Raw genomic sequence first — 57,124 nt, forward strand, 5'->3', positions numbered from 1 at the left:
AGGCGGCCATGCCGCGCTGCCGCACAACGGCATCGACCCGGTGCCGGTGGCCTGCGAGATGGTGCAGGCTTTCCAGACCATCATCAGCCGCAACAAGAAGCCGGTGGACGCCGGCGTGATTTCGGTCACCATGATCCATGCCGGCGAGGCCACCAATGTGATTCCGGACAGTTGCGAACTGCAGGGCACGGTGCGCACCTTCACGCTGGAAGTGCTGGACATGATCGAAAAACGCATGAAGCAGGTGGCCGAGCACCTCTGCGCGGCGCATGACGCCGAATGCGAGTTCGAGTTCGTGCGCAACTACCCGCCGACCATCAACCATGCGAAGGAAACAGAGTTTGCACGCAAGGTGATGGCCGACATCGTTGGCGCCGGCAACGTGATCGACCAGGAGCCCACCATGGGCGGAGAAGACTTCTCCTACATGCTGCAGGCCAAGCCCGGCTGTTATGCCTTCATTGCCAACGGCGACGGCGCACACCGCGAGATGGGCCACGGCGGCGGACCGTGCATGCTGCACAACCCGAGTTATGACTTCAATGACGATCTGATTCCGCTGGGTGCCACTTTTTGGGTGCGGTTGGCTGAAAGCTGGCTCGCCCAGGACGCAGCATGACCGGCGTCACAGAGGCTTTTTCCGGCAGCTATGCCGAGGCGCGTGGCAAATTCCTGCAGGCCGCCGCTGCAGCCGGCCTGAAACCTGATTCGCATGTGCATCCCGAGTTGGGCCGCGACGGCGAAGAGCTGGCGATGGATGTGGTGTTCGATGGCTCGCGGGACGCCAGCTCATTGCTGATTCTCACCAGTGCCTGCCACGGCGTGGAAGGTTACTGCGGCTCGGGTGTGCAGGTTTTTGCGCTGCGGGACGCCGAATGGCGCGCCAGGGCCAAAGCCGAAGGCGTGGCGGTGCTGTATGTGCATGCGCTCAACCCCTACGGCTTTTCGCATATCCGGCGCACCACGCATGAGAACGTGGACCTGAACCGTAATTTCCACGACTTCACCCAGCCGCTGCCTGTCAACGAAGCCTACCGCGAGCTGCAGCCCTTGTTGCTGCCCGAGGCCTGGCCGCCGACCGAGGCCAATACCGCGGCCACCGGCCGCTACATCCAGGAGCGGGGCATGGATGCCTACCAGGCGGCCATCACTCGCGGCCAGCATGAATTTCCCGAGGGCCTGTTTTTTGGCGGCACCGCGCCGACCTGGAGCAACCGCACCCTGCGCCGGGTGCTGCAGACCCACGCGCGCCAGGCCCAGCGAGTGGCGTGGATAGACATCCACACCGGCCTGGGGCCGAGCGGTGTGGGGGAACGCATTTGTGCCTGCCGGGACGACGCGGCGGCTCTGGCGCGTGCGCGAGCCTGGTGGGGCGGGGACGGGACGACACCGGTCACCTCGATTTACGACGGTTCGTCCTCTTCGGCCTTCCTGACCGGCTTGATGTGGACCTCGATTTACGACGAATGCCCCGACGCGGAATACACCGGCATTGCCATGGAGTACGGCACCTTGCCGCCCTTCGAGATGATGCAGGCTTTGCGCGCCGAGCACTGGCTCAACATCCAACGCGATGCGCCGCCGGTGCTGGCGGCGCAGATCAAACAGCAGATGTTGGACGCGTTCTACGTGAACACCGACGCGTGGAAGGAGCAGATCATCAGCCAGGCAAGGCAATCACTGTTCCAGGCGGTGGATGGGCTGAATTCATAGTCATTCAAGGCCCTGGCCCTTTATGGACGGGCGCAGGCTGCTATTAATAAGATAGCAATCTGCGCGTTTCCGGAAAACTCAGTCTTCCAGTTCGGCCTTGGCCATCTCCACATCCAGCCGCTCCATGGCGTCCATGGGCGTGCTGGCGGCCGCTTGCTCATAGAGCTTGGTGGCCTCTTTCATTTTCTTGTCGCCTTCGAGCATGACCATGCCGTTGGCGTATTCGATCATGGCGATGGCCGAGCCCGGGTTGAGCTTGAGCGATTCCCTGAACAGCGAGAGGCCCACGTCCTTCTTGGCGCCATACGTCATGCCGCCGATCAGGGAGCCGACCTTGTCGATCACCTCGGCATGGAAAGCCGCCAGCGCAATGTGCGCATCGGCGTGTTTGGGGCAAAGCCGGATGGCCTGTTCCAGCGCATTTTTGACTTTGGTGCCCAAACCCTGAGCCAGGGCCTTGGCCACGCTGATGCCCTGGCCATAACGGCCCAGGGCATAGGCCTGCCAGTACCAGGCATTGGCGTTTTTGGGGTCCGCCGCCTGCTGGGCCTCAGCGCGCTGGGCCACTTCCATGAACAGATCCAGCTTGGTTTTTTCCTTGGTCTCGAGGTAGTTGGCGTAAATGCTGGTGGCCTTGTGGGCCACCGTGATGCCGGCGCCGCCTGCCTTGAGCCCGGCCTCGGCGGCCTTCTGGAATTCGCCATTGTGAAAAAGTACCCAGGCCTGCAATACGGCGGCTTCCTTGGGCAGGGGCTCGCAATCGCCCTGGTGCAGGCGTGCCCAGTTTTTCTTCAGGCTGGCCGCATCGAATGTGTAGTCGCCGGCGTGGGGGAAAGCTGTCCATTTGGCCATCGGTGGTCTCCTTGCGATTGTTGTTGGCGGTTTGAAAGTGGGTTCAGGCGACGGGATGGGTATAGGCACCCACCAGTGCCTGCAGGTGCATGCGCTGACCCTGCTCGAGGTAGGGGATCAATAAATTGAGGACATGGTGCGCGCCGCGCAGCAGGGCAGTCTGCGCGTTTTCGGGCTCCAGCGCGTTGCGCGGGTCGCGCACGTATTCGAAACTCAGCCAGTAGGTGAGCACCACCACCATGCTGGTGGCCGTGGCTTCGACCTCGCGCGAGTCGATGCTGACGGTGTTGGCCCGGCTCATGCCGTCGAGCATGGTTTTGACCGAACGGGTCTTGTTTTTCAGCACCCACTGGAAGTGGGTTTCGAGGCGCCGGTTCTTGCTGAGCAGGTCGTTGAGGTCGCGGTACAGGAAGCGGTACTGCCAGATCAGCTCGAACAGCGTGTGCATGAAAAACCAGGCGTCTTCGACATCGCGCACGCCGTCGCTGGCATTGAGCAGCTCGCTCAGCGAGCGCTCGTAGCGGTCGAACAGGGAGTTGATCAGCTCGTCTTTGGCGGGATAGTGGTAGTAGAGATTGCCGGGGCTGATGCCCAGCTCGGCCGAGATCAGCGTGGTCGAGACATTTGGTTCGCCGAAACGGTTGAACAGATCAAGCGTCACCTCCAGGATGCGTTCAGCGGTTCGGCGCGGCGCTTTTTTCGCCATGGTGTCTACCTCGTATTTTGGTCCTGACTCTAACCCACTCATCCGGTTGTTGGAAGTAGGGAAGTCGAGCTCTGGCTGGAACGGGCGGCAGGGGCCTGCAGGGCGTGGCTCAGGTCTTCCATCATTTCCTCGAGTGAATTGATCGCACGCCCCAGCCGGGTGGCGGCGGGCCGCTCGCTGACCAGGTGGCGCCGCGTGTCCTCGAGTATGTCCAGGTTGAGCGTGATGCCGTGTCGCGCAAACTTGGCAGACAGCATGGTTTTCCGCGAGCGCAGCATCTCGCGGGTCTTCTGGTAGGCGTGCTCGGCCAGCTGGCGTCGCTGGGCGTAACTGAAGGTATTGGCCAGGAACAGGTCGGCGTCGCGGTGGTCCGGCTCGATCAGGACAATGTCGGTGTCGGGATAGGCGTGTTCGTAATGCTTCATGCCCAGTTCTAGCCGTGAATGGATCATGGAGCGGAAGGTCTGGCTCAGCACGGCCGGCAGGCCGCCGTCAACGATGCGCGGGATGGCTTGCCTTTCCCTGGGCAGGCCGCGGCGCATGACCCGCTGTGCCATCGACAGCTCCGGGGCCTGGGTGGCATCAAACGGGACCAACGGGTTCAGGCACAGCATCAGGTCGATGCCGCCGTCCATGGCCACGCCGGCGTGCAACGTTTTCTTCAGCGCGCCATCCACGTAGTAGCTGTTGTCGATCTCTACAGGGGGAAACAGCCCCGGCAAGGCAGAGCTGGCTTGCACGGCTTTGGAAATAGGCACATGGTCCCAGCCGGGCTGACCAAATGGCGCTGCCTCGCCGCTGTCGAGGTTGGTAGCCACCAAGGTGAGGCGTGTCTTGAGTTTGCGGAAGTCGTTGGTCCGCCCGGCTTTGGAAAACAACAGGCTCAAGCGCCGATCGACTTCCTCATTGGAGAAAATGCCCGTCGGCAGGGCGGGGCCGAGCTTTTCAAGCGCATTCAGCAAGGGTTTGCGCCCTACCGTCGCGCGCCACAGCGCGCTGGCTGCCAGTCCAGGCAGCATGATGCTGCGCCGTAAAAACTCGCCATAGGCCGGCACCATCAACCAGGCTGGGTCAAACACTTCGGACGCCTGGTGGTCGTTTTCAATAAAAGCAGCGCACAGCTCGCGCGGTGTCATGCCGTTGGCCAGGCCGGCGGCGATAAAACCACCGGCTGACACACCCACATAATGGTGAAGCTGGGTCAGTGACAGGCCCTGCAGCGATTCGTCGAGCGCGCAGAGTGCGCCGATTTCATAAATGGCCCCCAGGGGACCACCGCCCGCGAGCGCCAGGGCAATACGCGGCCCTGTGGCACCTTGCTTTGGCATGGTGGCCCTCGCGGCTCGTTGTGGATGTCTTGAATGCTTGGCTGAAGTCATGAATCGGAAGTGTAGGCGGCGGCCTCCGGGAAATTTGCTGCTTTGCAGCAATCCCTGGGCAGAAAGCAGGCATAAAAAAAGGACGCGTCAACGTCCCTTTCATGGCCACAGTAGTCCGCTTCAGGCAGATTTTCGAGCCGGTGCGCGCTTGGCGGCAGGCTTGCGTGCTGCAGTCTTGTTGGCGGCACGCGGGGCAGCTTTCGAGACTGTTGCTGGCTTGGCGCCCATCTTCTGCACATTTTTGTTGAGTTCATCAATGCGGGCGATCAGGACGTCGACGTCCTTGGCGGAAGGCACGCCCAGTTTGTTGAGCGCTTTGGCAACGCGCTCTTCAAAAATGTTTTCCAGCTTGTCCCACTGGTTGCCGGCTTTGGACGTGATGTCTGTGGCCATGTTGGCCATTCTGTTGGTGGCGGTGGAGATTTTTTCTTCGGCCACCGCTTGCGTCTTGCGCTGGATGGACAGGCCTTCCTTGACCAGGGTTTCGAACACCTTGCCGCCTTCTTCCTGTGCCTTGGAGAAGGCCCCGAGGCCGGCCAGCCAGATCTGCTGGGCTGATTCCTTCACGGCGCCGGAGAGATGGGGGGCTGATTTTTTGTCGGCGCTCATTTTTTGCAGTTTCTTGACCATGGGGACTCCTGACGAAGGTGTTGGTTGACGCCACATGGTTATGCGGCACATGGCCAAAATATAAGCCCAGTTGGGTGCCCAGGTTTAGGTGTGGGCTCCTAGAAGCCCGGAGTGCGCGGGTTTCTGCTGACCAGCAGGCAGCAGAGCTTGGGCAAGAATCCATAGGAGTCTGCCCGGCAGAAGTACGTCGGCTACAAAGCGACCGCAGCGGTCTATTTTTCACCGGCTTATTGCCCCATAGCCACGGCTATGGCGCGGCAAATCCGGCAAAAACTGTCCTCGCTGGGGCCCGCTTTTCGCTTCGACGCCTTCCGCCGCGCAGACTCCTTGGTCCAAAATTGTCTAGCGGAGAACACAATGCAGTATTTCGTCACCGGAGCCACCGGCTTCATCGGTAAACGGCTGGTCAAAAAGCTTCTGGAGCGCAAGGGTACGACGGTGTACTTCCTGATCCGCAAGGAAAGCGCCGGCAAGGTCGAGGCCTTACGTGCCTACTGGGGTGCCAGCGCCGCCAAGGCGGTTCCGGTCCATGGCGACCTGACGATGAAGAAGCTCGGCGTCTCAGCCGACGATGTCAAAAAGCTCAAGGGCCAGATTGACCATTTCTACCACCTTGCAGCGGTCTATGACCTCAGCGCCGACGAAGAAAGCCAGATCGCCGTCAATGTTGACGGGACGCGAAACACCGTCGAATTCGCCAAGGCCATAGATGCCGGCCATTTCCACCACGTGAGCTCCATCGCCGCAGCGGGTTTGTATGAAGGTGTGTTCCGCGAAGATATGTTTGAGGAAGCGGAGAACTACGAACATCCCTACTTCATGACCAAGCACGAAAGCGAAAAAATCGTGCGCAAGGAATGCAAGGTGCCATGGACCGTGTTCCGCCCCGCCATGGTGGTGGGCGACAGCACGACTGGCGAGATGGACAAGATCGACGGACCTTACTATTTCTTCAAGCTGATCCAGCGCATGCGCCAGTTGCTGCCGCCCTGGATGCCGGCTGTAGGCCTGGAAGGCGGCCGCATCAACATCGTGCCGGTTGATTTTGTCGTTGATGCGCTGGACGTCATCAGCCACAAGGCCAGCATTGCCAAAAAATGTTTCCATCTGGTAGACCCGGTGGGTTACCGCGTGGGCGATGTCCTCGACATTTTCAGTCGGGCTGCACACGCACCGAAGATGAATCTGTTTGTCAATGCAGCATTGCTGGGCTTCATCCCGCGCGGCGTCAAGAAGAGCCTGATGGCCCTAGCGCCGGTACGCCGCGTGCGCAACGCCATCATGGCCGACCTGGGTTTGCCCGAGGACATGTTGACCTTCGTCAATTACCCCACACGCTTCGATTGCCGCGAAACGCTGGGCGCCCTTAAAGGCTCAGGGGTCGAGTGCCCCAACCTGAAAGACTACGCCTGGCGTGTCTGGGATTACTGGGAGCGCCACTTGGATCCCGACCTGCATATTGACCGCTCACTCAAGGGCACGGTTAACGGCAAGGTGGTGCTGATCACCGGGGGTTCTTCGGGCATTGGCCTGGCGGCAGCGCACAAGTTTGCCGAGGCTGGCGCCATCACCGTCATCTGCGGCCGCGACCAGGACAAGCTGGACGAGGCCTGCAAGGAGGCCAAGGCGAAGGGTTACAACTTCATCGCTTACCCGGCTGATATCGCCGACATGGTCGATTGCGACCGCTTCGTGCAGGCGCTGATTGCGAACCATGGCGGTGTCGATTTCCTTATCAACAACGCGGGCCGGTCCATCCGCCGCGCCATTGAAGCGAGCTACGACCGCTTCCATGATTTCGAGCGCACCATGCAGCTCAACTACTTTGGCTGTCTGCGCGTCACCATGGGGTTTTTGCCGGGCATGGTGGCCAAACGCAAAGGCCATGTGGTCAACATCAGCTCCATCGGTGTACTGACCAATGCTCCGCGCTTCTCGGCCTATGTCGCTTCCAAATCGGCACTGGATGCCTGGACACGTTGCGCGTCCAGCGAGTTTGCCGACCAGGGCATCACTTTCACCACCATCAACATGCCCTTGGTGCGTACGCCGATGATTGCGCCTACCAACCTTTACAACAATGTGCCGACGCTGAGTCCTGAAGAGGCCGCTGACCTGGTGGCCCAGGCATGCATCTTCAAATCGGTGCGCATCGCCACACGCCTGGGCATTGCCGGGCAGGTCCTGCATGCATTGTTGCCGCGCGTCGCCCAGATTGCGATGAACACCAGTTTCCGCATGTTCCCTGATTCGTCGGCGGCCAAGGGCGCGAAGCCGGGCGACAAACCGGTCAAACAGACCTTGTCGCCGGAAGCCGTGGCTTTGCAGCAGATGATGAGGGGCATCCATTTCTAAGGCGTTTACCTTCCGCAAAAAAAATCGCCCTTCGGGGCGATTTTTACTGCCCGCCTCCCGCTTGCCTGTGGGAGCTTCTGTCCAGTTGCCAGAGGCATAATGCCAGCAGGCGTCAAACGGCGCTGACACGCAGAAGAGAAGGATGGAGTCATGATCTTGATTACCGGAGGCGCGGGTTTCATCGGCGCCAATTTTGTTCTTGACTGGCTGGCCAGGCACAACGAGCCGGTCATCAACCTGGACAAACTCACCTATGCCGGGAACATGGAAACATTGGCCTCCTTGAAGGAGGATCCGCGGCATCTGTTTGTCAAAGGCGATATTGGCGACAGCGCGCTTGTTGCCGACCTGCTGACCCGGCATCAGCCACGCGCGGTGATCAATTTTGCTGCCGAATCACATGTCGACCGGTCTATTTCAAGCCCGGAAGACTTCATTCAGACCAACATCGTGGGTACTTTCCGGTTGCTGGAGGCCGCGAGAGGATATTGGGGCGGGTTGAGCGGAAGCGCCAGGGCAGACTTTCGCTTTGTACATGTATCGACCGACGAGGTCTACGGTTCGCTCGCGTCAGCGGATCCCGCCTTTACAGAATCGCACCGCTACGAGCCCAACAGCCCTTACTCCGCAAGCAAGGCCGCCAGCGACCATCTTGTGCGCGCCTATCACCACACCTACGGTCTCCCGGTGCTTACCACCAACTGCAGCAACAACTACGGCCCGCATCACTTCCCCGAAAAACTGATACCGCTGATGATCATCAATGCGCTGGCCGGCAAACCCCTGCCGGTTTACGGCGACGGCATGCAGGTGCGCGACTGGCTTTACGTCAAGGATCATTGCAGCGCCATCCGCCGCGTTCTCGAAGCCGGTGAGGCGGGCGAGGTTTACAACGTTGGTGGCTGGAACGAAAAGCCCAACATCGAGATTGTCCAGACGGTTTGTGCCCTGCTGGACGAACTTCAGCCCCGCGCTGATGGCAAGAACTATCGCGAGCAAATCAGCTACGTGAAAGACCGTCCGGGCCACGACAGGCGTTATGCAATTGACGCCAGCAAGATCCAGCGCGAACTGGGATGGAAGCCTGTCGAGACTTTTGAGACCGGCATACGCAAGACCGTGCAGTGGTACCTGGCCAATCCGGAGTGGGTGGCGCATGTGCAAAGTGGGGCCTACCGGGAATGGGTGCAGACGCAGTATGCCGATACGGCCGCGGCATGAAGATTCTTCTCTTTGGAAAAAATGGCCAGGTTGGCTGGGAATTGCAACGCAGTCTGGCCCCTCTCGGCGAGCTCATCGTGCTGGATCGTCACAGCACGGACCTGTGCGGCAACCTCGCGGATCTGGGTGGAATCGGCGCCACGGTGCGCAGCGTCCGGCCTGATGTCATCGTCAATGCCGCCGCCTATACCGCCGTTGACAAAGCCGAGAGCGATGCGGCGACCGCCCATACGGTGAACGCACAGGCACCGGGCGTTCTCGCCCAAGCCGCCAGTGCCGTCGGTGCGTGGCTGGTTCACTATTCGACTGACTATGTTTTTGATGGCCATGGGAGCAGGCCGTGGGAAGAAAGCGACCCGACTGGCCCGCTTTGTGTCTATGGACAAACCAAACTCGAGGGGGAGCAGCGTATCGCCGCCCTGTGTGCAAAACATCTCATTTTGCGCACCAGTTGGGTCTACGGCGCGCGGGGTGGCAACTTTGCCAAAACCATGCTGCGGCTGGCCACAGAGCGGGATCGGTTGACGGTCATCAACGACCAGTTCGGTGCGCCGACCGGTGCCGATTTTCTTGCCGACGTCACGGCCCATATGGTGCGCAACATATTGCCCGGCGCGGCTGACCGCTTGGTCGGCATTTACCATGTAGCTGCTGCTGGCGAAACCTCCTGGCATGGTTATGCACGCTTTGTGGTCGACTGGGCGTCCACGGCCGGCCTGGGTCTCAAAACATCGCCCGACAGAGTGGATCCGGTGCCGACAACCGCGTTTCCCACGCCAGCGGCACGTCCCCATAATTCCCGCCTGAACACCGCTAAACTGCAGGACAGCTTTGGATTGCACCCTCCTGCATGGCAGCAGGGCGTTGCCCGGATGCTGACCGAAATTACCTGACACCTCACTCATGACACAACGCAAAGGTATTGTCCTCGCCGGCGGTTCGGGCACCCGTTTGCACCCGGCTACGCTGGCCATCAGCAAACAACTGCTGCCGGTGTATGACAAACCCATGGTGTATTACCCGCTCAGCACGCTGATGGTTGCCGGCATCCGTGAGGTGCTGATCATCAGCACGCCGCAGGACACACCGCGGTTCGAACAACTTCTTGGCGACGGTTCGCAGTGGGGCATGAAGCTTCAATACGCGGTGCAACCCAGTCCGGACGGATTGGCGCAAGCCTTCATCATTGGTGAAAAATTTCTGGACTGCGCACCCAGCGCGCTGGTACTGGGCGACAACATTTTTTATGGCCATGACCTGCAGAAACTGCTGATGGAAGCCGACGCCCAGGTGACTGGGGCGACAGTGTTTGCTTACCATGTTCAGGATCCGGAGCGTTATGGGGTGGTGGCGTTCGATGCAAACGGCAAGGCCAGCAGCATCGAGGAAAAACCAGCCACGCCCAAAAGCCACTATGCCGTGACCGGCCTCTATTTTTACGATGCCCAGGTAGTGGAAATCGCCAGGTCAATCAAGCCGAGCAACAGGGGTGAACTAGAAATCACGGCGGTCAACCAGGTGTACCTGGAGCGCGCCCAGCTGAAGGTGCAAATTTTGCAACGCGGCTATGCCTGGCTGGATACCGGCACCCACGATAGCCTTCTTGACGCCGGCCAGTTCATAGCTACGCTGGAGCGTCGCCAGGGGCTGAAGATCGCCTGCCCGGAAGAAATCGCGTGGCGCAACGGGTTTATCGACAGCGCGCAACTGGCAAAGCTGGCGAAGCCCCTTGCCAAAAGCGGCTACGGGCAATATTTGCTGCGTTTGCTCGAGGAGCGGAAAGCATGAAGGTGACGATCACTTCCGTCCCCGATGTCTTGATCATCGAACCCCAAGTATTCGGTGACGAGCGCGGGTTCTTTTTTGAAAGCTTTAATCAGCGCGCCTTCAATGCTGCGATCGGTACCGATCTGAGCTTTGTGCAGGACAATCACAGCCGGTCCACTAAGGGTGTGCTACGTGGACTGCATTACCAGGTGAATCAACCGCAAGGCAAATTGGTGCGGGTGGTGCGCGGCTCGATTTTTGATGTGGCGGTCGATATCCGTGGAACGTCGTCCACATTTGGCCGATGGGTTGGAGCAGAGTTAACGGAAAGCAATCGACGACAAATGTGGGTTCCCCCAGGTTTTGCACACGGGTTTCTCGTCGTCAGCGATTGTGCCGAAGTTCTGTACAAAGCAACAGACTACTATGCGCCGGATATGGAACGCTGCATTGTTTGGGACGACCCCGCTTTAAGCATTAAATGGCCAGTAGATATTGAGCCCATACTTTCACCGAAAGACAAGAATGGTGTGCGGCTTGAAGCCGCTGAGTTGTTTAAGTAAGTGGTTTGTCTGAGGTGCAGGCAACCTCGCTTACAATGCATGCGTTCAATCATTGAACGAATGAACTTCGCTCATGCCTCCTCAAGATTTACCTTATTACCTTTTGTGCCAACTGACGCGCGAGCCTACCGCTAGTCAGCGTAATTTGGCTGAGCGGTTTGACGTGAGTCTGGGCAAGATCAATTATTGCTTGCGTGCCTTGGTCGATAAGGGATTGGTCAAGGCCAATAATTTCAAACGCAGCGATAACAAGCTGGCTTATGCCTATGTGCTGACGCCTGAGGGGCTCGAGGAAAAGAGCCGGCTGACCAAGGCGTTTTTAAAGCGCAAGCTGGTCGAGTTCGAAGCCCTGCAGCGGGAAATTGAAACACTGCGCCAGGAGGCTCACGAGCCGTGAATATCGAATCGCCACCCGCTGTCACGATTCGCTCTGTCGTTCTATGCGGCGGTAGCGGCACGCGGCTGTGGCCGCTCTCGCGCAAGGCCTTCCCCAAGCAGTTTATCCCCTTGTTTGGCGAGCGGTCGCTGTTGCAGCTGACCTTGGAGCGTCTGATTCCGTTGACCGGCGACCAGCCCGAATCGATTACCTGTGTCGCATCCGACGATCACCGCTTTTTAGTGGCAGATGTCGCGCAGTGCATTGGCCTGCAGGTCCGACAGATTCTCGAGCCTGAGCCGAAAAACACCGCTGCGGCGATGGCGCTCGCTGCGCTCGCTGCGCCCCTCGATGCGCTGCTACTGTTCTGTCCGGCTGATCACCACATTCCTGACGCCTTGGCGTTCGCGTCCATGGTGCGCGCGGCGGTTCCCGCGGCGCTCGCGGGGCGGCTAGTAACCTTTGGCGTGCAGCCAAGCATGCCCAGTACTGCTTACGGCTACATCCAGAAGGGCGGTGCAGCGGGCGAGGGTGGTTTTAAGGTGGCGCGTTTTGTCGAAAAACCCATGCTCGAGAAAGCTATTGAATTTCTTGGCAGTGGCGAATATCTCTGGAACGCGGGCATTTTCCTGATGCAAACGCGGGCCATCATTGAGGCGTTGCAAAAGCATGCGCCAGATATCCTTGAGACCTGCCGCCATGCGATGGCCGTACCTCAGCAGGACGGCTTGTTCACGCGTCCCGACGCCGCCGTTTTCAAGAACTGCCGCAGTCAGTCGATTGACTACGCCGTCATGGAGCAAGCCGACAACGTAGTGGTCTATCCCTTTGGCGGGCTCTGGAGCGATGTCGGTAGCTGGAACGCCGTCGCCGACCTGGCACTCCTCGATGCTGACGGGAACCGCGCCGGCGGCGAAACCCGGAATGCCCATCATCTACATTCGCGGACGACCTATATCCATGCTAGCGGTGGCCGCCCGGTCATGGCGCTCGGAACCGAAGACCTGCTGATCATCGACACGCCGGACGCGCTACTTGTGGCCCACACCTCCGATGCCGAAGCGGTCAAGGAAGTCGTCGCGCGGCTCGAAGCGCTCGACTCGACCCAAGCGGTTCAGCATCGCCGCGTGGCGCGGCCTTGGGGCTGGTATGACTGTGTCGATATAGGTGAACGGCACCAGGTCAAGCGCATTACGGTGCGGCCCGGTGCTTCGCTGTCGCTGCAGATGCATCGCCACCGCGCCGAGCACTGGATCGTCGTCAGAGGTACTGCCGAGGTCGTCAACGGCGAGCAGGTTCTTCGGTTGACGGAAAACCAGAGTACCTATATCCCGGTCGGACAAAAACACCGTCTGACCAATCCCTCCACGACTCCGCTCGAATTGATTGAGGTGCAAAGTGGCGCCTACCTTGGCGAGGACGATATCGTCCGCTTTGAAGATGCCTACGGAAGACTCGAGAAATAAAATGAATCAAAAAGTTGCATTGATAACCGGCGTGACCGGCCAGGATGGGTCTTATCTTGCGGAATTTCTGCTCGAAAAAGGCTACGTCGTGCACGGCATCAAACGCCGCGCGAGTTCTTTCAACACCGAGCGCGTTGACCACCTGTACCAGGACCCGCACATCGATCACCGCAACTTCGTGCTGCATTACGGCGACCTGACCGACAGCAGCAACCTGACACGTATCCTGCAGCAGGTTCAACCCGACGAGGTCTACAACCTTGGCGCGCAAAGCCATGTTGCTGTGAGTTTTGAATCACCCGAATACACCGCCGATGTCGACGCGATTGGCCCGCTGCGCCTGCTCGAGGCGATTCGAATACTCGGCCTCGAAAAGAAAACACGTTTCTACCAGGCGTCGACTTCCGAGCTCTACGGCCTGGTGCAGGAGACGCCGCAGAAGGAAACCACGCCGTTCTACCCGCGCAGCCCTTACGGCGTGGCCAAGCTCTACGCATACTGGATCACCGTCAACTATCGCGAAGCCTATGGCCTTTATGCCTGCAACGGCATCCTGTTTAACCACGAGAGCCCGCGCCGCGGTGAGACCTTCGTGACGCGCAAGATCACGCGCGGTTTGGCCAACATCGCGCTTGGCCTCGAAAACTGCCTGTTCATAGGCAACATGGACGCATTGCGCGACTGGGGCCATGCCAAGGACTATGTGCGCATGCAGTGGATGATGCTGCAGCAAGACCAGCCCAGGGATTATGTGATCGCTACCGGCGTGCAATACACAGTGCGCCAGTTCATCGAGAAGGCCGCGCTGCAACTCGGCATCACGCTCAGATTTGAAGGCCAGGGTGTCGATGAACGCGCCATCGTGCGTTCTGTTGAGGGCGACAAGGCCCCGGCTGTCAAGGTCGATGACGTGCTGGTCAAGGTCGACCCTCGCTACTTCCGGCCCGCTGAAGTCGAAACCCTGCTCGGCGATCCGGCCAAGGCCAAGAAGGAGCTTGGCTGGATTCCCGAAATCACGCTGGACGAGATGGTCCAGGAGATGGTCGCGCACGACCTCGAAAGCGCACGCCGGCATGCATTGCTCAAGCATCACGGTTATGCGGTGTCTGTCAGTAAGGAAGATTGATCGATGGGGACGCAGCCCAAAATCTACGTGGCAGGACACCGCGGCATGGTCGGCAGTGCGATCGTGCGTACGCTGACCGCACGGGGGCATGACGCGCAGTGCATTCTCACCCGCACCCATGCCGAGCTCGATCTGGTGAACCAGCTGGCAGTCGCTGATTTCTTCGCGAGCGAAAAGCCGGACGAAGTCTACCTCGCGGCGGCTAGGGTAGGCGGCATCCATGCCAACAACACGTATCCGGCCGAGTTCATTTACGACAACCTCATGATGCAGGCCAACGTGATACAGGCCGCGCATGCCCATGGCGTGCAGAAGCTACTGTTTCTTGGCTCGAGTTGCATCTACCCAAAATTTGCGCCACAGCCCATGGCCGAGGATGCACTGCTCACCGGCAAGCTAGAGCCTACCAATGAACCCTATGCCATCGCGAAAATCGCCGGCATCAAGCTTTGCGAAAGTTACAACCGCCAGTACGGCCGCGACTACCGCAGTGTCATGCCGACCAATCTCTACGGGCCTGGCGACAACTATCACCTACAAAACAGCCACGTGATTCCGGCCTTGATAAGACGCTTTCATGAAGCCAGGGTCACGGCTGCGGCGCAGGTTGAGATCTGGGGCACCGGAACACCCAGGCGCGAATTCCTGTATGTCGACGACATGGCGGCCGCCAGCGTTTACGTGATGAACCTTTCACAAGAAGACTACGCGGCGCAGGTGCAGCCGCAGCTCAGTCATATCAATGTGGGTTCCTGCAGCGATGTGACGATCGCCGAACTGGCCGACGCCGTGGCCAGGGCCACCGGTTACGCCGGCCGCATTGTTTTCGACCCCGACAAACCCGACGGTGCGCCGCGCAAGCTGATGGATTCCGGCCGCCTCAACGCCATGGGATGGAGGGCCACGGTGGCGCTGGAAGAGGGCCTGGCCCGTGGTTACCGAGATTTTCTTGGCCACACGGCCCGCGAAAAATGAGCACCAGCAGCGTCAGTGCCAGATTGCGCGTATTGCAGCAATTGAACGTCGCGCGCGATGAGGGGGACTTGTCTTGATCGAGTTGCTCAAGCGCCTTTGGCGGCATATCGACAACCGGCGCAGGGGCCAGCTCGGCGCCCTGTTCTTGTTGATGATACTGACGTCGTTTGCCGAAGTCGTCAGCATCGGCGCCGTGCTGCCTTTTCTGGTAGCGCTTACGACACCGGAGCGCATTTTTGAACACTATCTCGCGCAACCCTACATCCAGGCCTTCAAGATTACGGATGCCAGGCAATTGCTGCTTCCAATAACCGTCGCGTTCGGGCTGGCGGCCCTGGTCTCAGGCGCCATGCGTTTGCTGTTGCTCTGGACGCAAACCCGGCTCAGCCACTCTGTCGGCTCCGACTTCAGCATCGGCATTTACCGGCGAACCCTATACCAGCCCTACGCAGTTCATGCCGCAAGAAACAGCAGCGAAGTCATTGCCGGCATTGCCGGAAAAGCACACGGTGTCGTGCACAGCGTGATCCTGCCTATCCTCACCATCCTGGGCTCGACCATGGTGCTGGTCGCCATTCTTCTGGCCTTGTTCGCGATTGAGCCGGTTGTGGCTGTGACGGCATTCGCCGGCTTCGCGGCCATCTATGCAATGGTCATCGGTACCACCCGAAAGCGTTTGGCGAAAGACAGCCGGAGAGTCAACCAGGAGTCCAACCAAGTCATCAAGGCGCTGCAAGAGGGTTTGGGGGGCATACGCGACGTATTGGTCGACGGCACCCAGGCCACTTACTGCAACATTTACCGCGATGCGGATATCCCGCTGCGGCGTGCCCAGGCGAACATTCAACTCATCAGTGCCAGCCCGCGGTTTTTGGTCGAATCGCTGGGCATGGTGTTTATCTCCGCGCTGGCGTATTCGCTGGCGATCCGCCAGGAAGGCGTGGCCGGTGCCATTCCCATTCTCGGCGCGCTGGCCATGGGCGCGCAGCGCCTGTTGCCGGTGCTCCAGCAGTGCTACTCCAGTTGGACCGCGATTCGCGGCGGCCAGGATTCACTAAGGGATGCGCTCAACCTGCTGGACCAGCCGCTTCCCGCCCATGCCGATCAGGTGCCGCCTGCCCCGTTGCCGTTCACCCAGGCCATCACGCTGAACAATCTGGCTTTCCGCTATTCGCCACAAGCACCATGGATATTGAAGGGGTTGGATCTCACCATTCCCAAAGGTGGTCGCATCGGATTTATTGGCGCAACTGGTAGTGGAAAAAGCACTCTCCTCGACATCGTCATGGCATTGCTGCGGCCCGATCAGGGAACCATGGCCATCGACGGAACCATCGTCAACGCTCAAAATCAGCGCGCATGGCAGGCGCATATCGCGCATGTGCCGCAAGCCATATTTCTCGCCGACACAAGCATCGCCGGGAACATCGCATTCGGCGTGACCCCCGGGGAAATCGATCTTGAAAGGGTCAAGGTCGCCGCGCGAAGGGCGCAGATCGCGGAAACGATCGAAGCCTGGGACAAGCAGTACGACACCTTTGTTGGTGAGCGCGGCATTCGTCTGTCGGGAGGGCAGCGGCAGCGCATCGGCATCGCGCGCGCTCTCTACAAGCAGGCCAATGTCATCATTTTCGACGAGGCCACGAGCGCGCTTGACGGCGAAACTGAAAAGGCCGTCATGCAGGCGATTGAAACCCTCGGTAACGAATTGACGATCCTCATCATCGCCCACCGCCTGACCACCCTCAAAAATTGCTCGCTGGTCGTTGAACTGTCAAACGGCGAGATAAAGCGCACCGGTACGTATAAAGAACTGGTTGAAGATAATATTTCGATTTCGGATAACGAGCCCAAAGCACTATGTTAAACGACGCATCCATACTAATCACAGGCGGCACCGGTTCGTTCGGCAATACCTTTGTGCCGATGACCTTGGCCAAATACAACCCCAAAAAAATCGTCATCTTTTCCCGGGATGAAATGAAACAGTGGGAGATGCAGAAAAAATTCGGCAATGACGAACGGGTCCGTTTCTTCATCGGCGACGTGCGTGACCGTGACCGCCTCTATCGCGCGCTCGACGGTATCGATTACGTCGTACATGCGGCGGCAACAAAAATCGTCCCGACAGCGGAGTACAACCCCTTCGAGTGCGTCAAGACCAACATCAACGGCGCCATGAACGTCATTGACGCGTGTATAGACAAACGCGTCAAGCGCGTCGTTGCACTGTCGACCGACAAAGCCAGCAGCCCGATCAATTTGTATGGAGCCACCAAGCTGGCGTCCGACAAATTGTTCGTGGCCGGCAACTCGTATGCGGCGGCGCATGACACGCGCTTTGCCGTCGTTCGTTACGGCAATGTTATGGGGTCGCGCGGGTCGGTCATTCCGTTCTTTATGTCCATCAAGGATAAAGGTGTTTTACCGATCACCGATGAGCGAATGACGCGTTTCATGATCACGCTCGAGCAGGGCGTGGATCTGGTCTGGCATGCCTTCGATGACATGGTTGGCGGCGAGATTTACGTCAAGAAGATCCCTTCGATGAAGGTGACCGATCTGGCTAAAGCCGTCGCGCCACGGGCGCAGCTGGAGTTCATCGGCATCCGTCCCGGAGAGAAACTGCACGAGCAGATGATTAGTGAAGAAGACGCCTTCTACACCTACGAATACACCGATCATTTCAAGATACTGCCGGCCATCAATGGCTGGTCTAACAGCCCGGCCCGTATCAAGGACGGCGTGAAAGTGGTCGAGGGTTTCAGCTACACGAGCAACAACAATCCCGAGTGGATGAGCGACGCGGAACTACAGGCCTGGATGGTCGCCAACGCCGACGGCATCGGGAAAATCTGAGCCATGATTCCGTATGGCCGCCAGGACATCACCCAGGCCGACATCGACGCGGTGATTAGCGTGTTGCAGTCCGATTTTTTGACGCAGGGCCCGATGGTGCCGCGGTTCGAGCAGACTGTCGTTGCGCATACCGGGGCCCAATACGCCGTGGCTGTGAACAGCGCCACTTCGGCATTGCACATCGCGTGCATGGCGCTGGGCCTGGGGCCCGGAGACTGGTTGTGGACCAGCCCCATCACTTTTGTCGCCTCCGCCAATTGCGCGCTGTATTGCGGCGCGCTGGTTGACTTCGTGGATATCGACCCGCTGACTTACAACATTAGCGTCGAAGCCCTCGCTGCAAAGCTTTCCGAGGCGGAGAAGGCGGGGCGGTTGCCTAAGATCGTGGTGCCGGTGCACCTGTGCGGCCAACCGTGCGACATGGCTGCCATCCGCCAATTGAGCGAGCAATACGGATTCAAGGTGATCGAGGATGCCTCACATGCCATCGGTGGCCGATACAAAAACAAACCCATAGGCAATTGCCTGTTCAGCGACATCACGGTCTTCAGCTTTCACCCCGTCAAAGTGGTCACCACGGGTGAGGGCGGTATGGCGATGACCAATGACCCCGCGTTAGCCCAGGCGATGAACCTGTTTCGCAGCCACGGCATCACGCGCGACCAGTCGCAAATGACGCATGAGGCCGACGGCGCATGGTACTACCAGCAAGTGGCGCTTGGCTTCAATTACCGGATGACCGACATACAGGCCGCTCTGGGCGTCAGCCAGATGACCCGGCTGGAGGCTTATGTCACCCGGCGGCACGCCTTGGCCGCAAGATATGACGAACGGCTCAAAGGCTTGCCCGTTATCACCCCATGGCAGCATCCAGATGGTTATTCGGGTCTGCATTTATATGTCATACGTGCCGGCTCGGTCAGCTCAGGTATATCGCATCGCCAGGTGTTCGACGCTTTGCGCGGGTATGGCATCGGCGTCAATCTGCATTACATCCCTGTTCATACCCAGCCCTATTATCAAAAAATGGGCTTCAGGCCAGGGCAGTTTCCCGCAGCGGAGTCGTATTATGCGGAAGCCATCAGCCTGCCCATGTATCCGCAGTTGACTGAAGTCCAGCAGGACAAGGTCATCGCTGCATTGACTCAGGCCTTGCAGGAGTGATGGCAGCAAACACCTCATCGGCGAGCACAGGTGCCCAAGCCGCGCGCCTGGCACTTGGCAGCGTGCAGTTCGGTCTTGCCTATGGCGTTGCCAACCGTGATGGGCAGGTTGCTCCGGCAGAGGCTGGCGAAATCGTCGAAACGGCAAGGTCCGCGGGGATCAACACCATCGACACGGCCATTGGCTACGGTGACAGCGAAGCTTGCCTTGGCAATATCGGCGTGACCGACTTTCGGATCGTCACAAAACTCCCCGGTTTGCCGGTTGGGCTTGTCGATGTGCCAGCCTGGGTGGAGAAAGAATTCGCTCAAGCCTTGCTTCGTTTGCGGCTCACCCGGGTCTACGGCTTGCTTCTGCACCGACCGTCCGATTTGTCGGGCCCCCATGGAGTTGCGCTGTGGGCGGCCATGGCCGAACTGAAAAATCGGCAGCTGGTCGAAAAAATCGGAGTGTCGATTTACGAACCGACCGAATTGGACTTTTTAACCGCCAGCTTCAATATCGATCTGGTGCAGGCGCCGTTCAATTTATTGGACCAGCGCTTGAGCAGCAGTGGATGGTTGGCTCGCCTGAAGCAAAAGAACGTTGAAGTTCATACCCGGTCGGCATTCCTGCAAGGCTTGCTGTTGATGTCCCGCGAAGAGATTCCTTCAAAATTCAAACGCTGGGATGGTTTGTGGGAGCGCTGGCATCAGTGGTTGCAGGCCGGCGACACCACGGCACTACAGGCCTGCCTGGCCTTTCCGCTGTCGTTCGAACAGATCGACAGGGTGGTGGTCGGGGCGGACAGCGCACAACAGTTCCGGCAGATCCTGCAGGTGCTGGCCAGGCCTTTGAGCCATGACTTGCCTGAACTGAGTTGCGATTCGGCAGATTTGATTAACCCGGCTATTTGGCCGAGCCTTTAGTAGAAAGCCTCACATGAATGCAAACCCCAACGGCACCGGCCAGCAACTCTGGAAGCGTGCGAAACAGATCATTCCCGGCGGCAACATGCTGCTGTCCAAACGTGCCGAGATGTTCCTGCCCGATCTGTGGCCTGCCTACTTCAGCAAAACCAAGGGCTGCAAGGTCTGGGACCTGGACGGCAACGAATACACAGACATGTGCATCATGGGCATCGGCACCAACACCCTCGGCTACAACCATGAGGAAGTGGATGCCGCAGTGATAAAGACCGTCGCCGCTGGCAACATGTCCACGTTCAATTGCCCCGAAGAAGTCTACCTGGCCGAGAAGCTAATCGAGATTCATCCGTGGGCTGATATGGCCCGCTTTGCCCGTTCAGGTGGTGAAGCCAATGCCATCGCCATTCGTATCGCCCGTGCCGCCTCGGGCAAGGACAAGGTCGCTATCTGCGGTTACCACGGCTGGCATGACTGGTATCTGGCCGCTAACCTCGGCGACGATAACCATCTGGCCGGCCATTTGCTGCCTGGCCTCGATCCCAAAGGTGTGCCGCAGAACCTGCGCGGCACGGTCTACCCGTTCAACTACAACAACTACGCCGAGCTCGAAGAGATCGTCGACAACAACGACATCGGCGTCATCAAGATGGAGGTCATGCGCAACAAGGGCCCCGAGGACAACTTCCTGCAGCGCGTGCGTGACCTGGCAACCAAGCGCGGAATCGTGTTGATCTTTGACGAATGCACCTCGGGCTTCCGCCAGACTTTTGGAGGCATTCACAAAATGTATGGCGTCGAACCTGACATGGCCATGTTCGGCAAAGCGCTGGGCAACGGTTACGCAATGACCGCCACCATCGGCCGCCGTGAAATCATGGAAAGTGCGCAGTCCACCTTTATCAGCAGCACCTTCTGGACCGAGCGCATCGGCCCTACCGCGGCGCTGAAAACTCTGGAAGTCATGGAGCGTGAGAAGTCTTGGGAACGCATCACCGAGACCGGAACCGGCATCATGGCGCGCTGGCAGACGCTCGCGAAGAAGCATGGCTTGACGGTCAATGTGGCCGGTTTGCCGTCGATCGCCAGTTTCGGCTTTGACGGCCCCAACGCGCTGGCCTACAAGACCCTGATTACGCAGGAAATGTTGGGCAAGGGCTACCTCGCCAGCAATCTGATCTTCTCCAGTCTTGCGCATACGCCCGACGTGGTCGACGGCTATTTCAACGCGCTGGATCCGGTTTTCGGCCTGATCAAGGAGTGCGAGCAGGGCCTTGACGTGATGTCGCTGCTCAAAGGCCCGATCTGCCATGCCGGCTTCAAGCGGCTGAATTGAGAAACTGCGACCGTCGGGCATGCAAACGGATCTGGCCTCTCTGCGCATCCTCTTCGTCACCGTCGCCAGTCAGGCAGTCGGTTTCGGACACCTGAGCCGTTGCCTCGCGCTTGCGGCCCATGCGCAAAAGCGCCATGCCGATATCGGTTTTCTGGTGTTTGGCGGCATTGCCGCAGAAGATCGCATCAAGGCGGCCGGTTTTGGCTGCATCCGGCTCGATGAGTCGGCCCTGAACGCCGGCCATTGGCCGCCAACCGCGCATCTGCGAGCGGATGCGGTGATGGCCGACCTGCTTTTCCCGTCCTTCGACAGCGCTTGTCGGGATGTCGATGGGCTGTTCCGGGGCCTGCGTGGCCTGGGCCGCCTGCTGGTGGCCATCGATGTGTTGGGCGAAGCCTCATTGGTGCGGCGTTTCCCCGAGGTGCCCGCCGATGTGGTGGTCAGTCCCTATGTGGCGCCGCCGGTGCAAACGTCCGGGCTAAGCTGGCGCTTCCTCGAAGGCGCGCGTTACGCGCTGCTTTCCCCCGACTACGCCGGCCTGGCGCCGCGAACCCAGCGCAGCAGCGCCAACCGGGTGCTGGTCAGTTGCGGCGGCAGCGACCCAAAGGCGTACACTGCCGAGGTTTTGAGGGGGCTGGAGCGCCTGAAGCGACGGCTCGAGATTCGGGTCGTGATCGGGCCGATGTTCGGCGCCGGGCTGCGGCAGCAAATACAGGTGCTGGTAGACGAGTCCCGGCATGCGGTCACCCTGGTGAAGGCGGCGTCCTCACTACGGGATCAAATGCTGTGGTGCGACCTGGCGATAGGCGCGAACGGGCTCACCAAGTACGAGCTGGCGGCGACCGCGACGCCGTCGCTGTTGTTTTCCATCGACGCGCATCACGAAGAGGTCAATCGCCCGTTCGCGGCGAAGAAGACGGCGGTTCACCTCGGCATCGGCATCGGCATAGGGGCCGAGACCGTGAGCCGGGAAGCCGAAAGATTGTTGAGCGATGTCGCCTTGCGCAGCGAAATGGCGGCGCGCGGCCGTGCATTGGTGGATGGGGTGGGCGCACAACGCCTGTTTGACGAAATAAAGAAGGAGTTACCTTGTTAAAGAACGAGTTGAAGATTGCCGGAACACCGGTTGGCGGCGCAGCAGCCCCGTATGTGATCGCAGAGATCGGGTCGAATTTCGACAAGAACCTAGACAAGGCGCGCAAGCTCATCGACGTGGCCGCCGAGGCCGGCGCCAATGCCGTCAAGTTCCAGCTGTTCCGCGCCGACTTCCTGTACCCGAACGGCGGCGAACTCCACGACATATTCAAGTCCATCGAACTGGACCCCGAGTGGGTGCCGATTCTCGAAAAACATGCGCGTGAGCAGGGCTTGCAATTCCTGGCCTCCGCCTTCGACCTGAAATCTGTCGACGTGCTGGAAGCCGTCAACACGCCGGCACACAAGGTGGCGTCCTCGGAGACCACCAACCTCGGTTTTCTGCACAAACTGGCTTCGACCGGCAAGCCCGTGATCATCTCGACCGGCATGTGCGACATGGTCGATGTCGAGGAAGCCGTCAACGCTTGCCTGGGAGCCGGTAACGATCAGATCGTCCTGCTGCAGTGCGGTGCGATGTATCCCTTGCCCAACGAGCTGGTCAACCTGCGCGTGATCCAGTCGCTGGCACAGCGCTTCAATTGCCCGGTCGGTTTCTCCGACCATACACTCGGCCTGACTGCCGCGATTGCCGCGGTAGGCCTTGGTGCGACGGTCTTCGAGAAGCACTACACCCTGGACAAAAAGGGCGCTGGCCCGGATCACTTCTATGCGCTGGAGCCGCACGAACTGAAAGCCTACGTCACGGGTGTGCGGGAAGCGCACGAAGCGCTCGGCTCCGGCGAGAAGCAGATGCTTCCCAAGGAACGCGAACTCGGCCGCCGCGAGGGTCTGTACCTTGCGCGCAACATGGCTGAAGGCGAGACGATCACCGCCGCCGACATCGTCAGCAAGCGTCCGGCTGTCGGCTTGCGCGCCCGGTACGCGACGTCGATCATCGGGGCCAGGTTGACCCGGACGGTGGACAAGGACCAGCCGCTGGATTGGGAGATTTTGACTTTTGGAGACACCAAATGAGCGTTGCGAATCACGCCACGGACGAGTGGAACAAGGAAATTCTGCGCGAGAAGCAGGAGCGCAAGTACCCGAAGTGGCCCAACGAGGTAATGCTGAAGATCCTCTTCGGTGGAAGTGATTATTTGAAGGCCCCCTTCAAGCCGCAGCCTTCATGGCGCGTGCTTGATGTTGGCTGCGGCTTCGCCAACAATCTCGTGCCCTTCGCCGATATAGGCTGCGAATGCCATGGCGTGGACCTGCATCCGGAAATGGCTGCCACGGTGCAGGAAATCATGGACGAGCGCGGCTACAAAACCAAAATTCAGGCGGGCAGCAATCGCGTGCTGCCTTATCCCGACGGTCACTTTGATCTGCTGTTATCGGTGAACACCCTGCACTACGAGGGCAACGAGGAAAACTTCCTGGCAGCGCTGAAGGAGTTTCGCCGTGTCCTGAAGCCGGGCGGCGGCGTCTACATCTCCACCGTGGGTCCTGAGCACGAGATCTACCGGCGCGCCGAGATGCTGGGAGACCATCGCTATCGCATCCGTGATTTCGATTTCCGCAATGGCGAAGAATTTTTCTTTTGCGATTCCGAGCGCTATCTGCAGCATTACTGCGAGCAGGTGTTCGAGACGGTGGAAACCGGACGCTCGACCGAAAAACTGATCAAGCTGCCGCTTGATTTCCTGATCGCGCTTTGCCGTTGAACTGCAAATGAGCAAACCCCTTGTCATCTTCGGCACCGCGGAAATGGCCGAGCTCGCCCGGTTTTATTTCGAAAATGACAGCGAGTACCGTATCGTCGCTTTCACGGCAGACGACGGTTTTGTTGAGGGCGACAGTTTCCAGGGCTTGCCCCTGGTGCCGTTCAGCGAGGTCGTCAAACGGTTCCCGCCGGCCGAATATGGCATGCACGTCGCGTTGTCGTATGCGCGCCTGAATCGGCTGCGTCAGGAAAAGTACGAACAGGCCAGAGCGGCAGGTTATGCGCTGGCTTCCTATGTATCCAGCAAGTCGGTTAGCTGGCCGGGTCTGGCTGTGGGCGACAACTGTTTCATCCTCGAGAACCAGACCATCCAGCCGGGCGTGCGTATCGGCAACAACGTGATGATCTGGTCGGGCAACCATCTCGGCCACGGCAGCGCGATCGGCGACCACACTTATATCGCCTCGCATGTAGTGATCTCCGGGCATTGCAAGATCGGGCAACGCAACTTCTTCGGCGTAAACTCCACGCTTCGCGACTTCTGCACTATCGGCAACGACTGCTTCATCGCCATGGGAGCGGCTGTCGCCCGCGACATGCCGGACGGCTCGGTTGCACTGGCGCCGCAGGCCGAGATTTATGCGGCAGATGATCGCCGCGCAAAAGCGCTCAAACGCATGTATTTTAAAATCTAACGAAAGATCGGGGCCTGGAAATGTCCAGTAATAAAGATTTCGGTTACACCATGGAAACCAAGGCAAGCGTGCAGAACCTCGAGCATCGCGAATTGCTTTACCAGATGTTCAAGGACCGGCCGATGCCGGACGATCAATTGCTGATCTGCCTGGGCCTGTTCATGCGCAGCTCCGCACTGACGAAAATCCTGTTCGTCAACGAAGCCTATCAACTGATCCTCAACCAGCCCGGCGTGATCGTAGAGTTCGGCACTTGGTGGGGCCAGAACATCGTGCTGTTCGAGAACCTGCGCGCGATATACGAGCCCTTCAACCAGAGCCGCCGTGTCATCGGTTTCGATACCTTCAAGGGGTATCCCGAAATTTCGGACAAGGACCGGGGCAGCGAGACTATAAAGATCGGCGGATACAAGGTTGCGGAGAACTACCGCGAGTACCTCGAAGGACTGATCGACTACCACGAGAAGAACAACGTTCTTGCCGCGATCAAGAAGCATGAGCTGGTGGAGGGCGACGTCAGCGAGAGCGCGCCGGCCTGGTTCGCCAAGAACGACGATGTGATCGTCGCGCTGGCCTATTTCGACATGGCGCTCTACGAACCGACCAAGGCCGCTCTCGAGGCGATCAAGTCCAGCCTCGTGCCGGGCAGCGTCGTCATGCTCGATGAGTTGAATAACAAGGACTATCCCGGCGAGACGCGGGCGTTTAAGGAAGCCTTCAAGAACATGAAATACCGCGTCAAAAAGTCGCAATTCATGACCGACCGCACTTTTATCATCATCGAATAAACGTGATGCAGAACAGGAGCGTGCAGCGGTGGCGCAAGCTCGGGTTGATCATTCAACCGGACCCGCGCCTGTCCTGGGCGCAGACCCACTGCATGGTGCCTACGCCCCATGTTTTGGGGAACGGCCTGGTGAAGGTGTTTTTCTCCGGCCGCGATATCCTGAACCGCTCGCATATCGGCCATGCGATCGTGGACCTGAATCGCGACGGCCGTGTCGTCGACTACCCGTCCGAGGCGGTGCTAAAGCCGGGCGCACTGGGTTGTTTTGACGACAACGGCGTGACGCCGTCCTGTGTGATCGACCTGCCGGACGGCGAACTGGGCCTGTATTACATCGGCTGGAATCCGGGCTCCACCGTGCGCATGCATATCTTCGGCGGACTTGCGATCAGCAGTGACCAAGGTAAGACCTTCGAACGCTGGTCGCGCGCGCCTATTCTCGAGCGCACGCGTACCGACCCCTACCTGAACACCGCCCCTTGGGTGGTTCGCGACGGCGACGGCTACCGCATCTTCTACGTGTCGGGTCACGAGTGGCTGCACAAGGATCTGCCGCGCTACAACATCAAGACTGGCTATTCCCGGGACGGCAAGCACTGGGTGCGCGAAGGCCATGTCTGCCTCGATTTCAGGGATGAGAATGAACATGCGCTGGCACGACCTTATGTGGTTCTGGAAGACGGCTTGTGGCGCATGTGGTTTTCCTACAAGAGCGCCGACTATCGGATCGGCTACGCCGAATCGAAGGACGGACTCAACTGGGAACGCCTCGATCACCTCGCCGGTATCGACGTTAGCCCCTCGGGGTTTGACAGTGAAATGACTGAATATGCTGCTGTCGTCAAACACGACGGCATGCGCTTCATGTTCTATAACGGGAACAACTATGGCTTCGAGGGCATCGGGCTGGCGGTGACCGAATGATGCGCGTTGCGATCATGCAGCCCACCTATTTGCCTTGGTGCGGATATTTCGGCCTGATGCAGGCCGTGGATGTTTTTGTACTGCTCGATTCGGTGCAGTTCGCGCGCCGCTCATGGCAACAGCGCAACCAGATCAAGGCCGCCAATGGTGTGCAATGGCTGTCGGTGCCGGTCCTTTCGAAAGGTAAACGGGATCAGCTCATCTCTGAAGTCGAGGTCGATAGGACTGGAAATTTCGCGTTGGCGCATCGCAAGACCATCGAAATGAGCTACGCCAAAACGCCTTTCTTCAAGGCCTATGCGGACGACTTGCTGCCGCTGCTGGACAACCCCAGCCCGCGCTTGTCCGACCTGACCATAAGCCTTATTCTTTGGCTCAAGAGTCAGCTCGGCATCACCACTCAGGTGCTGCGATCCAGCGAGCTGGGCGGTAGCGGTGCCAAGGGCGAGTTGCTGGCTTCTCTGTGCCGGGAGCTCGGTGCCAGCAGCTACATTTCCCCGCCAGGATCGAAAGATTACCTAGACGAAACCGACGCCTTTGAAAAAATCGGTGTGCCGGTGAAATACTACGAATTCAAGCACCCGGTTTACCCGCAACCTTTTGGCGATTTCATGCCCTATATGTCCACCATCGATATGTTGTTTAACTGCGGTGAACGCAGCCTTTCGCTGATTGAGAGCGGGATCGAGGTGAAGCCATGAGGCGTCTTGCCATCATTCCTGCTCGCGGTGGGTCCAAGCGCATCCTCAACAAGAATATTCGCGATTTCTGCGGCCGGCCCATGATCACGCACGTGCTCGGCGCGGCACGCGACAGCGGCCTGTTCTCCACAATCCACGTGTCTACCGAAAGCGAAAGTATCTGCAATGTGGCGGCTGGTTTCGGTTTTCCGCCTGAATTTCCGCGCCCGGACGAGCTGGCCGACGACCACACGCCCGTCATGCCGGTGTTGCGCCATGCGGCCCAGGAGTATCTTCGGCGCGGCCAGGCCTTCGACGAAATCTGGCTGCTGATGGCCTGCGCTCCACTTGTCGACGCCGATGATCTGCGCAAGGCTGCCGGCTTGTTCGAGGCGTCGGGCGGACAGCAGCCGCTGCTGGCCGTCTCTGAATACCCGGCCCCGATCGAATGGGCCTTCAGCCGTGGCGAGAGCGGCGCGCTGACGCCGGTGCAAGCCGGCATGTTCGCGGTGCGTTCCCAGGACCTCGAGAAACACTATTTCGACGCCGGCAGCTTCGCCGCTTTCCCGGCAGCGCGTGTACTCGAATCGCAGGGCGCCGGCTCCGACAGCGGATTCATCGGCTATGCGCTGCCCAAGGGGACAGCCATCGATATCGACGACGAGCAGGACTGGCAATTGGCCGAGGCGATCTACCGCGTGCGTGCTGCACGCTCCGCAAAATAGAGACAAAGCATGAAAATCGTTGCAACCATCGAAGCGCGCATGACCTCCTCGCGACTGCCTGGCAAGGTGATGCTGCCGGCGCTGGGCCGCCCCATGCTTGCTCACCTGACCAGCCGCCTGAAGGCGGCTCCCTCGATCGACGAGATCGTGCTGGCCACCACTGTGAACGCCGCCGATGACATACTCGTCGATTTTGCCAAAAAAGACGGCATCAGGGTGTTTCGCGGCAGCGAGGAAGACGTCATGGCGCGCGTCATTGGCGCCGCCGAGTCGGCCCAGGCCGACGTGGTGGTCGAGATCACCGGTGACTGCCCCATCATCGACCCCGACCTGGTCGAGCAGACCATACGCGTGTTCAAGCACCACCAGGTGGCGTACTGCGCCAACTCATTTTTCAGCAGCTATCCGGACGGCATGGACACCCAGGTGATCACGCTGGATGCTCTGAAAAAATCGTTTTCCATGACCGACGATCCTCTTGATCGCGAACACGTCTCGCGCCATATAGTGAACAACCCGCAGCTGTTCCCGCACGCCTATCTGGTGGCGCCGCCGTCGCTGCATTGGCCGGGCCTGGGGCTCACGCTGGACGAGCCCGCAGACTACGAACTGATACGTACCCTGATCGAGAATCTCGGTAAGGAGAACCCGCTATTCGGCTGCGGCGACGTGATCCGTTTCCTGCGTGTGAACCCCGAGTTGCTTGGGGTCAACGACATGGTCAAGCGCAAAGACCTGCGACCGACGTGAAGCACAAAGTCCTCCTCATCGGTTTGGGCCAGGTGGGCATGGGTTACGACTTCGATGCGGCCGATCCCGGGGTCGTTTCTTCGCATGCCAGGGCTTTTGCCAGCCACCCCGACTTTGAACTGGCCGGCGGCGTCGATCCCGACGCCACTGCCTGCGCCCGATTCAGGGAGCGTTACGGCGGCTGGGCCGGCGGCGACCTCGCCGAGGGTCTGACCACGGTCCGTCCCGAAGTTGTGGTGATCGCCGCACCGACGGCATACCACGCCGAAGCCGTGCGTATGGCGCTGCAGTACGCCAGACCCAGGCTTATCCTCTGCGAAAAGCCGCTAGCCTATGCGCTGGATGAGGCCACCGCCATGGTAGCGGCCTGCCGCGAAGCCGACTGCCTGCTGTATGTGAACTACCTACGCCGGGTCGAGCCGGGCGTGCTCGAAATCAGGCGCCGCCTGCAGGATGGGCGTATCGCCATGCCGCTAAAAGGCGTGCTCTGGTACACCAAAGGCTTGCTGCACAACGGCTCGCATTTCTCGAATTTGCTGGAATTCTGGCTTGGGCCCATCGAAAAATTCATGGTCATCAATCCCGGACGCGCTTGGGGCGATCGGGACATCGAACCGGACGTCCAGGTGACATTCGCCGGCGGTGAAGTAACCTTCCTGGCGGCAAGTGAGGAGCATTTCTCCCACCACGAAATTCAACTGGTCGCTCCCAATGGCTGTTTGCGTTATGAGCAGGGGGGGGCAAAAATCCTCTGGCAAGCTGCAGGCCCGGACCCGGCTTTTCCGGAGTACACGGTATTGTCCCTGCCCGGAGAAAGAGTCGTCACTGAAAGCCGCGCACTGCAATGGCAGGTGACGGATAATGTGAGCCTTCGCTTACGCGGCAAACCCACGAATTTGTGCAGTGGCGAAGACGCTCTGCAAACCCTGGAATCGCTTTTGAAAATGAAGGCAGCATTATGAACAATCAGAGCGCGAACGACACGCTCGCCCTGCTTGGTGGACCCAAGCTGATCACTCAGACCTTCAGCCGCTACAACCCACTCGGTCCCGAAGAGGTCGAGGCGGCGAAGAAGGTGGTGGAAAGCGGCGTGCTGTCCCAGTTCATTGGCTGTTGGGATCCGGATTTCTTCGGGGGCCCCAAGGTGCAGGAGTTCGAACGCCAGTGCGAGAGCTATTTCAACGTCAAGAACGCCGTTACATTTAATTCGTGGACATCTGGTTTGGTTGCCGCCGTTGGCGCAGTTGGCATAGAGCCCGGAGATGAAGTCATTGTTAGCCCGTGGACAATGTCCGCCAGTGCGACAGCGATTCTGCACTGGAATGCGATACCAGTATTTGCCGACATCGAAGCCACTACTTTTTGCCTTGATCCGGAATCGGTGGAGCGCAACATAAGCCCGTACACCCGCGCCATCATGTCGGTCGACATTGCCGGGCATTCCGCTGACATGGATGCATTGCGGAAGATTGCTGATAAGTACAAACTAAAAATCATTTCCGATACCGCGCAGGCGCCTTCAGCGAAATACAAGGGTAGCTATGCGGGAACGCTGGCCGACATAGGTGGCTATAGCCTGAATTACCACAAGCATATTCATACCGGTGAGGGCGGCATTGCTGTAACCAACGACGATGACCTCGCAGATCGCCTTCGTCTGATTCGCAATCACGCTGAAGTGGTGGTTGAAGACAAGGGTGTTACCAACCTGAGCAACATGATCGGGCACAACTTGCGGTTGGGTGAAATTGAATGTGCGATTGGCATTGAACAACTCAAGAAGCTCAATGCAAAGGTCGAATCTCGCCAAAAAATTGCCCATCGACTTGATCGCGGTTTGGCCGGGCTCAAGGGCCTCACGCTTCCGGTAGTGAAAGCGGATTGCACGCATGTTTACTACGTCTATTCGATGAAGCTTGATGTTGCTCTGCTTGGCGTTGACCGCGCCAAAATTCATCAGGCGTTGACCGCAGAGGGCGTGCCAGCGTTGGCAGCCAGCTATCAAAACATTCATCTGCTACCTATGTATCAGAGGAAACAGGCTTACGGTACAAAAGGTTTTCCGTGGACATCTGATATTTGCAGACGCGATGTTGACTACAGCAAAGGCATTTGCCCGGTAGCGGAGGATTTGCACGACCGCAGCTTTCTTGGCTTTGGAATCTGCTCCTTCAACTTCAATGAGGCCGAGGTGGACATGATCATCGCCGCATTTCAAAAGGTGTGGCGCAACATGGAGGCCTTGCGATGATCTACACATTGAGTGATGGCTACATGGTGCGGCCGTTGCAGGAGTGCGATCTCGACGGACCGTATCCGGGGTGGTTCGAAGATCAGGAAGTGTGCAGGTACAACTCACACGGCAAGTTCGCCAAAAATGCCGATTGGTTTCGATCTTTCTATCAGAACCTGAACCGCGAGGACCAACTGGTTTGGGCCATTTGCCACGACAAGGACGGGCACATCGGTAACATCAGTTTGCAGGGCATCTCGTTTGTCAATCGCAACGCCGAATTCGCCATCCTGATAGGCAACCGAAACCATTGGGGTAAAGCTGTCGGCCTGAGAGCCGGTGACGCTTTGCTGCGGCACGGCTTTTTCAAACTGAACCTCGAACGTATTTATTGCGGAACCGCGGCGACCAATGCCGGCATGCAAAAACTGGCTACCCAGTTGGGCATGGTGCGGGAGGGCGCCCGCCGCCGCCACCTGTTTTTGGATGGTGAGTGGGTCGACATGCTGGAATACGGCGTTCTGCGAGAAGAGTTTCAACGCCGGATGCCGTAGCGCGATGTTAGGAGTCGTTGCTCATGATGCAGGTGCTGCGGAAATAATTTCCAGCCACCTCAGGCAGCAAGGGGCGGCGTTCGGTTGCACGCTCGAGGGCGCGGCGCGTCACGTGTTTGAGCGCAAGTTCGGGTTTTTCAAAGCGATGCCTCTGGAAGAACTGATAGAGGGCTCCGACTGGATACTTTGCGGAACCAGTTTTTTATCCGACCTTGAATGGCGCGCAATTGTGCTGGCCCGCGGCGCTGGAAAACGGGTGGTCGCGGTTCTCGACCATTGGATAAATTACCGCCAGCGCTTCTTCCGGCATGGTCAATGGGCCTTTCCGGACGAGGTCTGGGTAGGCGACGAGCTCGGTCTGGCCCGCGCCGGTCAAGAGGTGCCCGAGGCGAAGGCTGTCCTGGTGCCCAATGCGTACTTTCAGGACATCCAGAAAGAGCTGGCAGCGGTCCCGGTCCCCCAGCGTCCTGCCGGTGCCGGCGAGGTGCTGCTGTATGTGTGCGAACCGCTACGTGAGGACGGGCTGGCTTTATACAACGATCCCCTGTATTGGGGCTACACGGAGGAAGACGCCTTGCGTTATTTCCTTTCCAATGTGGGACGCATCAGTTCGCAGGTGGAACGCATCATCGTACGGCCCCATCCCCAGGAGTCGCGTGACAAGTACCTGTGGGCGGCAGACGAATATGACCTGCCGATCGTCACCGGCGAGAATAAGACGCTGTTGGCACAGGTGGTAGAAAGCGATGTGGTGGTGGGTTGTGCCACTATGGCCATGGTGGTGGGCTTGCTGGCCGGCAAACGTGTCGTCAGTTGCATTCCGCCCGGCGCAAAGACGCAGCCTTTGCCTCACGCGACAATTGAACGAATTTAGGTATCCGGAACCGCAGGCAACAGACTGGCGGGCACCGTCGCAAGTCATTGACATCAGAAATCGGACCCGCATCAGGGGCATGAATTGAAGGTATTGGAGGCGTAATGCTCAAACACTGCACGGCATGCAATCTGCCAGAAACATACGAAACCATTGAATTTGATGAAAGTGGCGTCTGCAATATCTGTCGCCAGAAAGAATTCAAGGATCAGGCCGTCGACTGGACAGGACGACGGGAACAGTTGGGCCTGTTGATCGAGGAGTACCGCGGCAAATACGACTATGACTGCATCGTGCCGTTCTCGGGGGGCAAGGACAGCACCTTCACATTGCATTACCTGATGAAGGAATTCAAGATAAAGCCGCTGGTGGTGCAGTTCAACCACGGTTTTATGCGCCAGGGCCTTCTGAAAAACAACGAGCGCACTTTTCGCAAACTGGGTGTGGACGTTGTCAGCTTCACGCCCAACTGGCAACTGGTGAAACGGCTGATGCTCGAGGCCCTGGTGCGCAAAGGCGACTTTTGCTGGCATTGCCATACCGGCATCTATTCCTACCCGATGCATGTGGCCCTTCAGCACAAGGTCCCCCTGCTTTTCTGGGGCGAGCCGTCATCTGAATACACCGCTTACTACGACTACCGGGACGATGAAATCGAAGAGGTCGATGAAGAGAAGTTCAACCGATCTACCAACCTGGGCATCACAGCCGAAGACATGGCCGGAATGATTTCAGGAGATTTCGACTTCGATCCGCGGGACTTCAGGCCGTTCAGCTACCCGCCCTTGCGGGAGCTGAAAAAGCTGAAATACCGCTCCGTCTGCCTGGGGTCCTACATTCCCTGGGACGTCAAGAAGCAGGTGAAGCTGATTCAGGACGAGCTCGGTTGGCAAGGCGACCAGGTGGAGGGTATCCCCTGGACTGAATACCCGTACGAAAAAATAGAATGCCACCTGCAAGGCGTGCGCGATTACATCAAGTACCTCAAACGGGGCTACGGGCGGGTGACGCAAATGACGGCACTCGACCTGCGAAATGGGCGTATCAGCCCGGAAAAAGCACGCCGGCTTATCGACGAACACGAAGGCCGCAAGCCGCATTCGCTGCCGATATTCCTGGATTATGTCGGGCTGACCGAAGAAGAGTTCAACCAGATCGTCGCCAAGACCGTGGTCCCGCCCTACGAGCCCGACTTCAATGCGGAGTACTCCCCGCAGACCTCCGATTTCGAAAATTGGTATCGCGAACCCGATGGAAATATCGGGCCTCGCCGCAAAGTGGTTCCGATCCTGAAGAGCGGCGGGCGCTGAAAACCTGCGGCCATCCAAGACATGATCGGTGTTCTGAATATAGGCATGGGCAATTTGCGTTCGGTAGAAAACGCGGTGTACCAGCTCGGCTTCGATCCGCTTGTCGTGGAGCACCAGGACGGTTTTGACGACCTCACCCACTTGATCCTTCCCGGGGTCGGCAACTTCAGCGCGGCCATGCCCGAAATAGGGGCCCGCGAATTGAAGCGGCCCATTCTGGACTTTGTCGCCAGCGGCCGGCCCTTGCTGGGCACCTGCCTGGGCATGCAACTCTTGATGGGAATTAGCGACGAAGGCGGCGTTCATAACGGCCTTGGCCTGATCGCCGGCAAGGTGGCTCGCCTGCAAGGCGAGGGCCTGCGCGTGCCGCATGTCGGATGGAACATCCTCAACATGACCCGGCCGCACCCAATTTTTCAGGGCATCAAAAAAGGCCGGGATTTCTATTTCGTTCATAGCTACGCGGCGGTGTGCGAGCAGGAAGAAGATCTTCTGGCTAGCACCGAGTACGGCGGGCCGGTGACGGCTGTTGTCGGCCGCGCCAACGTGGTCGGTGTGCAGTTTCATCCGGAGAAGAGTCAGGTGAACGGTTTGCGCCTGATCGAGAATTTCTGCAACTGGGATGGAAAGTGCTGAAGCGCCGCATCATTCCCGTCCAGTTGCTGATGGACGGCCGTCTCGTCAAAAGCAAACGTTTTGCCGATTGGCGCGACGTCGGCGATCCGGTCAAGAGTTCTGCGGTCTATAACTCGCAATATGCCGACGAACTGATCTTCCTCAACATCGCGCGCGACCGCGCTTCGGTGCAACCGCTGGCCGATCTGATGCAAAAGGTTTCCAGGGAATGCTTCATGCCGCTTTCCGTGGGCGGCGGCATCCACAGCTTCGACGACGCGGCCTACCTGATCCAGCACGGTGCCGACAAGGTGGTCATCAACAGCGCCGCCTACGCCGACAAGCCGATGTTGAGCGGCTTGGCAGACCGGTTCGGCTCGCAGGCCGTGGTGGTGGCGATCGACGTCAAGCGGTCTGCCGACGGTAACTACACGGCGTGGTCGAATTCCGGGCAACAACTGGAGCCTGTGGAGCTGCAGGCGCATATGCATAATTGCCAGCTTGCCGGTGCCGGGGAGTTTCTGATCCAGTCGATCAACCAGGACGGGACCATGGAAGGCTTCGATATCGACTTGCTGCGGTTGGCCTGCAAGGTTTCAAATTTGCCTATCATCGGTTGCGGCGGTTCGGGAAACTACAACCACCTGAAAGAGGCCTTCCTCTCGACAGACGTCAGCGCGCTGGCTTGTGGCAGCCTGTTTAACTTTTCTGACAGCAACCCTCTGCGGGCGAAAGCATTTTTGAGCAATTACGACCTGCCATTCAAGGTGGTTTGATTCGTTCAATGAGAGACAATAAAAATGATGACTGACGGCCCTATCGAGACCGCACGCCTTCAGTTGCGCAACCTGACATCGGCGGACGTCACGGAATGCTATTTGTCGTGGCTGAGTGATCCCGAGGTGTTGCGCTATCTGGAAGTACGCTTTTCCAAACCCGGCAGCCTGGAGGAGCTAGGCGCCTTTGTCAAAAACGTTAACGACAGCACGGACACGCTGATGTTCGGCATCTTCCGCAAAGACACGGGCCGGCACATCGGCAATATCAAACTGGGCCCCCTCAAATTCGAACACGCACGTGCGGAAATCGGATTTTTGATAGGGGATCGCTCGTCATGGGGCGCAGGCTACGCTAGCGAGGCGATACAGGCGGTTGCCCAGTTCGGGCTGGATCACCTGAAGCTGGTGAAAATCGGCGCGGGTTGTTATGAGACCAACGTGGGATCGATGAAAGCACTCCTCAAGGCGGGATTCCTGCAGGTCGCGACCATTCCGAACGATGTTGTTTCCGATGGCGTGCGTGTCGCTTCCCTCTTGTTTGCCAAGAACCGTTAAATCGATAAAACCAGATTGCGCCATGGGCCTACTAAATTTCTTCACGAGACTTTCCCGCCGTATCAAAGGCCTGAAACCGCCTGCGGCCGTCGAACGTTTCATGCAGCACAACAGGCGTGTTTTTTCGCGGGCGGACAAGGGGAATTCGCGTGTACCGGAAGTGCTGATCGAACTGAACCTGACCCGTTCTGCGCACATTGCCTACAGTTATCTGGCAACGGTGCTGGCCGACCTCAGTGATGCCAGAATCGTAGCCTACAGTCCCGTGCCGCTCAAGAGCCTCAAGCAAAAGCTGGATTTCTACATCAACAGGCTGGCCGGCAAAGAACCGTTCGGAACTTACCGCTCGTTCGGAACGGTCGGTTTTTTTGCGATAACGCTGGCAAAAAAACATCAGAAGAAAGCCGCGTCGATCTACGCATCCGTCTTCCCTACCTTGAAAAACAAATGGGATATTGAAGCGCTCACCATAGACGGCGTGCGTGTGGGCGACCTGATCTATGACCATTATTTGATGGAATACAAGAGGCCCACGGTCGAGTTGAGCTCGCTCGAGTTCCAGAAGTTTTTGCTCGAATCCCTCGGGCTGTTTGTGTTTTGGGACGAGTACATCAAAACTCATGACGTGCGCGCGATCAACGTCAGCCATTGCGTTTACAACCTGGCGATGCCCTTGCGCCTGGCGGTCAGAAACAAGATACCGGTCTACCAGGCGACGGTGACGCATGTGTACCGGTTGACGGAAAAAAACCTGTTCGCCTACAACGATTTTTTCTATTTCAGGGAACAGTTTGCGGCCCTCCCGCTCGCCGTTCGGCAGGCTGGTGTTGCGCAGGCAGAAAGCCGGATCGACCGCCGTTTTTCAGGCGAGGTCGGGGTGGACATGTCTTACTCCACCAAGTCTGCTTATGGCGAGGCGCGCCATGCGCGATTGCTGCGCGAGACGGACCGCCCGAAAGTCCTGATCGCCACCCACTGTTTTTTCGACAGCCCACACAGTTATGGCGACAATGTCTTCCCCGACTTTTACGAGTGGCTCGATTTCCTCGGAAAAATGACGGAAGTCACCGACTATGACTGGTACATCAAGACCCATCCGGACTATCTGCCGGGAACCAAGGAAGTCATCGATGGGTTTATTGCAAAGTATCCGCGCCTTACCTTGCTGCCTTCGGATGCTTCGCACATGCAGCTTGTCGCCGAAGGCATCGGTCTGACTTTGACGGTATACGGCACGATCGCGTTCGAATATGCCGCGCTGGGGATTCCGGTCATCAGCGCATCGCAATCTAATCCGCATATCGCCTATGACTTCAGCCTGCATGCTAAAAGTCGGGACGAGTATCAGCGGCTTCTGAAGAACGTCCCGTACCAGAGCTTTGAAATCGACAAGCAGCAGGTGTATGAATACTATTTCATGCGGCATATTTTCAACACTGAGAATATTTTCCTTCCCAACTACGACAAGGCCGTCGACGACCTTGGTGGTTACTACGGACAGTTCGAGCCCAAGGTGTTCGATCGTTGGCAGGAAGACTGGTCGCCCGCCCTGCATGCGTCGATCAATAACGCACTCAAACGCTTCATCGCATCTGGAGACTTCAGAATGGATTACTCTCATTTCGGGCGTGCAACCGTGGCCGAATTCCTGGGCGAAAAGCCATGAAAGCGGTCATCCTTGCTGGGGGCTTGGGCACGCGCATCTCCGAAGAAACCCATCTCAAACCCAAGCCAATGATTGAGATCGGCGGCAAGCCAATACTTTGGCACATCATGAAGACTTATTCTGCCCACGGCGTGAACGACTTCGTTATCTGCTGCGGCTACAAGGGCTATCTGATCAAGGAATACTTCGCCAACTACTTCCTGCACATGTCCGACGTTACCTTTGACATGGCCAACAATGAGATGAAGGTGCATCAGCAGAAGGCCGAGCCCTGGCGTGTCACTCTCGTGGATACTGGCGAAGACACTCTGACGGGCGGCCGCCTCAAGCGCGTGACCGACTACGTGAAGAACGAGGAAAGCTTCTGCTTCACCTATGGCGACGGGCTGAGCGACGTGGATATCCGGGCCTCTATCGAATTCCATCGACAGCACGGCAAGCTCGCTACCGTGACCGCGGTGCAGCCGCCCGGCCGCTATGGCGCGCTTCAGCGCGACGGCGATACCGTAACGGCCTTCACCGAGAAGCCGCGCGGCGACGGGGGCCTGATCAACGGCGGATTTTTCGTCCTGTCGCCCAAATGTATAGACCTCATCGCGAACGACCAGACGCCCTGGGAGTCCGAGCCCATGGGCAAGCTGGCCGAGGCCCGGCAGATGATGGCTTTCGAGCACACCGGCTTCTGGCAGCCAATGGATACGCTGCGCGAAAAGAACATGCTGGAGGAGCTTTGGTCTTCAGGCAGGGCCCCGTGGAAAATATGGCAATAACGCAAGCCAATCCCTCGCCGGACTTTTGGCGCGGCAAGCGTGTCCTGCTAACCGGTCACACCGGCTTCAAGGGCAGCTGGCTGGTGCTCTGGCTGCGCCGCTTGGGCGCCGACGTGGTTGGCGTGTCCATGCCGCCGGAAGCCAGACCCAATCTGTTCGAGCTGGCAGGCATAGACACGCGCTGTCAGAGCCATTTTTGCGATATTCGCCAAAGCGAGGCCCTGGCTGCATTAGTGAGGCAAAGTGCGCCGAACATCGTGTTGCATCTGGCGGCCCAGTCGCTGGTGCGCACAAGCTACCGCGAGCCGCTGCGCACCTTTGCGACCAATATCCAGGGCACCGCTAATCTGCTCGACGCCCTGCGCGGAAGCAAATCGGTCAAGGTCACCGTCGTCGTGACCACGGACAAGGTCTACCAAAACCTCGAGCAGCAACGCCCCTTTACGGAAGCTGATCCGCTGGGCGGGCATGACCCTTACAGCGCCAGCAAGGCGGCATCGGAAATCATCATCGCCAGCTACCGCGACGCCTACTTGGCCGAGCGCGGCGTTGCCCTGGCTTCGGCCCGTGCCGGCAATGTCATAGGCGGCGGCGACTGGTCTGACGACAGGCTGATTCCGGACGCCATCCGCGCATGGAACAAGGGCATACCGCTCGAGGTGCGTCGTCCGCAGGGTGTTCGTCCCTGGCAACATGTGCTCGAGCCGCTGTCCGGCTACCTGCGCCTGGCCGAAGCCTTGTGGCAGCAGCCGGGGCTGGCCGGTGCCTACAACTTCGGTCCCGAAACGCGGGAGGCCGCACCGGCACGCGAAGTCATCGAACTGGCGCGCTCGGTCTATGGCCGGGGTGAAGTCAACTGGGGTGACGGCAGCGATGGACCGCACGAAGCCGGCTGGCTGTCGCTGGAGATCACCAAATCGAAGCAACATTTGGGCGTGTCGCCGCGCTGGAATCTGGCGCAGACCGTGGGCCGCACCATGGACTGGTACCGCCTGCAGGCACAAGGCAGCGAGGCCACAGCCCTGTGCGCTGCCGACATCGCCGCTTACGAGGCGACCCAGGGGACGACTGCCGCATGAGCCGGTTTCTCGTCCACGACACGCCGCTGGCCGGCCTCAAGCTGATCGAGCGCAAGCCGGTCGGCGATGCGCGCGGTTTCCTTTCGCGCCTGTTCTGCGCGAGCGATCTTGCCACGGCCGGCTGGATCGGAGGCATCGCGCAGATCAACCACACGCAGACAAGAAAACAGGGGGCCGTGCGCGGCCTGCACTTCCAGCGCGCGCCGCATGCGGAGATGAAGCTGGTGTCCTGCCTGCGCGGCGCGGTCTGGGATGTGGCGGTGGATCTACGCGCCGGCTCTCCGACTTTCCTGAAGTGGCACGCGGTGGAACTGTCCGCCGGTAATCACCGCGCTTTCCTGATCCCCGAAGGCTTTGCCCATGGTTTCCAGACGCTGACCGAAGATTGCGAGCTGCTGTATCTTCACTCAGCCGCCTATGCGCCCGACGCCGAAGACGGCCTGCAGCCGCAGGACCCTGCGCTCGCCATCGCCTGGCCGTTGGCCGTCTCTGAAGTTTCCCTGCGCGACGCGCAACACGCTCTGCTCACGCAGGCATATACAGGATTGACTCCATGAAGTGCCGTCACTGCGAGACACCGCTGCAACACGGTTTTCTCGACCTCGGCTTCGCGCCGCCTTCGAATGCGTATCTCAAGGCGGCAGACCTGGCCCGGCCGGAAAAGTACTACCCGCTGCGCCTGCTGGTTTGCGACGCGTGCTGGCTGGTGCAGACCGAGGATTACGCACAGGCGGACGAGCTGTTCAGCGCCGACTACGCTTATTTCTCCAGCACCTCCAGCGGTTGGCTCGAACACGCGCGCCGCTACGCCGAGCAGACCATTGCCGCGCTGGGGCTTACACCGCAAAGCCGGGTGGTCGAGGTCGCCTCCAACGATGGTTACCTGCTCAAGAACTATGTCGCCGCGGGCATTCCCTGCCTGGGCATAGAACCGACGGCGAGTACCGCCGCCGCCGCCGAAAAGCTCGGTATTCCTGTGCTGCGGGAATTTTTCGGCGAGGTCCTGGCGCAGCGTCTTGCCGCTGCCGACCAGCAGGCCGACCTGATCGCCGGCAACAACGTCTACGCCCACGTACCGGACATCAACGACTTCACGCGCGGGCTCAAGGCCTTGTTGAAGCCGGCCGGCTGCATCACGCTCGAATTCCCGCATCTGCTGCAACTGATCGGGCAGACGCAATTCGACACCGTCTACCACGAGCATTTTTCCTATCTTTCGCTGTACACGGTCGAGCGCATTTTCGCCGCGGCGGGCTTGCGCGTCTGGCAGGTCGAGACGCTGTCCACGCACGGCGGCAGCCTGCGCATCTACGGCTGCCATGCCGAAGACGGGCGGGCAGAGCACCCTTCAGTGGCTGCGGTGCGCGAGCAGGAAAACGACGGCGGCCTGCGCGATCTGGCTACTTACCGCGCTTTCCAGGCGCGTGCCGACCGCGTCAAGGATGGGCTGCTCGCCTTTTTGATTGAGGCCAAGCGCGAAGGAAAAACTGTGGCCGCATACGGCGCCGCTGCCAAGGGCAATACCTTGCTCAACTATGCTGGCGTGAAACCGGATTTGCTGCCCTTCGTTTGCGATGCCGCTGTGGCCAAGCAGAACAAATTTATGCCAGGCAGCCATATTCCGATTCTGGCGCCGGTCGAACTGGCACGGCGCCGCCCCGACTATTTGTTGATCCTGCCGTGGAATATCGCCGCCGAAGTTCGATTTCAGAACGCCGCGCTGGCCCGGCAAGGCACGCGTTTCGTCACCGCCGTGCCCGAACTTAAAGTTTCATGACTCAACGCGTCCTGCTCACTGGAGCTACCGGCTTCGTCGGCCGCCAGATACTGGCGGCGTTGCAGCGCGCCGGCGCCGATGTCCGTCTGGTGATCCGGACGGGCACCGAAGACAGGCTTGGCGTCGGTGCGCCAAAAGATCGCCTCAGCACGCCTGATCTTTTCGCCGAAAGTGCGGCATGGTGGCAAGAGACTTGCTGCGGGATTGACACGGTGGTCCACGCCGCCTGGTGTGCCGAGCCCGGCGAGTATCTGCAGTCACCCGCGAACATGGACTGCCTGCAGGGCACGCTGCAGCTCGCCCGGGGGGCTGCGCAGGCGGGCGTACGGCGCTTCGTCGGTCTCGGCACCTGCTTCGAATACGACATGCGCGGCGGACACCTTTCCGTCGACACGCCTTTGTTGCCGACGACGCCCTATGCAGGCGCGAAGGCCGCAGCCTGGCTGTCTTTGGCCAGCTGGCTGCCGACGCAGAACGTCGGGTTCGCCTGGTGCCGGCTTTTTTATCTGTACGGCGAAGGCGAGGATGCGCGCCGTCTCGTGCCCTACCTGCGCGCACGCCTGGCCGCCGGCCAACCGGCGGAGCTGACCAGCGGCAACCAGATCCGCGATTTCCTTGATGTGGCGCAGGCGGGCTTCTTGATAGCCGAAGCCGCCCTCGGAACCCGTAGCGGAGCCATCAATATTTGCTCTGGCAAACCGGTCACAGTCAGGGAAATGGCGGAAGGCATCGCCCGGGAATATGGCCGGCCCGATTTACTGCAGTTTGGTGTGCGACCCGACAACATCACCGACCCGCCCTGCGTGGTTGGAATTGCGCAGGAGCCGCGATGACACAGAACCAAGCCACCCAAGTGCTGTACGAGCAGTTGCAACTGCCCATATTCCAGAACCGCATGTACGACAGCGAAGCCGAGGCCGTGAATTGTCCCAGGGGAGATATCCGCCTGGTTGAAGATCTGAAAACCGGCCTCGTCTACAACGCTGCCTTCAGTTCCGAACTGATGGCTTACGACGCCCATTACCAGAACGAGCAGGGGGTCAGCGGCGTGTTCATGCAACACCTGGGCGCGGTTGCCGGCATCGTCGAGCGCTGCCTGGGCCGCGAGGAACTGGTGGAGGTTGGCTGCGGCAAAGGCTTTTTCCTGGAGACCTTGCTGGCCAGAAATTTCGACGTCACCGGTTTTGACCCTACCTACGAGGGTGACAATCCGCGCGTGCGCAAGCACTATTTCGAGCCCGGCCTCGGCATTCGCGCGCGCGGTCTGGTGCTGCGCCATGTGCTCGAACACATCCAGAATCCGTACGAATTTCTGGACCATTTACGAGAAGCCAACGGCGGGCATGGGAGAATCTACATTGAAGTGCCTTGCTTCGACTGGATCTGCGAGCACCGGGCCTGGTTCGACGTTTTTTACGAGCACGTTAATTACTTCCGCGTTTCCGACTTTGCGCGGATGTTCGGCAGCGTCATCGAAAGCGGTCATCTGTTCGGCGGGCAGTATCTCTATGTCGTCGTGGAGCTGGGGTCAATACGACCGCCCACCATCGATATGGCGGACCGCGTGCACTTTCCGGTGAATTTTTTGCGCGGACTGAACGAACTACGGACGGCCGCAGACGGATGCTCCGCCATCTGGGGCGGCGCATCGAAGGGTGTGATCTTCGCCCTGTTGGCCGCGCGCTCCGGGCACGCGGTTGGGACCGTGATCGATATCAATCCTGCGAAGCAGACCAAGTACCTGGCGGCAACCGGGCTGCTGGTACAGTCACCGCAGCAGGCGCTTGCGCAGCTTCCTGCGGGCGCGCCGATCTATGTGATGAATTCGAATTACCTCGAGGAAATTAAGAAAATGTCTAACAATGCCTACACCTACATTGAGGTGGATCATGACTGATTTTTCAAGGGAAGTCGCAGAGCGCATTGCCGCTGCGCCGGGTAACAAGGAACTGCAGGACGCGGCCCGCGGTTTCCTGCTGTCCACGATTAAGGCCGGTTATTCATACAACTTCGCATGGCAGGGTCGGCCCATCATCCAGTATCCGCAAGACATGGTAGCCATGCAGGAGTTGGTATGGAGCGTGAAACCCGACCTGATCATCGAAACCGGTATCGCCCACGGTGGCTCGCTGATTTTCAGCGCCTCCATGCTGGCGATGCTTGACGTTAACGAGGCGATCGAACGCGGCGAAAAACTCGATCCCGCGGTTTCGAAGCGCAAGGTACTGGGCATCGACATCGACATCCGGGAACACAACCGTGTAGCGATAGAAGCCCACCCAATGGCGTCGCGCATCCAGATGATCCAGGGCTCGAGCATCGCCCCCGACGTCGTTGCGCAGGTGAGGGCAATTGCTGCCGGGTATTCCAAGATTTTGATCTGCCTCGACAGCAACCACACGCACGATCATGTGCTCGGTGAGCTGGAAGCCTACGCACCGCTCACCAGCGTGGGCAGTTATTGCGTGGTCTTCGACACGGTGGTCGAGGACATGCCACAGGAATTGAGCTTTGACCGCCCCTGGGGCCCGGGGAATAACCCTAAAACGGCGGTCTGGAAGTATCTTGAAACGCACAAGGAATTTGAAATCGACCGGGCCGTCCAAGACAAATTACTGGTGACGGTGGCGCCTCACGGTTATCTCAAACGGCGTAGCGTGTGAGCCTCGAGCCTCCGGATAACGAAGCGAAATTCAGCGCGAGGCAGCCGCGGCCTCTCGTTTCGATCGGGTTTCCTGTCTACAACGGGGAGCAGACGGTGGCGGCGGTTCTCGACTCCCTTCTCGCCCAGTCCTTAAGTGATTTCGAGCTGCTTATCTCGGACAACTGCTCCACTGATGGCACGCAGGCTATTTGCGAGTCCTATGCGAGCGGCGATTCGCGCGTCCGCTACTTCCGCCAGGCGCGAAACCTTGGCGCGGTCGGCAATTTCAAATATGTCCTCGATCAGGCCAGCGGCCGCTATTTCATGTGGGCGGCCAGCGATGATTTCAGAACCCCGGACTTTCTCTCCGAGAACGTGGCTTTCCTTGAAAACCATCCTGATTATGTCGCTTCGACCAGCCCCAATTGCCTTGAAGGCGAAGACAAGCATGTCACGTTTTCGATGACTGGCAGCATGGAGCAAAGATTCCGCGCCTTCTTTGACAATTGCTGGTCTTCGCACGGAATCTTCTATTCGGTGATGCGTACCGACGTGATCAGGCAGTGTCCGGTCGTAGGTCAGCACTTTCTCGCTGCCGACTGGGCCATCGATTTGTTTCTTGCTAGTCGCGGCAATGTTCATCGCACGGAAAAGGGACTGACTGTCTTCGGGGTCAATGGCGTGAGTAGCCGGGCCGGCTCTTACAGCGCCTTCCGCAACAGTAGGATCGAGTGGCTGTTGCCTTTCTACCGCATGAGCCTTTTTGCGCTGCAGTTCGCGGAGGATTTTTCCATCGGGCAAAAGGCTGCGTTGCTCGGCACTCTATTGAAACTCAATTTCAAAGCCGGAGTTGACCAGTTGCACTCTGGTCTGTACCAGTTTTATTGTGCGCATTTCAAGCGCAAGCAAGTTACCGCAGGGTGATCATGAGCTTTTTTTCGGGCTTCAAACGGCGTGTGCAGAACCTGCTCAGTAATGCCAACCTGCCGCTGCGGAATCTTGCCGAGCGGCAGTTGGTGTTGCAGGCGCTCTCGCATGCCCGGACTAATCGTGGAATGGGGCACATCGAGGCGCTCAGCGTTGTCGAGTTCTGCGCTTTTTCGCAATGGGGCGAGGACGGCATCATCGACTGGCTAGTCGAGCGCCTGCCTGGGATTCCACCTACCTTTGTCGAATTCGGCGTCGAAAACTACTTCGAATCGAACACCCGTCTGTTGTTGCAGTTGCGCAACTGGCGCGGTTTGGTCATGGACGGCTCCATCAGCCATATCGATGACATCCGCCGCCAGAATGTGTCATGGCGGCACGAGCTCAGCGCAAAATGCGCTTTCATTGACCGCGACAACGTCGACAGCCTGCTCACTGAGGCGGGCTTTGGCGGCGAGATCGGTCTGCTCAGCGTAGATATCGATGGAAACGACTACTGGGTATGGGAAGCCATCAAGGCTACCAGCCCAGTCATCGTCGTTTGCGAATATAACGCCGTGTTCGGCGATCTGCTCTCGCTGACCGTGCCTTACAAGGCTGATTTCCAGCGCACGCGGGTCCACCATTCGAATCTCTACTTTGGGGCATCGCTGCGGGCGATGATTTCGTTGGCCAAGAAGAAGGGCTACACTTTCTTCGGCACCGCGTCGACGGGTTGCAACGCCTTCTTCGTGCGTAACGACCACGCCCCCGTGATCAGTAGCGCGATCGAGAACATCTGGGCCTATCCCTCGAATGTCCGAGAGGCGCGCGGCGCGGATGGCTCGCTGTTGTTTACGAGTGGAGTGGCGCGCGGTGACATTATCGCAAGCCTTCCGTTGGTTAATCTGGAGACCAACGACGTCACTACGCTGGCCGAGTGCCGAGATATCTATTCCGTTGAATGGCGCCGGTCGAAGAAAGTCGGGTTTTGAAAGTTGCTTTCGATCAGCAGGTCTTCCTGCTGCAGGAATATGGCGGCATCTCGCGTTATCTCTGCAATCTCGCCAAATTCTTTGTGCAGATGGAAGGGGTGGAGGCGCGCATTATCGCGCCGCTGCATTTCAACAAAAACCTTGACGCGATGCATGGCCTTGCTGGCGGCGGTCTGTTGCTGCCCAAGGTAAACACTAAACTGCTACGTGTGGCCATGGCGATGAGCAAGCGACTGGCGCGTTTCGGCATCAATCAATACAGGCCGGACATACTGCACGAAACTTATTACTCCTCGGACGACTATCGACCGCGCGGTGCAAAGCGTGTGCTGACGGTGTACGATTTGATCCACGAGCGCTACGGCAACATGTTCGAAAACAGTGAAGGAACGACAGGCCCGAAGAAGGCTGCTGCCTTGCGCGCCGATCACGTTATCTGTATTTCGGAGAGCACGCGCCGCGACCTGATCGATTTCTGCGGTGTAGCGAAGGAAAAGACGTCTGTCATTTATCTAGGCACAGATGTCGCCTTTCTGGGTCACGAACCCCTACAGGAGGAGATTCCGACGCTCGCGCGGCCTTTCTTGCTTTATGTAGGCAATCGCGACGGCTACAAGAATTTTTCAGGTTTTTTGAAGGCTTTCGCCAATTCGAGCCGGTTGAAGGCAGAATTCGATATTGTTTGCTTCGGCGGCGGGCCCTTTCAGGTCGAAGAGAAAAAAATGGCCGCATCGCTGGGTTTGGACGACGATCGACTGGTTCATCGTGCGGGGAGCGATCAAATTTTGGCGAATTTGTACCGCGGCGCGGCGGCGTTTGTATATCCGTCACTATACGAAGGTTTCGGTATCCCCCCGCTGGAGGCCATGGCGATGGGATGTCCAGTCATTTCGAGCGATACCAGTTCGCTGCCCGAGGTCGTTGGCGATGCGGGCGAGTATTTCGATCCGATGAGGGTGGAGTCGATGACGGCAGCGATGGAGCGTGTCACCCAGTCTCCCTCGCGTAGCTTCGAGCTGGTGAAGCTAGGCAGGCAGCAATACCGAAAATTCAGCTGGGAAAAGTGCGCGCAGGAAACTATGATGGTTTATCGGAGCTTGCTGTGAAAAGGGCCTTAGTTTGCGGGGTGTCTGGCCAGGACGGCGCCTATCTAGCGCAATTGTTGCTGGGCAAAGGCTATCGCGTCTGGGGAAGTTCGCGCGACGCGCAGATTGCCAATCTTTCGAATCTCGAACGCTTGGGTATACGCGACGATATCGACATGGTGTCGATGGCGCAGAGCGATTTTCGCAGCGTATTGAACACTCTGTCGCGCGCCGAGCCGGATGAAATATATTTTCTGTCGGGGCAGAGCTCCGTCGGTTTGTCCTTCGACCAGCCCGCCGAAAGCATAGAAAGTAGCACTTTGGGCATGCTGAATTTGCTCGAAGCCGTACGTTTTCTCGGCAGACCTGTGAGGATCTACCACGCCAGCTCCAGCGAGTGTTTCGGCGATTTGACGCCGGGTGAAAAGGCGAACGAATTGACTCCCTTCCGGCCGCGTAGTCCTTATGGGGTTGCCAAGGCGTCCGCGCACTGGCTGGTCACCAACTATCGTGAAGCCTATGAGCTATTCTGCTGCAACGGGATACTCTTTAATCACGAGTCACCAATGCGGCCGAATCGATTTGTTACCCGCAAGATTGTTTCTACGGCTTGTCGTATTAAAGCAGGGTCAAAAGAGCGGCTCAAGCTTGGTCGGTTGGACGTTGCACGCGATTGGGGATGGGCGCCTGATTTTGTAGATGCAATGTGGCGGATGTTGCAATTAGACAAACCTGATGACTATGTGATTGCGACTGGCATAACCCACACTTTGCAGGACTTTTTGGCGCAGGTGTTTGTTCGCCTTGACATGAATTGGCAAGATCATGTGGACGCCGATCCCACCTTGTATCGGCCTTCCGACATCGTTTATAGCGCTGGTGATCCGGTCAAAGCGGCGCAGGTATTGGGCTGGAGGGCCAAAACCGATTTCCATCAGATGATCGAGCTGCTGGTGCTCGGCGAAATGTCGCATGAGTCCAAAACTATCTGATCCCCATTCGATTTCTTTCTCCCCAATTTTGTTGACGATAGTCACAGTTACGAAAAACTGTGCAGCCACGTTAGGGAAGACGTTGTATTCAGTTAAAGCGATCAAAAGCTTTGATGTCGAATACATCGTAGTAGACGGTGGGTCGACTGACGGGTCGCTTGAAGTAATAGCCGGTTACAGTGGGCTGGTAGATCGTATGGTTACAGAGCCCGATACCGGAATCTATAACGCGATGAATAAGGGCGTTGCGTTGGCGCAGGGGCGTTATGTGTTGTTCATCAACGGAGATGACGAACTGGTTGCCGATGGTTTCCCCCTGATATTAAAGACTTTACGAGACCGATCGCCCGAGGTGCTTTGTGCCACCACCCTAGTGGGTTCGGTGAGTCAGCCGGACGAAGTGCTAGTGGCAAAGCCCTGGCTGCTGCCATTTTTTAATTCGATTCCTCACCCTTCCTCTTTTGTTTCTAGACCCCTTCTCATGGTGAATCCATTTCGCGAGGACTTGAAAATCGCATCGGATTATGATTTTTTCCTTCGAGCTTTTTTATCACGTCGGCGATTTTTAATAGTCCATGCAATCACAGCATTGCATCAGCGTGGAGGCGCGTCAGGAAATAATCAGCGCTCAATAGAAGAAGTGCGCAAAGTGAGGATAGAACGTCTTGGTATGGGTTATCCGTTCGCTAATGCACTTGCCGGAACATATCGTTTTATAAAAAAACTTGTGGTCTCGTCTTAAGATGCATAGATCCCCTAAATGTTAGTAGTTGATTTTTTGCGTGTACTCTCCGACTATTCGCGTCGTTCAGCAAACACGCCGCGATCTGCGCTATCGCTTTTTCAAGCGCCAAGGCTGCGGTTTGCTGTACGGGCTGGGGCCTCTGCGGGTAGCCTGAAAAAAGGCTGAAGGAGCTGCGTGAACGAAATTGCCCCAATGCGAATACTGTTTTGTTGCCAGCTCTACGCGCCGAGTGTAGGTGGTGTACAGGAAGTCATTCGTCAGATCGCCGAGCGTCTTGTGAGACGTGGTCATTCCGTCACCGTGGCTACAAGTGCCTTGCCTAATCGTGACTTTGAGGTGCTCAACGGCGTTCATGTGGTTAGCTTTGCCGTAAGCGGCAATTTTGTTGAGGGTATGTCCGGTGATGTTGTTACCTACCAAGACTTTGTAGTCAGTAGTGATTTCGATGTAATGCTGGTCTATGCGGCGCAGCAATGGACATTTGACGCCCTTTGGCCAGTTCTGGACCGAATTCCCTACGCAAAGATATTGGTACCCTGCGGGTTCTCCAATTTCTATGAACCGGCTTACGCGCGATATTTTGAAGTGATGCCTGCGATACTGGCCAAGTTTGAGCAATTAGTATTCAACGCAACCCATTACCGCGACATTGACCTTGCACACCGGCATGGTTTGACAAACTTCACCATCCTGCCGAACGGTGCGAGCGAGGACATGTTCAATGTTACGGCTGACCCGTTGTTTCGGGTGCGTCACGGGATTCCGGACGACTCGTTCCTGTTTCTCACAGTGGGTAGCCTCACCGGCCTCAAAGGCCATGCCGAGCTGGTCAGAGCGTTTGCGCAGTTGGAAATTCCTCCTGGAAGGCATGCAACGCTGCTGCTTAATGGCAATGTTATACAGCGGCTTGAAAACGGCGGGATAGCTCTTGCTCGCAAGTTTGTGGGGCTGGTTAGGTCGCGCGGGTTTGCGTATTCAATACGCCAAGTATGGGACAAAATTATTCGCAAGAAAATTGCAGAATATGCGGGTGCACAACGTACTAACCAGACAGACAGGCGGGTGCTGGTGACCGACTTTGAGAGACTCGAACTGACTCAGGCGTTCTTTGCTGCTGACCTGTTCGTATTGGCCTCAAATATTGAATACTCGCCACTGGTGCTTTTTGAGTCCGCTGCGGCAGGAACCCCTTTCCTTACGGTATCGGCTGGCAATTCGGCGGAGATCGCTGAATGGACTGGCGCGGGCGTCGTCTGTCCGTCAACGGTTGATTCGAGGGGCTACACGAGGGTGGACGACCGGATTCTGGCAACGTCCATGGCGACGCTGATGGTCGAACCTGCGCGGTTGGCTCATCTGGGCCAAACCGGGCGCGAAACCTGGAAACAACAATTCACTTGGAAGACAATAGCCATTCGATATGAGGAGCTGTTTTACCGACTTGTGCAAGAAAAGGTAGATGCGAAATGATTCGAGACATATTAAAAAATTTGAGTGATTGCTTTGATTTCAAACTTGAAGCATGCACCCAATGAACATCTTGCTAACCGGAGCTGACGGCAATCTTGGTACCGAGATACGCAGACAGGCAAAAACCCCTGTCACGCAGCTTGGGCGGGATGGTTGGGAGGATCTGGACACTGCTCTGGACGGGGCAGACACCATCGTGCACGCAGCGAGTGATTTACGTACGCGCGCTGCGGTGTCGCCCGTGGGGCTAATGGGCTCGAACGTAATGGCTACCGCTCTGTTGCTGGAGGCGGCTAAACGGCACAGCATTCGCCGTTTTGTTTTTATGAGCAGTTGCGCGGTCTATGGCGAAGACATGCGCACTTCGGAGGACGGCCCTTGCTGCCCGATTAGTATTAACGGTGTCTCCAAACTCCTTAATGAAAAACTGATTGCAGAGTTTTGCGAGGCAAATTGCATGGAATACCAGATTCTGCGAGTGTTCAATACCTACGGCGGGCACGACAGGTTTTCCATCTTGAGCAAGCTTGAGCGGGCGTTGCTTGAAGGCACCGAGTTCACCCTCAATAATGAGGGGCGGATGCTGCGCGATTTTATCCATGTGTCCGACGTTGCCGCCATAGTGCTAAATTTGCTGGCTGCTCCGGCCCGCTATTCGCATCTCAACATCGGGACGGGTGAGGCAACAAAAATCTCAACATTGATCGGTTTGGTTCTGACGCAATTTCCGCAGCTTGCGATTCACCACGGCGTCACCCAGGAGGCGGAATACTCCCGTGCCAACATCGCCAGACTGCGCGAGTTCTGGACGGGGGAATTTATTTGCATCGAAGACTATGTGCGGGAAAGGTTCAACCCCGAGCGTTGGGGTGACCTATCGCGTTCCCCGGCTTTGCAAACCCCCCCAAGATAATTTCGGATTTTTGCCTTCTTATGGTCATCTCAAGAATTATTGGCGGCCTTGGCAACCAGATGTTCCAATATGCCGCTGGCCGATCACTTTCCTTAAAGCGCAATACCGCATTGGCCCTCGACATCACGGGGTTCCAGGGCTACGCTTTGCATCAGGGGTTCGAGCTATCTCGAGTTTTCAGCCCGTCCCTGCCGATTGCCTCTCATGGCGATGTGCGAGAAGTGTTGGGCTGGCAGGGCGTACCCATCTTCAGAACCCTGCTGGCTCGCAAGCTATTCGCTTCGCTACGCGCCAAACAACTTATCCTTGAGCCGCATTTTCAGTACTGGTCCGGCTTTGATGGATTGAACGCATCCTGTTACCTATCGGGTTATTGGCAGTCAGAGAAGTATTTTGCTGACAGTATTCCCCAAATTCGTAAAGACTTCACCTTCAAGGCCCCATTGGACGGGCAGAACCTCGAACACGCTGCGAAGATCCAGGCGCTTAACGCCATTAGTCTCCATGTGCGGCGAGGTGACTATGTGAGCAATCCTAAAAACAGTGCAACCTATCACGCATGTTCGACTGAATACTATTCTCGCGCCGTTCGGTATATAGCTGAGCGTGTTGGTAAACCCACTATTTTCATTTTCTCGGACGACATTAAATGGGTTGAACAAAACCTTAAGCTGGAATTCCCCTGCGAGTACATTACCAACAATTTCGGAAGCGACAGCTACAACGATATGCGCCTCATGAGCATGTGCAGACATCACATCATCGCGAATAGTTCGTTCAGCTGGTGGGGGGCGTGGCTGAACCCGTCTGCCGAAAAGATAGTGATTGCACCCCGGCAATGGTTTGCTGGTGGCACAGAAGTGCGGGATTTGTTTCCAACCGAGTGGGTGACGCTGTGACGCAGGGCGGGGGGCGCCCACTTGTTCTGAGATTGTTCGTATTGGTTTTTTTCTACGCTCTTCTCTCCATGACGGTCGCGCGAGAGTTTGTAATACCGAACATGGCAACGTCATCGAACGGGCATCTTGAAGGTGATCCACAGTACTACAACTTCCTGGCGTTCCAAAAAGTCCAAGATATTAAGCGAAATGGAATGACTGAATTTGAGGTCCACCCGGAAGGACAAGGACCTGCTGGAGTCGCCAGCATTTTATATCTGATGTGGAATAACCCGTATGCAGTTGTTCTCCTTAACGCGGCTTTACACGCTTCGTCGTTTGTCGTTATGGTGCTGATTCTGCGAGAGTGGTTTCCGCTTAAAACATCAATTCTTGGTGCGTTACCCCTCGCGCTATCGCCTTACCTAATGTTTTGGTTCTCCCAAATCAACAAAGATACTTTCGCTTTAATTGGTGCGCTACTTTTTACCTTGGGTTTATTGCGACTGACAATCCACAAAAATCTTTTCTTGACCAGGAAATTGTTCTTCCTCCTAGTTGCGGTGTCTGGCATCGCTTTGATATGGCTGGTTCGGCCTTATCTAAACCAGATGCTTCTGCCTGTTACGGCGGTGATTTTGTTTGTAGCGTTCTTGCAGAAAATTCAGCTACGCGTTCGATGGCAAGAGCTCATAAGCTTTGTGATGTGCGCCTTGCTTTTGTGCGCATCTCTTGCGATATTGGGACAAGGCGCCGCGTCAAACGATACGCTTGATAGTTTCGATAACTTCAAGCCGATCCTTCGGGTAAATGCTCAAACGGTGGCAGCAAGGTGCGACGCGATGATTGAAAAGGAACAGTGGCTCGATGAGCCGTTAATGCCCGACTTCGTTAACCGGAAGTTGAAAGCTATCGCGGGGCACCGGTGCAGAATATTCATCCTACTTGAATCCCAAACCAATGCAGCTGCATTGAAAGCCGTGGTTGATAGGGATCGGCTTCTTGATGGATCTTTGAAGACGCTTAGCTACATACCGCGCGCGGCGCTCCTGGGTATTTTTGCCCCGTGGCCAACCGATTGGAGTTCAATTTTTTCTACCCCTCGATCGGTCTTTTATACAATCACCTCGATAGAGGCAGGGATGATGTACGCGGGTCTCGCTGCGCTGGCTGTATGGAGTTTTCGTAGCAGGCGCCGCGATATTTTTATACCGCTTGCTCTGGCCGCCAGTGTTATGACGGTGTATGGAATGGCGACTCCTTTCTTGGGAGCACTTTATAGATACCGATTTCCCTGGTGGATGTTGACAATATGTATCGGGTTGGCGGCACTGATCGAGATTTGCAGGTGGAATAGAAAATGGAGTGGCGAGCCGGAACGCGTTTCTTGAAATGATTCAGGACATCGGCCATGCGGAATCGGCCTTACTTAGCTGGGTATTATTTTGAACATTAAAAAAATATTGCTAATTGGGGGAGGGGGCTATATTGGCACTCAGCTCGCGGCTGAACTCCTTCGAAGAGGGCATGGCGTCGCCGTTCTGGGCAGAAAGCAGGTACCCGAATACGTATTACCTCGTGGCGTCATCTACCACGCAGGAGATTTTTCAAATAAAGAACTTATTGATAGTCTTTTGGACGAGTATGAAGAAGTAGTCCACCTCGCTTACGCCACAGTTCCGAATACTTCATTTATTGATCCTCTGGCCGACTTGCTTCAAAATCTCCCGCCGACGGTGCAATTATTCTCTGAAATTGCAAAGCGTGGCGCAAAACTGATATTGGTTTCATCGGGGGGGACTGTATATGGCGAGGCACTGGCCCTGCCGATTAGTGAGGGGCAGCCGGCCAGGCCTATTTCCCCGTATGGGGTCACGAAACTGACGCTCGAGAACTACGCGCACCTTTATGCAAGCACACACGGCCTGAAGTTTATCTGCGTTCGGCCCTCAAATGCCTTTGGGGTTGGGCAGCGTCCATTTGTTGGACAAGGTTTTATTTCTACGGCGATTGCATCCGCAATCAAGAGGCTCCCAATCAAAATCTTTGGGAGGGCAGGTGCTATTCGCGATTATTTGTACATTACCGATGTGGCATCTGGAATTGCAAGTGCACTTGAATCCGGCCATTTATCAGAAACATACAATCTGGGTTCTGGAACTGGACTATCGAATCAGGATGTGGTTGAAGCGATTTCGCCTCTGCTGCGCGAAATGGGCTTTGAAACTCAGGTAGAGCATCTTCCCGAGCGGGCATTTGATGTCAAGGCAAATGTTCTTGATTCGACGAAGCTACATAGCCATACAGGGTGGAACGCGCGGGTTGATTTTCCCGAAGGCCTGCGGTTAACCGCAAGCTGGCTAAGAGATTTGCATGCATAGCCTGATTGGGGGGGCGACCGAGTCTGACAAGTCACCCATGGTAACGGTGGCAATGCCTATATATAACGCCGGTGAATACTTGCGCCTGGCAGTTCGCTCAATTGTTCAGCAGACTACTACCAACTGGGAGTTGCTGATCATCGATGATGGGTCTACAGATAACGCCTTGCGGGACATTGCAGATATTCAGGACCCACGTATCAAAATTCACTGCGATGGAAGAAACCGGGGCCTGGCCGCGCGGCTTAATGAAGCGATTGATCTGGCTGAAGGAATGTATCTGGCGCGCATGGATCAGGACGATGTATCGTATCCGGAGCGATTTGCTCGCCAGCTTGCACTGCTGCAGGAAAACCCGTCGCTCGATCTGGTAGCTACCCGCGCTGTGACTATCGATGAAGGCAATCGGCTAACAGGCTTTTTTCCCGATGCAATATCACATGAAGAAATATGTAGCAGACCGTGGCGAGGCTTTTTTCTTCCCCACCCAACGTGGATGGGGCGTGTGGAATGGTTTCGTAAACATCGGTATGCAGTGCCCGGCCCCTATTTCTGTGAAGATCAGGAACTGCTGTTGCGAACCTACCAACTCAGTCGATTTCATACGGCAGACGAGATCCTGTTTGCTTATCGCACCAGATCAAAAACAAACTGGAAGAAGCTGAAGAAAACGCGGCAAACTTTTTTCGGCATCCAGTTCCGATATTTTCTGAGGCAGAAGAAGTTCTTTTTCGTATTACTTGCGGCGGTGGGTTTCTTCGCGAAGTCCGGCAACGATCTATTTAAAAGGATTCGCAATGAGCGACCTTTCCACTCGCGGTTCACTGCTGGCAACGTGGAAGAGACGAAATGGCAGCAGATTCTGGATGAATTGATCGAGCGTTCCGAATGATATGAAAAAGCTCTGCTACGTAGCTACCATTCCCGCTGTCGTCCATAGTTTTTTGCGTGCGCATATTCAGGCAGCGGCTGCGACAGAGTTATACGAGGTGACCGTTGTATGTAATTCTGTCGACAGGCATTTACTGGATGGTCTCCCTGCACGTTTAATATTCCTGCCAATCGAACGGAAACCTTCACTTCTTCAGGACGTGCTGGCTGCCCGGAAACTTTATAAGTTATTCCGAGATGAGCGGTTTGATATCGTGCATTCCATCATGCCTAAAACCGGCTTTATGGCGATGTTGGTTGGGTGGCTGGCTTTCGTACCTTGCCGTATTCATACTTTCACGGGCCAAGTGTGGATAACACAGCATGGCGCAAAGCGTGTGTTGCTGAAATGGGTTGACAAGCTGATCGGGGGTTTTGCTACCGACGTTCTCGCAGATAGTGCTTCGCAGCGGGATTTTTTGGTAAATCAGGGTCTGCTGCCGCGGAGTAAGGTCAGAGTGATCGGCGCTGGGTCGATTTGCGGCGTTGACCCATCCCGCTTTCGCCCTGACAGACAGATGAGGCAGGACGTGCGTGATGAGCTGGGAATTCCGCAGGGCTCCAGAGTGATTTTGTTCGTGGGGCGGCTTACTCGCGACAAGGGAATCCTGGACTTGGCAGCTGCATTTCCCTTGCTCGTCAAGGAGTTCCCTGACATAGTGCTTCTGTTTGTGGGTGCGGAGGAGGACATAGCGTTTGGCAAAATTCAGGCGACTTCCAACGTCGAGTCTGAGTGTTTGCACTATGTGCCTTTTACCCCAACACCTGAGCGCTATATGGCTGCTGCGGATATTTTCTGCCAACCAAGTTATCGCGAAGGTTTTGGCATGACATTGATTGAGGCAGCTGCCTGTGGCGTGCCTTCTGTAGCTTCACGTATTTACGGAATTGTTGATGCGGTCGAAGACGGGAGGAGCGGTTTGTTATTTGAAGCGGGTAACGTAAGTTCCCTATGCATGGCTTTATCCAAACTCCTGGCGGACGAAGGATTACGCCAATATTTGGGCGATACAGCTCGCGTACGCGCGTTGGAGTTATTTTCCGTTCAAAAGATCACCGGAGAAATGATGCATCTGTATGGAAATTGCTCAAATAACGGGGAAAAGGCTAAGGACGGGAAATCGGTTTCCCCATGATTTCTAGCCGTAACAGTAATTAGCATAAATGCTATCTATCGATTTTCCAAAAATGAAACTACTGAGCGAGAAAAATTTATCGTGGCTGATTGGGGTGGGAGTTTTTTTTCCACTTTTTTTTCGGCTTAGCAAAGGGATATACAGGGATAGCCAGCCGATCATTGACTCACAGGGTGTGCTACTGACGCTCCCGCTGCCCATTTCGATTTTGACGTGCTTTTTTGCGTTAGTGTTCTGGATGAGTAAGCTGAAAAATGCCCGGCTTTCATTAACTTTTGTAGCCGGGGCATTTCTCGCCAGCTTTCTCTCTTTATGGCTCGGTGGTGACGGTATAACGGCCCCCCAGCGAAAGATGCTCATGGCCGCCCAGGTCATCCTTCCATTGATTGGATTGGTCGTAGGTCAATTGGTTGGGGATAGGGAAAAAATTATTGCACGGGCATTTTTAATAGTACTTTCCATACTGGTTCCACTGCAATTGCTGGCTACCTGGTTTCAGGGAACCTTGATCCTCACGCACTATTTGTATGCATTCAGTATCTACTCCCATTTTCAGTACGTGACGCTGATTTTTGTATGTGCTTTTGCGTACTCGGTGATTTCACTTTGGGAAGAGTTCAAGATCTGGCTTTGCATTTTGGCCGTGATGATGGTTGCGTACGTTACTGCAAGCCTGTCTTTCCTGACGATATTTGCCTATCTCTCTTTCTTGGTGCTTTTTGTTTTCTCCAGGCTTTGGGCGCATCGTGGAAATATAAAACTGGTATTGGGTGTACTGGCCGTGGTTGGGGCAATGGGTGTAGGTGGCGTTGCCTACTATGATGGAATGGCCGGCCAGCGTCCGTCGGTGGAAGGGCAAGAAGGGCTCTTTAATGGGAAATTTAAAACGCTTGCGGAGGGGAAAATTCCATCCAACGTTCAAGAGCGTCTGAATGACTGGAAATTCTTCGGCAGTGCAATTCTCGAAAGTAAAAAGACTTTGCTGGTAGGACATCCCCAGCCCATGCCCCGGGAGATAAAATCAAGTCCCCACAACTGGTATGTCGATGTCGCCTATACCTTCGGTTTAGTTGGACTACTGCC

At 57.3% G+C, this 57,124-nt stretch carries 58 protein-coding genes (1 of these 58 cut by a window edge); 54 read left to right on the forward strand and 4 right to left on the reverse strand.

What is annotated here, in order from left to right; all coding sequences use genetic code 11:
• Together ABI660_RS06740 and ABI660_RS06745 are read left to right on the forward strand one after the other, a co-directional pair.
• A partial coding sequence (locus ABI660_RS06740; protein ID WP_348066199.1) for a M20/M25/M40 family metallo-hydrolase occupies positions 1-619 on the forward strand: 619 nt, incomplete at its 5' end.
• On the forward strand, positions 616-1,713 hold the full coding sequence (locus ABI660_RS06745) for a M14 family metallopeptidase (protein ID WP_348066201.1): 1,098 nt from the start codon (positions 616-618) through the stop codon (positions 1,711-1,713). The genes ABI660_RS06740 and ABI660_RS06745, both read left to right, overlap by 4 nt.
• 78 nt (positions 1,714-1,791) lie before the next feature.
• Here ABI660_RS06745 and ABI660_RS06750 read toward each other — a convergent pair whose 3' ends face one another.
• From ABI660_RS06750 to ABI660_RS06765, 4 genes are all read right to left on the reverse strand, one after another.
• Entirely contained in the window at positions 1,792-2,565 is a 774-nt protein-coding gene (locus ABI660_RS06750; protein WP_348066203.1) for a hypothetical protein, read from the reverse strand.
• Between the two features lie 43 nt (positions 2,566-2,608).
• Positions 2,609-3,271: a TetR/AcrR family transcriptional regulator gene (locus tag ABI660_RS06755; RefSeq protein WP_348066205.1), complete on the reverse strand. Its 663-nt coding sequence runs from the start codon at positions 3,269-3,271 to the stop codon at positions 2,609-2,611.
• Positions 3,272-3,309: 38 nt separating this feature from the next.
• Positions 3,310-4,599: a patatin-like phospholipase family protein gene (locus tag ABI660_RS06760; RefSeq protein ID WP_348066207.1), complete on the reverse strand. Its 1,290-nt coding sequence runs from the start codon at positions 4,597-4,599 to the stop codon at positions 3,310-3,312.
• A gap of 171 nt (positions 4,600-4,770) precedes the next feature.
• A complete protein-coding gene (locus tag ABI660_RS06765) occupies positions 4,771-5,280 on the reverse strand; it encodes a phasin family protein (protein ID WP_348066209.1) in 510 nt (169 codons plus the stop codon).
• A 357-nt stretch (positions 5,281-5,637) separates the two neighbouring features.
• On the opposite strand from ABI660_RS06765, the gene ABI660_RS06770 reads away from it, so the two are divergent.
• The 52 genes from ABI660_RS06770 to ABI660_RS07025 all read left to right on the forward strand — a co-directional run.
• Positions 5,638-7,635 (forward strand): SDR family oxidoreductase, encoded by a 1,998-nt coding sequence (locus ABI660_RS06770; protein WP_348066211.1) that lies wholly within the window; start codon positions 5,638-5,640, stop codon positions 7,633-7,635.
• Between the two features lie 150 nt (positions 7,636-7,785).
• On the forward strand, positions 7,786-8,856 hold the full coding sequence (rfbB, locus tag ABI660_RS06775) for a dTDP-glucose 4,6-dehydratase (protein WP_348066213.1): 1,071 nt from the start codon (positions 7,786-7,788) through the stop codon (positions 8,854-8,856).
• Positions 8,853-9,749 carry a dTDP-4-dehydrorhamnose reductase gene (rfbD, locus tag ABI660_RS06780; protein ID WP_348066215.1) on the forward strand — a complete coding sequence of 299 codons (897 nt, stop codon included), beginning with the start codon at positions 8,853-8,855 and terminating at the stop codon, positions 9,747-9,749. Before rfbB ends, rfbD begins: the two co-directional genes overlap by 4 nt.
• A gap of 10 nt (positions 9,750-9,759) precedes the next feature.
• Complete coding sequence (rfbA, locus tag ABI660_RS06785) at positions 9,760-10,644, forward strand: glucose-1-phosphate thymidylyltransferase RfbA (RefSeq protein ID WP_348066217.1); 885 nt, start codon at positions 9,760-9,762, stop codon at positions 10,642-10,644.
• A complete protein-coding gene (gene rfbC, locus ABI660_RS06790; RefSeq protein WP_348066219.1) occupies positions 10,641-11,186 on the forward strand; it encodes a dTDP-4-dehydrorhamnose 3,5-epimerase in 546 nt (181 codons plus the stop codon). Before rfbA ends, rfbC begins: the two co-directional genes overlap by 4 nt.
• 73 nt (positions 11,187-11,259) lie before the next feature.
• Positions 11,260-11,583 (forward strand): MarR family EPS-associated transcriptional regulator, encoded by a 324-nt coding sequence (locus tag ABI660_RS06795; RefSeq protein WP_348066221.1) that lies wholly within the window; start codon positions 11,260-11,262, stop codon positions 11,581-11,583.
• Positions 11,580-13,028, forward strand: a complete 1,449-nt coding sequence (locus tag ABI660_RS06800; RefSeq protein ID WP_348066223.1) for a mannose-1-phosphate guanylyltransferase/mannose-6-phosphate isomerase — start codon at positions 11,580-11,582, stop codon at positions 13,026-13,028. Before ABI660_RS06795 ends, ABI660_RS06800 begins: the two co-directional genes overlap by 4 nt.
• Position 13,029: 1 nt before the next feature.
• Positions 13,030-14,154, forward strand: a complete 1,125-nt coding sequence (gmd, locus tag ABI660_RS06805; RefSeq protein ID WP_348066225.1) for a GDP-mannose 4,6-dehydratase — start codon at positions 13,030-13,032, stop codon at positions 14,152-14,154.
• Positions 14,155-14,157: 3 nt separating this feature from the next.
• Positions 14,158-15,129, forward strand: a complete 972-nt coding sequence (locus ABI660_RS06810; RefSeq protein ID WP_348066227.1) for a GDP-L-fucose synthase — start codon at positions 14,158-14,160, stop codon at positions 15,127-15,129.
• Positions 15,130-15,202: 73 nt separating this feature from the next.
• Positions 15,203-16,996 carry an ABC transporter ATP-binding protein gene (locus ABI660_RS06815; protein ID WP_348066229.1) on the forward strand — a complete coding sequence of 598 codons (1,794 nt, stop codon included), beginning with the start codon at positions 15,203-15,205 and terminating at the stop codon, positions 16,994-16,996.
• Complete coding sequence (pseB, locus tag ABI660_RS06820) at positions 16,990-17,988, forward strand: UDP-N-acetylglucosamine 4,6-dehydratase (inverting) (RefSeq protein ID WP_348066231.1); 999 nt, start codon at positions 16,990-16,992, stop codon at positions 17,986-17,988. The genes ABI660_RS06815 and pseB overlap by 7 nt, the downstream gene beginning before the upstream one ends.
• Positions 17,989-17,991: 3 nt before the next feature.
• A complete protein-coding gene (gene pseC / locus ABI660_RS06825; protein WP_348066233.1) occupies positions 17,992-19,152 on the forward strand; it encodes a UDP-4-amino-4,6-dideoxy-N-acetyl-beta-L-altrosamine transaminase in 1,161 nt (386 codons plus the stop codon).
• On the forward strand, positions 19,152-20,060 hold the full coding sequence (locus ABI660_RS06830; protein ID WP_348066235.1) for an aldo/keto reductase: 909 nt from the start codon (positions 19,152-19,154) through the stop codon (positions 20,058-20,060). The genes pseC and ABI660_RS06830 overlap by 1 nt, the downstream gene beginning before the upstream one ends.
• Before the next feature lie 13 nt (positions 20,061-20,073).
• Entirely contained in the window at positions 20,074-21,393 is a 1,320-nt protein-coding gene (locus tag ABI660_RS06835; protein ID WP_348066237.1) for an aminotransferase class III-fold pyridoxal phosphate-dependent enzyme, read from the forward strand.
• Between the two features lie 19 nt (positions 21,394-21,412).
• Positions 21,413-22,489, forward strand: coding sequence for a hypothetical protein (locus ABI660_RS06840; protein WP_348066239.1), 1,077 nt, complete (start codon positions 21,413-21,415; stop codon positions 22,487-22,489).
• Positions 22,483-23,505: an N-acetylneuraminate synthase family protein gene (locus ABI660_RS06845; RefSeq protein ID WP_348066241.1), complete on the forward strand. Its 1,023-nt coding sequence runs from the start codon at positions 22,483-22,485 to the stop codon at positions 23,503-23,505. Before ABI660_RS06840 ends, ABI660_RS06845 begins: the two co-directional genes overlap by 7 nt.
• The gene (locus ABI660_RS06850; protein WP_348066242.1) at positions 23,472-24,194 is read left to right on the forward strand and encodes a class I SAM-dependent methyltransferase; all 723 of its coding nucleotides are present in this window, start codon (positions 23,472-23,474) and stop codon (positions 24,192-24,194) included. Before ABI660_RS06845 ends, ABI660_RS06850 begins: the two co-directional genes overlap by 34 nt.
• Positions 24,195-24,201: 7 nt before the next feature.
• Entirely contained in the window at positions 24,202-24,888 is a 687-nt protein-coding gene (locus ABI660_RS06855) for an acetyltransferase (RefSeq protein WP_348066244.1), read from the forward strand.
• A gap of 20 nt (positions 24,889-24,908) precedes the next feature.
• Positions 24,909-25,676 carry a TylF/MycF/NovP-related O-methyltransferase gene (locus ABI660_RS06860; RefSeq protein ID WP_348066245.1) on the forward strand — a complete coding sequence of 256 codons (768 nt, stop codon included), beginning with the start codon at positions 24,909-24,911 and terminating at the stop codon, positions 25,674-25,676.
• A gap of 5 nt (positions 25,677-25,681) precedes the next feature.
• Entirely contained in the window at positions 25,682-26,599 is a 918-nt protein-coding gene (locus ABI660_RS06865; protein WP_348066246.1) for a hypothetical protein, read from the forward strand.
• Complete coding sequence (locus tag ABI660_RS06870) at positions 26,596-27,300, forward strand: WbqC family protein (RefSeq protein WP_348066248.1); 705 nt, start codon at positions 26,596-26,598, stop codon at positions 27,298-27,300. Before ABI660_RS06865 ends, ABI660_RS06870 begins: the two co-directional genes overlap by 4 nt.
• The gene (locus tag ABI660_RS06875) at positions 27,297-28,004 is read left to right on the forward strand and encodes an acylneuraminate cytidylyltransferase family protein (protein ID WP_348066249.1); all 708 of its coding nucleotides are present in this window, start codon (positions 27,297-27,299) and stop codon (positions 28,002-28,004) included. Before ABI660_RS06870 ends, ABI660_RS06875 begins: the two co-directional genes overlap by 4 nt.
• A 9-nt stretch (positions 28,005-28,013) precedes the next feature.
• On the forward strand, positions 28,014-28,754 hold the full coding sequence (locus tag ABI660_RS06880; RefSeq protein ID WP_348066250.1) for a glycosyltransferase family protein: 741 nt from the start codon (positions 28,014-28,016) through the stop codon (positions 28,752-28,754).
• 38 nt (positions 28,755-28,792) lie between these two features.
• Positions 28,793-29,716: a Gfo/Idh/MocA family oxidoreductase gene (locus ABI660_RS06885; protein WP_348066252.1), complete on the forward strand. Its 924-nt coding sequence runs from the start codon at positions 28,793-28,795 to the stop codon at positions 29,714-29,716.
• Positions 29,713-31,005, forward strand: coding sequence for a DegT/DnrJ/EryC1/StrS family aminotransferase (locus tag ABI660_RS06890; RefSeq protein WP_348066253.1), 1,293 nt, complete (start codon positions 29,713-29,715; stop codon positions 31,003-31,005). The genes ABI660_RS06885 and ABI660_RS06890 overlap by 4 nt, the downstream gene beginning before the upstream one ends.
• Positions 31,002-31,541 (forward strand): GNAT family N-acetyltransferase, encoded by a 540-nt coding sequence (locus ABI660_RS06895; RefSeq protein ID WP_348066254.1) that lies wholly within the window; start codon positions 31,002-31,004, stop codon positions 31,539-31,541. The genes ABI660_RS06890 and ABI660_RS06895 overlap by 4 nt, the downstream gene beginning before the upstream one ends.
• Positions 31,542-31,653: 112 nt before the next feature.
• Positions 31,654-32,415, forward strand: a complete 762-nt coding sequence (locus tag ABI660_RS06900) for a hypothetical protein (RefSeq protein ID WP_348066256.1) — start codon at positions 31,654-31,656, stop codon at positions 32,413-32,415.
• A gap of 104 nt (positions 32,416-32,519) precedes the next feature.
• The gene (locus ABI660_RS06905; protein WP_348066258.1) at positions 32,520-33,725 is read left to right on the forward strand and encodes an N-acetyl sugar amidotransferase; all 1,206 of its coding nucleotides are present in this window, start codon (positions 32,520-32,522) and stop codon (positions 33,723-33,725) included.
• A 21-nt stretch (positions 33,726-33,746) separates the two neighbouring features.
• Positions 33,747-34,361: an imidazole glycerol phosphate synthase subunit HisH gene (hisH, locus tag ABI660_RS06910; RefSeq protein WP_348066260.1), complete on the forward strand. Its 615-nt coding sequence runs from the start codon at positions 33,747-33,749 to the stop codon at positions 34,359-34,361.
• The gene (locus tag ABI660_RS06915; protein WP_348066262.1) at positions 34,355-35,116 is read left to right on the forward strand and encodes an imidazole glycerol phosphate synthase cyclase subunit; all 762 of its coding nucleotides are present in this window, start codon (positions 34,355-34,357) and stop codon (positions 35,114-35,116) included. The genes hisH and ABI660_RS06915 overlap by 7 nt, the downstream gene beginning before the upstream one ends.
• A 27-nt stretch (positions 35,117-35,143) precedes the next feature.
• A complete protein-coding gene (locus tag ABI660_RS06920; RefSeq protein ID WP_348066264.1) occupies positions 35,144-35,674 on the forward strand; it encodes a GNAT family N-acetyltransferase in 531 nt (176 codons plus the stop codon).
• A 22-nt stretch (positions 35,675-35,696) separates the two neighbouring features.
• Complete coding sequence (locus ABI660_RS06925) at positions 35,697-37,340, forward strand: hypothetical protein (RefSeq protein WP_348066266.1); 1,644 nt, start codon at positions 35,697-35,699, stop codon at positions 37,338-37,340.
• The gene (rfbF, locus tag ABI660_RS06930) at positions 37,337-38,110 is read left to right on the forward strand and encodes a glucose-1-phosphate cytidylyltransferase (RefSeq protein ID WP_348066268.1); all 774 of its coding nucleotides are present in this window, start codon (positions 37,337-37,339) and stop codon (positions 38,108-38,110) included. Before ABI660_RS06925 ends, rfbF begins: the two co-directional genes overlap by 4 nt.
• Entirely contained in the window at positions 38,101-39,189 is a 1,089-nt protein-coding gene (gene rfbG, locus ABI660_RS06935; protein WP_348066270.1) for a CDP-glucose 4,6-dehydratase, read from the forward strand. Before rfbF ends, rfbG begins: the two co-directional genes overlap by 10 nt.
• The gene (locus tag ABI660_RS06940; protein WP_348066272.1) at positions 39,186-39,746 is read left to right on the forward strand and encodes a dTDP-4-dehydrorhamnose 3,5-epimerase family protein; all 561 of its coding nucleotides are present in this window, start codon (positions 39,186-39,188) and stop codon (positions 39,744-39,746) included. Before rfbG ends, ABI660_RS06940 begins: the two co-directional genes overlap by 4 nt.
• A complete protein-coding gene (locus ABI660_RS06945) occupies positions 39,743-40,966 on the forward strand; it encodes a class I SAM-dependent methyltransferase (RefSeq protein ID WP_348066274.1) in 1,224 nt (407 codons plus the stop codon). Before ABI660_RS06940 ends, ABI660_RS06945 begins: the two co-directional genes overlap by 4 nt.
• Positions 40,963-41,799 carry an NAD(P)-dependent oxidoreductase gene (locus tag ABI660_RS06950; RefSeq protein WP_348066276.1) on the forward strand — a complete coding sequence of 279 codons (837 nt, stop codon included), beginning with the start codon at positions 40,963-40,965 and terminating at the stop codon, positions 41,797-41,799. Before ABI660_RS06945 ends, ABI660_RS06950 begins: the two co-directional genes overlap by 4 nt.
• Positions 41,796-42,863: a class I SAM-dependent methyltransferase gene (locus ABI660_RS06955; protein WP_348066277.1), complete on the forward strand. Its 1,068-nt coding sequence runs from the start codon at positions 41,796-41,798 to the stop codon at positions 42,861-42,863. The genes ABI660_RS06950 and ABI660_RS06955 overlap by 4 nt, the downstream gene beginning before the upstream one ends.
• Positions 42,856-43,629, forward strand: coding sequence for a cephalosporin hydroxylase family protein (locus ABI660_RS06960; protein ID WP_348066278.1), 774 nt, complete (start codon positions 42,856-42,858; stop codon positions 43,627-43,629). The genes ABI660_RS06955 and ABI660_RS06960 overlap by 8 nt, the downstream gene beginning before the upstream one ends.
• Positions 43,626-44,534 carry a glycosyltransferase family 2 protein gene (locus ABI660_RS06965; RefSeq protein ID WP_348066280.1) on the forward strand — a complete coding sequence of 303 codons (909 nt, stop codon included), beginning with the start codon at positions 43,626-43,628 and terminating at the stop codon, positions 44,532-44,534. The genes ABI660_RS06960 and ABI660_RS06965 overlap by 4 nt, the downstream gene beginning before the upstream one ends.
• A 2-nt stretch (positions 44,535-44,536) precedes the next feature.
• Entirely contained in the window at positions 44,537-45,511 is a 975-nt protein-coding gene (locus ABI660_RS06970) for a hypothetical protein (RefSeq protein ID WP_348066281.1), read from the forward strand.
• Positions 45,481-46,617, forward strand: coding sequence for a glycosyltransferase family 1 protein (locus ABI660_RS06975; RefSeq protein WP_348066282.1), 1,137 nt, complete (start codon positions 45,481-45,483; stop codon positions 46,615-46,617). The genes ABI660_RS06970 and ABI660_RS06975 overlap by 31 nt, the downstream gene beginning before the upstream one ends.
• A complete protein-coding gene (locus tag ABI660_RS06980; protein WP_348066284.1) occupies positions 46,575-47,588 on the forward strand; it encodes a GDP-mannose 4,6-dehydratase in 1,014 nt (337 codons plus the stop codon). Before ABI660_RS06975 ends, ABI660_RS06980 begins: the two co-directional genes overlap by 43 nt.
• Entirely contained in the window at positions 47,569-48,330 is a 762-nt protein-coding gene (locus ABI660_RS06985) for a glycosyltransferase family 2 protein (protein ID WP_348066285.1), read from the forward strand. Before ABI660_RS06980 ends, ABI660_RS06985 begins: the two co-directional genes overlap by 20 nt.
• 177 nt (positions 48,331-48,507) lie before the next feature.
• The gene (locus tag ABI660_RS06990) at positions 48,508-49,803 is read left to right on the forward strand and encodes a glycosyltransferase family 4 protein (RefSeq protein WP_348066286.1); all 1,296 of its coding nucleotides are present in this window, start codon (positions 48,508-48,510) and stop codon (positions 49,801-49,803) included.
• A 52-nt stretch (positions 49,804-49,855) separates the two neighbouring features.
• Complete coding sequence (locus ABI660_RS06995) at positions 49,856-50,716, forward strand: SDR family oxidoreductase (protein ID WP_348066288.1); 861 nt, start codon at positions 49,856-49,858, stop codon at positions 50,714-50,716.
• Between the two features lie 20 nt (positions 50,717-50,736).
• Positions 50,737-51,615 (forward strand): alpha-1,2-fucosyltransferase, encoded by an 879-nt coding sequence (locus tag ABI660_RS07000; RefSeq protein WP_348066290.1) that lies wholly within the window; start codon positions 50,737-50,739, stop codon positions 51,613-51,615.
• A 101-nt stretch (positions 51,616-51,716) separates the two neighbouring features.
• Positions 51,717-52,985 carry a hypothetical protein gene (locus ABI660_RS07005; RefSeq protein ID WP_348066292.1) on the forward strand — a complete coding sequence of 423 codons (1,269 nt, stop codon included), beginning with the start codon at positions 51,717-51,719 and terminating at the stop codon, positions 52,983-52,985.
• Between the two features lie 54 nt (positions 52,986-53,039).
• Positions 53,040-53,975, forward strand: a complete 936-nt coding sequence (locus ABI660_RS07010) for an NAD-dependent epimerase/dehydratase family protein (protein WP_348066293.1) — start codon at positions 53,040-53,042, stop codon at positions 53,973-53,975.
• Positions 53,968-54,867: a glycosyltransferase gene (locus ABI660_RS07015; RefSeq protein ID WP_348066295.1), complete on the forward strand. Its 900-nt coding sequence runs from the start codon at positions 53,968-53,970 to the stop codon at positions 54,865-54,867. The genes ABI660_RS07010 and ABI660_RS07015 overlap by 8 nt, the downstream gene beginning before the upstream one ends.
• A gap of 1 nt (position 54,868) precedes the next feature.
• Positions 54,869-56,041, forward strand: coding sequence for a glycosyltransferase family 4 protein (locus ABI660_RS07020; RefSeq protein ID WP_348066297.1), 1,173 nt, complete (start codon positions 54,869-54,871; stop codon positions 56,039-56,041).
• Positions 56,042-56,093: 52 nt separating this feature from the next.
• On the forward strand, positions 56,094-57,124 hold the 5' portion of the coding sequence (locus ABI660_RS07025) for a hypothetical protein (RefSeq protein WP_348066298.1). It continues 226 nt past the right edge of the window; 1,031 of the gene's 1,257 nt are visible here — the first part of the coding sequence; it begins with the start codon at positions 56,094-56,096; its stop codon lies beyond the right edge, outside the window.

Origin of the sequence: Polaromonas sp., from assembly GCF_039930745.1 — a bacterium.
In the GTDB taxonomy this organism is placed as follows: Bacteria; Pseudomonadota; Gammaproteobacteria; order Burkholderiales; family Burkholderiaceae_C; genus Polaromonas.

Excerpts from the sequence above, each read along its gene's own strand:
- ABI660_RS06745 (WP_348066201.1), top strand. The coding sequence starts at position 616 with ATGACCGGCGTCACAGAGGCTTTTTCCGGCAGCTATGCCGAGGCGCGT.
- ABI660_RS06750 (WP_348066203.1), bottom strand. The coding sequence starts at position 2,565 with ATGGCCAAATGGACAGCTTTCCCCCACGCCGGCGACTACACATTCGAT.
- ABI660_RS06755 (WP_348066205.1), bottom strand. The coding sequence starts at position 3,271 with ATGGCGAAAAAAGCGCCGCGCCGAACCGCTGAACGCATCCTGGAGGTG.
- ABI660_RS06760 (WP_348066207.1), bottom strand. The coding sequence starts at position 4,599 with ATGCCAAAGCAAGGTGCCACAGGGCCGCGTATTGCCCTGGCGCTCGCG.
- ABI660_RS06765 (WP_348066209.1), bottom strand. The coding sequence starts at position 5,280 with ATGGTCAAGAAACTGCAAAAAATGAGCGCCGACAAAAAATCAGCCCCC.
- ABI660_RS06770 (WP_348066211.1), top strand. The coding sequence starts at position 5,638 with ATGCAGTATTTCGTCACCGGAGCCACCGGCTTCATCGGTAAACGGCTG.
- rfbB (WP_348066213.1), top strand. The coding sequence starts at position 7,786 with ATGATCTTGATTACCGGAGGCGCGGGTTTCATCGGCGCCAATTTTGTT.
- rfbD (WP_348066215.1), top strand. The coding sequence starts at position 8,853 with ATGAAGATTCTTCTCTTTGGAAAAAATGGCCAGGTTGGCTGGGAATTG.
- rfbA (WP_348066217.1), top strand. The coding sequence starts at position 9,760 with ATGACACAACGCAAAGGTATTGTCCTCGCCGGCGGTTCGGGCACCCGT.
- rfbC (WP_348066219.1), top strand. The coding sequence starts at position 10,641 with ATGAAGGTGACGATCACTTCCGTCCCCGATGTCTTGATCATCGAACCC.
- ABI660_RS06795 (WP_348066221.1), top strand. The coding sequence starts at position 11,260 with ATGCCTCCTCAAGATTTACCTTATTACCTTTTGTGCCAACTGACGCGC.
- gmd (WP_348066225.1), top strand. The coding sequence starts at position 13,030 with ATGAATCAAAAAGTTGCATTGATAACCGGCGTGACCGGCCAGGATGGG.
- ABI660_RS06810 (WP_348066227.1), top strand. The coding sequence starts at position 14,158 with ATGGGGACGCAGCCCAAAATCTACGTGGCAGGACACCGCGGCATGGTC.
- pseB (WP_348066231.1), top strand. The coding sequence starts at position 16,990 with ATGTTAAACGACGCATCCATACTAATCACAGGCGGCACCGGTTCGTTC.
- pseC (WP_348066233.1), top strand. The coding sequence starts at position 17,992 with ATGATTCCGTATGGCCGCCAGGACATCACCCAGGCCGACATCGACGCG.
- ABI660_RS06830 (WP_348066235.1), top strand. The coding sequence starts at position 19,152 with ATGGCAGCAAACACCTCATCGGCGAGCACAGGTGCCCAAGCCGCGCGC.
- ABI660_RS06835 (WP_348066237.1), top strand. The coding sequence starts at position 20,074 with ATGAATGCAAACCCCAACGGCACCGGCCAGCAACTCTGGAAGCGTGCG.
- ABI660_RS06840 (WP_348066239.1), top strand. The coding sequence starts at position 21,413 with ATGCAAACGGATCTGGCCTCTCTGCGCATCCTCTTCGTCACCGTCGCC.
- ABI660_RS06855 (WP_348066244.1), top strand. The coding sequence starts at position 24,202 with ATGAGCAAACCCCTTGTCATCTTCGGCACCGCGGAAATGGCCGAGCTC.
- ABI660_RS06860 (WP_348066245.1), top strand. The coding sequence starts at position 24,909 with ATGTCCAGTAATAAAGATTTCGGTTACACCATGGAAACCAAGGCAAGC.
- ABI660_RS06865 (WP_348066246.1), top strand. The coding sequence starts at position 25,682 with ATGCAGAACAGGAGCGTGCAGCGGTGGCGCAAGCTCGGGTTGATCATT.
- ABI660_RS06870 (WP_348066248.1), top strand. The coding sequence starts at position 26,596 with ATGATGCGCGTTGCGATCATGCAGCCCACCTATTTGCCTTGGTGCGGA.
- ABI660_RS06875 (WP_348066249.1), top strand. The coding sequence starts at position 27,297 with ATGAGGCGTCTTGCCATCATTCCTGCTCGCGGTGGGTCCAAGCGCATC.
- ABI660_RS06880 (WP_348066250.1), top strand. The coding sequence starts at position 28,014 with ATGAAAATCGTTGCAACCATCGAAGCGCGCATGACCTCCTCGCGACTG.
- ABI660_RS06885 (WP_348066252.1), top strand. The coding sequence starts at position 28,793 with ATGGGTTACGACTTCGATGCGGCCGATCCCGGGGTCGTTTCTTCGCAT.
- ABI660_RS06890 (WP_348066253.1), top strand. The coding sequence starts at position 29,713 with ATGAACAATCAGAGCGCGAACGACACGCTCGCCCTGCTTGGTGGACCC.
- ABI660_RS06895 (WP_348066254.1), top strand. The coding sequence starts at position 31,002 with ATGATCTACACATTGAGTGATGGCTACATGGTGCGGCCGTTGCAGGAG.
- ABI660_RS06905 (WP_348066258.1), top strand. The coding sequence starts at position 32,520 with ATGCTCAAACACTGCACGGCATGCAATCTGCCAGAAACATACGAAACC.
- hisH (WP_348066260.1), top strand. The coding sequence starts at position 33,747 with ATGATCGGTGTTCTGAATATAGGCATGGGCAATTTGCGTTCGGTAGAA.
- ABI660_RS06920 (WP_348066264.1), top strand. The coding sequence starts at position 35,144 with ATGACTGACGGCCCTATCGAGACCGCACGCCTTCAGTTGCGCAACCTG.
- ABI660_RS06925 (WP_348066266.1), top strand. The coding sequence starts at position 35,697 with ATGGGCCTACTAAATTTCTTCACGAGACTTTCCCGCCGTATCAAAGGC.
- rfbF (WP_348066268.1), top strand. The coding sequence starts at position 37,337 with ATGAAAGCGGTCATCCTTGCTGGGGGCTTGGGCACGCGCATCTCCGAA.
- rfbG (WP_348066270.1), top strand. The coding sequence starts at position 38,101 with ATGGCAATAACGCAAGCCAATCCCTCGCCGGACTTTTGGCGCGGCAAG.
- ABI660_RS06940 (WP_348066272.1), top strand. The coding sequence starts at position 39,186 with ATGAGCCGGTTTCTCGTCCACGACACGCCGCTGGCCGGCCTCAAGCTG.
- ABI660_RS06945 (WP_348066274.1), top strand. The coding sequence starts at position 39,743 with ATGAAGTGCCGTCACTGCGAGACACCGCTGCAACACGGTTTTCTCGAC.
- ABI660_RS06950 (WP_348066276.1), top strand. The coding sequence starts at position 40,963 with ATGACTCAACGCGTCCTGCTCACTGGAGCTACCGGCTTCGTCGGCCGC.
- ABI660_RS06955 (WP_348066277.1), top strand. The coding sequence starts at position 41,796 with ATGACACAGAACCAAGCCACCCAAGTGCTGTACGAGCAGTTGCAACTG.
- ABI660_RS06960 (WP_348066278.1), top strand. The coding sequence starts at position 42,856 with ATGACTGATTTTTCAAGGGAAGTCGCAGAGCGCATTGCCGCTGCGCCG.
- ABI660_RS06970 (WP_348066281.1), top strand. The coding sequence starts at position 44,537 with ATGAGCTTTTTTTCGGGCTTCAAACGGCGTGTGCAGAACCTGCTCAGT.
- ABI660_RS06975 (WP_348066282.1), top strand. The coding sequence starts at position 45,481 with ATGGCGCCGGTCGAAGAAAGTCGGGTTTTGAAAGTTGCTTTCGATCAG.
- ABI660_RS06985 (WP_348066285.1), top strand. The coding sequence starts at position 47,569 with ATGAGTCCAAAACTATCTGATCCCCATTCGATTTCTTTCTCCCCAATT.
- ABI660_RS06995 (WP_348066288.1), top strand. The coding sequence starts at position 49,856 with ATGCACCCAATGAACATCTTGCTAACCGGAGCTGACGGCAATCTTGGT.
- ABI660_RS07000 (WP_348066290.1), top strand. The coding sequence starts at position 50,737 with ATGGTCATCTCAAGAATTATTGGCGGCCTTGGCAACCAGATGTTCCAA.
- ABI660_RS07005 (WP_348066292.1), top strand. The coding sequence starts at position 51,717 with ATGGCAACGTCATCGAACGGGCATCTTGAAGGTGATCCACAGTACTAC.
- ABI660_RS07015 (WP_348066295.1), top strand. The coding sequence starts at position 53,968 with ATGCATAGCCTGATTGGGGGGGCGACCGAGTCTGACAAGTCACCCATG.
- ABI660_RS07020 (WP_348066297.1), top strand. The coding sequence starts at position 54,869 with ATGAAAAAGCTCTGCTACGTAGCTACCATTCCCGCTGTCGTCCATAGT.